Origin of the sequence: Pseudomonas auratipiscis (genome assembly GCF_036324085.1) — a bacterium.
Taxonomy (GTDB): Bacteria; Pseudomonadota; Gammaproteobacteria; order Pseudomonadales; family Pseudomonadaceae; genus Aquipseudomonas; species Aquipseudomonas auratipiscis.
This window is the reverse complement of sequence record NZ_JAZDCU010000013.1, coordinates 111,827-158,623: the sequence shown is the minus strand read 5'-3', so window position 1 is coordinate 158,623 and position 46,797 is coordinate 111,827. Positions and strand designations below refer to the sequence as shown.

Here is a 46,797-nt window from a genome sequence, read left to right as displayed (position 1 = left end):
AGATTAAATTCCGAAACCCCTATCTGCACATGCAGGTAGGGGTTTTGTCTTTTCCGGCATCGCACACCTCGCCGCTGCCGGGGCGAGGTTTACCCGCGATACCGTCCAATTCGGCGCCTCTGCTTCATCTGTTTTCTATGCAATCCCTACCTGCATGGCTATCATGCCAGCCTCATCAAGAGTCGAGATTGGCATGCTGAAGTTGTTAGAGCTCCTCAAGGATGGCCGATTCCATTCCGGGCAGGATCTGGGGAATGCCCTTGGCATAAGTCGCAGTGCTGTCTGGAAACAGCTACAGCACCTTGAGGCCGAGTTGAATCTACCCATTCATAAGGTGCGCGGCCGCGGCTATCAGTTAGCCTCGCCCTTGGTCCTGCTGCAGGAGCACGAGATAGCTGAGCATTCGCAGGGCGAGCCTTGGCCGGTGCTGGTCTTTGAGTCCATCGACTCGACGAATGCGCAAGCCTTGCGCGCAATTGCAGCAGGGCAGCGTGCGCCCTTCCTGGTGGTTGCCGAGCGTCAAACCGCGGGGCGGGGTCGGCGCGGGCGACAATGGGTAAGTCCATTTGCAGACAACCTCTACTACAGCCTGGTGTTGCGTATTGAGGGTGGCATGCGCCAGCTCGAGGGTTTGAGCCTGGTTGTAGGCCTCGCGGTCATGCGCGCGCTGCAGTCATTTGGTGTCGTGAATGCCGGATTGAAGTGGCCTAATGATGTGCTGGTCAATAATCAGAAGATTGCCGGGATTTTGTTGGAATTAGTGGGTGATCCGGCTGATGTCTGTCATGTGGTGCTGGGTATAGGTATCAACGTCAACATGCAGGCGGCTAAAGAGGTTGATCAGCCATGGACCTCCGTGCGCCGTGAGGTGGGAAGTTCAATTGATCGCAACTTGCTAGTGGCCAGGTTGAACCGCAATCTGCAGGTGGACCTCGAGCGCCACCGTGAAGCCGGCTTCGCTGGGTTTCAGGCAGAGTGGGAGCAGGCGCACCTGTGGCAGGGGCGAGCTGTATCGCTGATTGCCGGGACCAACAAGGTCGACGGTACTGTTTTGGGGATCGATGGCCAAGGTGCATTGCGCCTTGAAGTCGATGGAGTAGAAAAGAGCTTCAGCGGTGGTGAGCTCAGTTTGAGGTTGCGTGATGATTCTTGAGCTCGATTGCGGTAACAGCTTTATCAAGTGGCGCGTAATTCGCGACACGGACTTGTCGATTGTCGGTAGCGGGGTGGTCGACTCCGATATGGCCCTGGTCGATGCGGTCAGTGCGCTTGCGCTGCCGCCTAAGCAGTGTCGCTTGGTCAGTGTGCGCAGTGAGGAGGAAACGATAAGTTTATCCGCACTTTTACATCAGTGTTTCGGGCTTCGGGTTCTCGTCGCGCAACCGGCCAAAGAGGTTGCAGGTGTGCGCAACGGATATGAAGACTATCAGCGTCTCGGTCTGGATCGCTGGCTCGCTGTATTGGGTGCATATCGTTTGTCGGGTGGGGCGTGTCTGGTCATGGACTTTGGGACTGCAGCCAAGGCGGACTTCGTTGCAGCGGATGGCGAGCACCTGGGGGGCTTTATCTGTCCGGGAATGCCTTTGATGCGTAGCCAGTTGCGTACGCACACTCGCAGGATTCGATACGACGATGCCTCCGCTGAGCGAGCGCTATCAAGCATGGCCCCTGGGCGCTCTACGGTCGAAGCGGTTGAGCGTGGATGTGTGCATATGCTTCAAGGCTTCGTTCGTTCCCAGCTCGATCACGCGCGGGAGCTGTGGGGTGAGGATTTCTCGGTTTTGCTGACCGGTGGTGATGCGCCGCTGGTGCAAGAGGCTGCGCCAACTGCACGTGTAGTGCCTGATTTGGTGTTTGTCGGCCTGGCGATGGCCTGCCCCCTGGATTGAGGTGACTATGCGTTGGTTGTTTCTGTTATTGGTGGTGCTCAATGCTGCTTATTACGTATGGCATCAGCAGGAGGCTCCTTTGAGGGTCAAGGAGGTCGCGCCACTTTCGCTTTATAAGGGCAACCAGCAGGGTATACGTCTGTTGAGTGAGTCGCATCAGAATGCGCAGGTTCCAGCGGGTGGTCGTGAGTGTCTGTACGTAGGTGGGGTAAGCGGTCAAGAGCAGCTCGGAGCCTTGCGGCAGCGACTCTTGAGTTTGGATGTGGCCTCGGTTCCTGTTACGGGCAGGCTTGGAGATGAGGCGGGGCTTTGGTTGCAAATTCAGCCGGACAGCCAGCGTTTGCTTGATCAATCCCTGCTCGGGACACTTTCTCGAGATTTCAAAGACTTAAAACATAAAATAAAGTTGTGCGAGGGTATTGCAACTGGTGAATAGCTTGATAGAATGGCGCCCGCTTCACAGGGATGACCACTAAGTGGCAACACTGTGAAGTAGCTGTCAAATTAGCTAACCTCAAGATTTTAATGAGAAAAAGCTTGACAGTAGGACGGCAAGAGTTGAAAATGCCGCCCAGCTCAGGAGGGGTTCCCGAGCGGCCAAAGGGATCAGACTGTAAATCTGACGTCTACGACTTCGAAGGTTCGAATCCTTCCCCCTCCACCATTTTAGCGAGAGCTGCAAGCTCCGCGGGTATAGTTTAGTGGTAGAACCTCAGCCTTCCAAGCTGATGATGCGGGTTCGATTCCCGCTACCCGCTCCAAGTTTGCTGTTGTTGCACAGTGTTACGCTCTTGTAGCTCAGTTGGTAGAGCACACCCTTGGTAAGGGTGAGGTCAGCGGTTCAAATCCGCTCAAGAGCTCCATATAACAAGGCAGATATGAAAATATCTGCCTTTGTTTTAATGGCTGCATTAACTTGCTTATTTCTTCTTGCTGAGGATTGTCTCGATGGCTAAGGAAAAGTTCGATCGTAGTTTGCCGCACGTGAACGTCGGCACCATTGGTCACGTTGACCATGGCAAGACCACGCTGACCGCAGCTCTGACTCGCGTCTGCTCCGAAGTTTTCGGTTCGGCCGTCGTCGAATTCGACAAGATCGACAGCGCTCCAGAAGAGAAAGCTCGCGGTATCACCATCAACACCGCACACGTTGAGTACAACTCGAACATTCGTCACTACGCTCACGTTGACTGCCCAGGTCACGCTGACTACGTGAAGAACATGATCACTGGTGCTGCCCAGATGGACGGCGCGATCCTGGTTTGCTCGGCCGCTGATGGTCCGATGCCACAAACTCGTGAGCACATCCTGCTGTCCCGTCAGGTTGGCGTTCCGTACATCGTGGTCTTCCTGAACAAGGCTGACCTGGTAGACGACGCTGAGCTGCTGGAACTGGTTGAGATGGAAGTTCGCGACCTGCTGTCCACCTACGACTTCCCAGGCGACGACACTCCGATCATCATTGGTTCGGCTCGTATGGCGCTGGAAGGCAAAGACGACAACGAAATGGGCACCACCGCTGTCAAGCGTCTGGTTGAAACTCTGGACAGCTACATCCCAGAGCCAGAGCGTGCTATCGACAAGCCGTTCCTGATGCCAATCGAAGACGTATTCTCGATCTCGGGTCGTGGTACCGTTGTTACCGGTCGTATCGAGCGTGGTATCGTCCGCGTTCAGGACGCCCTGGAAATCGTTGGTCTGCGTGACACCACCACCACCACCTGCACCGGTGTTGAGATGTTCCGCAAGCTGCTGGACGAAGGTCGTGCTGGCGAGAACTGCGGCGTTCTGCTGCGTGGTACCAAGCGTGACGACGTTGAGCGTGGTCAGGTTCTGGTCAAGCCAGGTTCGGTTAAGCCGCACACCAAGTTCACCGCAGAAGTATACGTTCTGAGCAAGGAAGAAGGCGGCCGTCATACTCCGTTCTTCAAAGGCTACCGTCCACAGTTCTACTTCCGTACTACTGACGTGACTGGTAACTGCGAGCTGCCAGAAGGCGTTGAAATGGTAATGCCAGGTGACAACATCCAGATGACTGTCACTCTGATCAAAACCATCGCAATGGAAGATGGTCTGCGCTTCGCTATCCGTGAAGGCGGTCGTACCGTCGGCGCTGGCGTCGTAGCAAAGATTATCGAATAAGTAGTTGATTTCTCTCGATCAGGCCGGCATAATGGCCGGCCTGATAAGCTTTTAGGTCAGTAGCTCAATTGGCAGAGCGACGGTCTCCAAAACCGTAGGTTGGGGGTTCGATTCCCTCCTGACCTGCCAGATTCACCTCGTGTGTCTGGCTTTCTTTTCACAGGATCTTCCTAGATGACTCCCAAGGCTGAAGCCCAAGACTCTCGTTTTGATCTGCTCAAGTGGCTGGCTGTTGTCGCTTTGGTGGTTGTAGGTGTTGTAGGTAATCTTTATTACTCTGCTTCGCCGATTCTGTATCGCGTACTCGCACTGCTTGCTCTTGCTGCTGTTGCTGGCTTTATTGCCCTGCAGACTGCTAAAGGCAGGTCGTTCTTTACGCTGGTAAAGGAAGCGCGCACCGAGATTCGTAAAGTCGTATGGCCAACCCGTCAAGAAACCATGCAGACCACGCTCATTGTGGTTGCTGTTGTTCTGGTTATGGCGCTGCTGCTGTGGGGTCTCGACTCCCTGCTCGGTTGGTTGATTTCCTTGATTGTTGGCTAAGGGTGTCCCGTGGCTAAGCGTTGGTATGTTGTGCATGCTTACTCGGGTTACGAGAAGCATGTAATGCGCTCGCTGATCGAGCGCGTAAAGCTGGCTGGCATGGAAGACGGGTTCGGCGAGATTCTGGTCCCCACTGAAGAAGTGGTTGAGATGCGCAATGGCCAGAAGCGCAAAAGCGAACGTAAATTCTTTCCAGGTTATGTGCTGGTGCAAATGGAAATGAACGAAGGGACTTGGCACTTGGTCAAGGACACCCCTCGCGTCATGGGCTTCATTGGTGGTACTGCAGATAAGCCTGCACCCATCACTGATAAAGAAGCCGAGGCCATTTTGCGTCGTGTTGCTGATGGTAGCGACAAGCCTAAGCCAAAGACGCTGTTCGAGCCGGGCGAAGTCGTCCGTGTTATCGATGGCCCGTTTGCAGACTTCAACGGTACTGTTGAAGAAGTTAACTACGAGAAGAGTCGGATCCAAGTGGCCGTACTCATTTTCGGTCGCTCTACTCCGGTGGAGCTCGAGTTCAGCCAGGTCGAAAAGGTCTAGCCGAACAACGCATCCCATTACCCCGCAGCCCTATGTGCTGCGGGGTTTTGTCGTCACTGGGATAAAACGCAAGTAATCCGGGGAGCCTTTTTGGCGTTCGTACCCGATATTGGAGTAGCTCATGGCTAAGAAGATTCAGGCTTACATCAAGCTGCAAGTAAAGGCCGGCCAGGCCAACCCAAGCCCACCCGTTGGTCCAGCTCTGGGTCAACACGGTGTGAACATCATGGAATTCTGCAAGGCCTTCAACGCCCGTACTCAGGGTCAAGAAGCCGGTCTGCCGACTCCTGTGATCATCACTGTTTACAGTGACCGCAGCTTCACCTTCGAAACCAAAAGCACCCCTGCTTCGGTTCTGCTGAAGAAAGCAGCTGGCCTGACCAGCGGCTCTGCACGTCCTAACACCGTTAAAGTCGGTACTGTGACCCGTGCTCAGCTGGAAGAGATCGCAAAAACCAAAAATGCTGATCTGACTGCCGCTGACATGGAAGCAGCCGTGCGTACTATCGCCGGTTCTGCTCGCAGCATGGGCCTCAACGTGGAGGGTGTGTAATGGCTAAGCTGACTAAGCGCCAAAAGGCCATTGCTTCGAAGCTCGAAGCTGGCAAAGTCTACAACTTCGAAGACGCAGCAGTGCTGCTGGCCGAACTGTCCACCGTGAAGTTCAGCGAGTCCTTCGACATTGCTGTCAACCTCGGCGTTGACCCACGTAAATCTGACCAGGTTGTTCGTAGCGCTACTGTGCTGCCACACGGCACTGGCAAGACTGTACGTGTTGCTGTCTTCACCCAGGGTCCAGCTGCTGAGGCCGCTCTGGCTGCCGGCGCTGACCGTGTAGGTATGGACGATCTGGCTGCTGAAATGAAAGCCGGCGACCTGAACTATGACGTCGTTATTGCTTCCCCGGACGCAATGCGTGTTGTAGGTCAGTTGGGTCAGGTTCTGGGTCCTCGTGGCCTGATGCCTAACCCGAAAGTTGGTACCGTGACTCCCGACGTAGCTACCGCGGTTAAAAACGCCAAGGCTGGTCAGGTTCGTTATCGCACCGACAAAAACGGCATCATCCACACCTCCGTTGGCAAAATCGGCTTTGAAGCCGGCAAGCTGAAGGAAAACGTTGAAGCCCTGATCGCTGACCTGAAGCGTATCAAGCCAGCTTCTTCGAAAGGTATCTACGTTAAGCGCGTTACCCTGAGCACCACCATGGGTCCAGGCCTGGTCATCGACCAAGGCTCGCTGAACGCGTAAGACAAAAATCGACGCGAGCGATCGCGTCGGTTTAAAAAATTGGGGTCCCTGCCTGGCGGGGGCTATCCAAGACCGTAGGCGACGCAAGTCTTAAACCACAAGCCTACGCAGATGGTGCCCCTGGTTCTTTAGCGAATCAGACACCAAAACGACATCCGGCTTCGGCTGGATGAAACGGTAACAAGCAGGAGTTTTACCCGTGGCAATTAAACTCGAAGACAAGAAGGCCATCGTCGCTGAAGTCAACGAGGCTGCCAAAGTCGCTCTGTCTGCTGTCGTGGCTGATGCCCGTGGCGTGACTGTAGGCGCAATGACCGGACTCCGTAAAGAGGCTCGTGAAGCTGGCGTTTACGTACGTGTTGTACGTAACACCCTGCTCAAGCGCGCTGTTGCTGACACTGAATTCAGTGTCCTCAACGACGCCTTCACCGGCCCTACCCTGATTGCATTCTCCAACGAGCACCCGGGCGCTGCTGCCCGTCTGTTCGCTGAGTTCGCCAAGGGTCAGAGCAAGTTCGAGATCAAGGCAGCTGCGTTCGACGGCAAGTTCCTTGCCGCAAACCAGATCGACGTGTTGGCTTCTCTGCCAACTCGCGACGAGGCTATTGCGAAGCTGATGAGCGTGATCCAAGGCGCTACCAGCAAGCTGGCTCGTACTTTGGCAGCCGTTCGCGACCAGAAAGAAGCTGCTGCTGCCTAAGGCACAGAAAGCGCTTTCGAAATCATACGTTTAATTTGATGGCTGCGTAGGCTGTCACCCCAATACAGGATTTAAGTCATGTCTCTGACTAACGAGCAAATCATCGAAGCAATCGGCCAGAAAACCGTTCTGGAAGTTGTTGAGCTGATCAAAGCAATGGAAGAAACCTTCGGCGTTACCGCTGCTGTTGCCGCTGCTGGCCCAGCTGCTGCTGCTGCCGTTGTTGAAGAACAAACCGAGTTCAACGTTGTTCTGGTTGCCGCTGGCGACAAGAAAGTAAACGTGATCAAGGCTGTTCGTGAACTGACCGGCCTGGGCCTGAAAGAAGCCAAGGAAAAGGTTGATACCGCTCCTCAAGTCGTTGCTGAAGGCGTTTCGAAAGAAGCTGCTGACAAAGCCAAGGCTGACCTGGAAGCAGCAGGCGCTACTGTCGAACTGAAGTAATTTCGACTGTGCGTCTCCAGCCCGAGCGATAAGCGAAAGGCTGATGGCTGGTGGCTCTTGCCACCGGCCTTTTTCCGTTATTGGTGGCCGACCAGGTCGGCACCAGTGACGAGCGGTAACCACCGATGACGGTGGCGCAAACCAAGGGGTTTGCACGATTTTCTGGCTGCTCCCGTCGGGAGAAGCCAAACAAGCAGGTGACCAAGCTGGGGAACGCTGATGGCTTACTCATACACTGAGAAAAAACGTATCCGCAAGGACTTTAGCAAGTTGCCGGACGTCATGGATGTGCCTTACCTCCTGGCCATCCAGCTGGATTCGTATCGTGAATTCTTGCAAGCGGGAGCGACCAAAGATCAGTTCCGCGACGTGGGCCTGCATGCGGCCTTCAAATCGGTTTTCCCGATCATCAGCTACTCCGGCAATGCTGCCCTGGAGTATGTTGGCTATCGTCTGGGCGAACCGGCTTTTGATGTCAAAGAATGTGTACTGCGTGGCGTGACCTACGCGGTTCCGCTGCGGGTGAAAGTCCGCCTGATCATTTTCGACAAAGAATCGTCGAACAAAGCGATCAAGGACATCAAAGAGCAAGAAGTCTACATGGGTGAAATCCCCCTGATGACTGAAAACGGTACCTTCGTAATCAACGGTACCGAGCGTGTTATCGTTTCCCAGTTGCACCGTTCGCCGGGCGTGTTCTTCGATCACGACCGCGGCAAGACGCACAGCTCTGGCAAACTGCTGTACTCGGCGCGGATCATTCCTTACCGCGGCTCGTGGCTGGACTTCGAATTCGATCCGAAAGACTGTGTATTCGTCCGTATCGACCGTCGTCGCAAGCTGCCTGCATCGGTATTGCTGCGTGCGCTGGGTTACAGCACGGAAGAAGTGCTGGACGCTTTCTACACCACCAACGTATTCCACGTCTCGGGCGAGAAGCTCAGCCTGGAGCTGGTACCTCAGCGTCTGCGTGGTGAAGTTGCAGTCATGGATATCCATGATGACTCTGGCAAGGTTATTGTCGAGCAAGGTCGTCGTATCACTGCTCGTCACATCAACCAGCTGGAAAAAGCCGGCGTCAAGCAACTGGACGTTCCGCTGGAATACGTCCTGGGGCGCACCACCGCCAAGGCGATCGTGCACCCAGCTACCGGTGAAATCCTGGCTGAGTGCAACACCGAGCTGAGCACTGATGTTTTGGTGAAGATCGCCAAGGCTCAGGTTGTTCGCATCGAGACGCTGTACACCAACGACATCGACTGTGGTCCGTTCATCTCGGATACCCTGAAGATCGACTCCACCAGCAACCAACTGGAAGCGCTGGTCGAAATCTATCGCATGATGCGTCCTGGCGAGCCGCCAACCAAGGACGCAGCCGAAACCCTGTTCAACAACCTGTTCTTCAGTGCTGAGCGCTACGATCTGTCTGCCGTAGGCCGCATGAAGTTCAACCGTCGTATCGGTCGTACCGAGATCGAAGGTTCGGGCGTGCTGAGCAAGGAAGATATCGTCGAGGTCCTCAAGACCCTGGTCGATATCCGTAACGGCAAAGGCATCGTCGACGACATCGACCACCTGGGTAACCGTCGTGTTCGCTGCGTTGGTGAAATGGCCGAGAACCAGTTCCGTGTGGGCCTGGTGCGTGTTGAGCGTGCGGTCAAAGAGCGTCTGTCGATGGCAGAAAGCGAAGGCCTGATGCCTCAGGACCTGATCAACGCCAAGCCGGTTGCGGCGGCGGTGAAAGAGTTCTTCGGTTCCAGCCAGCTTTCGCAGTTCATGGACCAGAACAACCCGCTCTCCGAAATTACCCACAAGCGCCGTGTTTCTGCACTCGGCCCTGGTGGTTTGACCCGTGAGCGTGCCGGCTTCGAAGTCCGTGACGTACACCCGACCCATTATGGCCGCGTGTGCCCGATCGAGACGCCTGAAGGTCCGAACATCGGTCTGATCAACTCCCTGGCGGCGTACGCTCGCACTAACCAGTATGGCTTCCTGGAAAGCCCGTACCGTGTAGTGAAAGAGGGTATTGTCACCGACGATATCGTGTTCCTGTCGGCGATCGAAGAAGCTGATCACGTCATCGCTCAGGCTTCGGCCACGATGGACGAGAAGAAGCACCTGATCGACGAACTGGTGGCCGTTCGTCACCTGAACGAATTCACTGTCAAGGCCCCAGAAGACGTCACCTTGATGGACGTTTCGCCGAAGCAGGTAGTTTCGGTTGCAGCGTCGCTGATTCCGTTCCTCGAGCACGACGACGCCAACCGTGCGTTGATGGGTTCGAACATGCAGCGTCAGGCTGTACCAACACTGCGTGCCGACAAGCCGCTGGTCGGTACCGGTATGGAGCGCAACGTTGCGCGTGACTCCGGCGTTTGTGTCGTGGCTCGTCGTGGCGGTGTGATCGACTCCGTCGATGCCAGCCGTATCGTTGTTCGTGTTGCGGATGACGAAGTTGAAACTGGCGAAGCCGGTGTCGACATCTACAACCTGACCAAATACACCCGTTCGAACCAGAACACCTGCATCAACCAGCGTCCGCTGGTGAGCAAAGGTGATGTGGTTCAGCGTAGTGACATCATGGCTGACGGCCCGTCCACCGATATGGGTGAATTGGCGCTGGGTCAGAACATGCGCATCGCATTCATGGCGTGGAACGGCTTCAACTTCGAAGACTCCATCTGCCTGTCTGAGCGCGTGGTTCAGGAAGATCGCTTCACCACGATCCACATTCAGGAACTCACCTGTGTGGCTCGTGACACCAAGCTTGGCCCAGAGGAAATCACCGCGGACATCCCGAACGTTGGTGAAGCTGCGCTGAACAAGCTGGACGAGGCGGGTATCGTCTACGTTGGTGCTGAAGTCTGCGCGGGTGACATTCTGGTCGGCAAGGTCACGCCAAAAGGCGAAACCCAGCTCACTCCAGAAGAGAAACTGCTGCGTGCAATCTTCGGTGAGAAGGCGAGCGACGTCAAAGACACCTCCCTGCGCGTGCCTACCGGCACCAAAGGTACTGTCATCGACGTACAAGTCTTCACTCGTGACGGCGTTGAGCGCGATAGCCGAGCTCTGTCCATCGAGAAAATGCAACTCGACGAGATCCGTAAGGATCTGAACGAAGAGTTCCGTATCGTTGAAGGCGCAACCTTCGAGCGTCTGCGTTCTGCCTTGAACGGCCAGGTCGTCGATGGTGGTGCAGGTCTTAAGAAAGGCACTGTGATCACCAACGAAGTACTGGACGGTCTGGAGCACGGACAGTGGTTCAAGCTGCGTATGGCCGAGGACGCGCTGAACGAGCAACTCGAGAAGGCTCAGGCCTACATCGTTGATCGTCGCCGTCTGCTGGACGACAAGTTCGAAGACAAGAAACGCAAGCTGCAACAGGGCGATGACCTGGCTCCGGGCGTACTGAAGATCGTCAAGGTTTACCTGGCAATCCGCCGTCGCATCCAGCCGGGTGACAAGATGGCCGGTCGTCACGGTAACAAGGGTGTTGTCTCGGTAATCATGCCGGTAGAAGACATGCCGCACGATGCCAACGGTACCCCGGTCGACGTGGTGCTCAACCCGCTGGGTGTACCATCGCGTATGAACGTCGGTCAGATCCTCGAAACCCACCTTGGCCTCGCTGCCAAAGGCTTGGGTGAGAAGATCAACCGCATGCTTGAAGAGCAGCGCAAGGTCATCGAGCTGCGCAAGTTCCTCACTGAGATCTACAACGAGATCGGTGGCCGCCAGGAAAGCCTGGAAGACTTCTCCGACCAGGAAATCCTGGATTTGGCGAAGAACCTCAAAGGCGGTGTGCCAATGGCCACTCCAGTCTTCGACGGTGCTAAGGAAAGCGAGATCAAGGCCATGCTGAAACTGGCAGACATGCCAGAAAGCGGTCAGATGCAGCTGTTCGACGGCCGTACCGGCAACAAGTTCGAGCGTCCAGTGACCGTTGGTTACATGTACATGCTCAAGCTGAACCACTTGGTGGACGACAAGATGCACGCGCGTTCCACTGGTTCTTATAGCCTGGTTACCCAGCAGCCGCTGGGTGGTAAGGCGCAGTTCGGTGGTCAGCGTTTCGGGGAGATGGAAGTGTGGGCGCTGGAAGCATACGGCGCGGCATACACCCTGCAAGAAATGCTCACAGTGAAGTCGGACGACGTGAACGGTCGGACCAAGATGTACAAAAACATCGTGGACGGCGATCACCGTATGGAGCCGGGCATGCCCGAGTCCTTCAACGTGTTGATCAAAGAGATTCGTTCGCTCGGTATCGATATCGATCTGGAAACCGAATAACACGTGACGCGAATCGGGAGCGTGGCTGAAAAGCCCGCTCCCTGCTCCGCCAGGAGGAAAGGCCTTGAAAGACCTACTGAATTTGCTGAAAAACCAGGGTCAAGTCGAAGAGTTCGACGCCATCCGTATCGGACTGGCCTCGCCTGAGATGATCCGTTCGTGGTCGTTCGGTGAAGTGAAAAAGCCGGAAACCATCAACTACCGTACGTTCAAGCCTGAGCGTGACGGCCTGTTCTGCGCCAAGATCTTTGGCCCAGTCAAGGATTACGAGTGCCTGTGCGGTAAGTACAAGCGCCTGAAGCACCGTGGTGTCATCTGTGAGAAGTGTGGCGTTGAAGTCGCTCTGGCCAAGGTTCGTCGTGAGCGCATGGCGCACATTGAATTGGCCTCTCCGGTTGCCCACATCTGGTTCCTGAAGTCGCTGCCGTCCCGTATCGGCCTGCTGATGGACATGACCCTGCGTGATATCGAGCGCGTTCTCTACTTCGAGAGCTATGTCGTTATCGATCCGGGCATGACCACGCTGGAAAAAGGCCAACTGCTCAACGACGAGCAATACTTCGAAGCGCTGGAAGAGTTCGGTGATGACTTCGACGCCCGTATGGGTGCCGAGGCTGTCCGTGAACTGCTGCACGCTATCGACCTGGAGCACGAGATCGGTCGCCTGCGCGAAGAAATTCCGCAGACCAACTCGGAAACCAAGATCAAGAAGCTGTCCAAGCGTTTGAAGCTGATGGAGGCCTTCCAGGGCTCGGGCAACTTGCCTGAGTGGATGGTTCTGACTGTTCTGCCGGTATTGCCGCCAGATCTGCGTCCATTGGTTCCGCTGGATGGTGGTCGCTTCGCGACTTCCGACCTGAACGATCTGTATCGTCGGGTTATCAACCGTAACAACCGTCTGAAGCGCCTGCTCGATCTGTCCGCTCCGGACATCATCGTGCGTAACGAAAAGCGCATGCTGCAAGAAGCGGTCGACGCCTTGCTGGACAACGGCCGTCGCGGTCGTGCCATCACTGGTTCGAACAAGCGTCCTCTGAAATCCTTGGCCGATATGATCAAGGGTAAGCAGGGTCGTTTCCGTCAGAACTTGCTCGGTAAGCGTGTTGACTATTCTGGCCGTTCGGTAATTACCGTAGGTCCGACCCTGCGTCTGCACCAGTGCGGTCTGCCGAAGAAGATGGCTCTCGAGCTGTTCAAGCCGTTCATTTTCGGCAAGCTGGAAATGCGTGGTCTGGCGACCACCATCAAGGCCGCCAAGAAGATGGTCGAGCGCGAGCTGCCAGAGGTTTGGGACGTTCTCGCCGAAGTGATTCGCGAACACCCCGTACTGCTCAACCGTGCGCCGACCCTTCACCGTTTGGGTATCCAGGCTTTTGAACCGGTACTGATCGAAGGTAAGGCTATTCAGCTGCACCCGCTGGTCTGTGCTGCGTACAACGCCGACTTCGACGGTGACCAAATGGCCGTTCACGTGCCGCTGACGCTGGAAGCTCAGCTCGAAGCGCGCGCGCTGATGATGTCGACCAACAACATTCTGTCGCCAGCCAACGGTGAGCCAATCATCGTTCCGTCGCAGGACGTTGTACTGGGTCTGTACTACATGACCCGTGAAGCCATCAATGCCAAGGGTGAGGGTCGTGTATTTGCCGACCTGCAGGAAGTCGACCGCGTATTCCGCGCTGGCGAAGCTGCCCTGCATGCCAAGATCAAGGTTCGTATCAACGAAACCGTTAACGATCGTGATGGTGGCAGCGTCAAGAATACCCGTATCGTCGACACCACTGTCGGACGTGCGTTGCTGTTCCAGGTTGTTCCACCAGGTCTGTCGTACGACGTGGTCAACCAGCCAATGAAGAAAAAGGCGATCTCCAAGCTGATCAACCAGTGCTACCGCGTGGTTGGTTTGAAAGAGACCGTGATCTTCGCTGACCAGCTGATGTACACCGGTTTTGCCTACTCGACCATCTCTGGCGTTTCCATCGGTGTTAACGACTTCGTTATCCCGGACGAGAAAGCCCGCATCATCGGTACTGCCACCGACGAAGTGAAAGAGATCGAGAGTCAGTACGCCTCCGGCCTGGTAACCCAGGGCGAGAAGTACAACAAAGTTATCGACTTGTGGTCCAAGGCGAACGACGAAGTTTCCAAGGCGATGATGACCAACCTCTCGAAAGAGAAGGTCATCGACCGCGATGGTAACGAAGTCGAGCAAGAGTCCTTCAACTCGATGTACATGATGGCTGACTCCGGTGCTCGGGGTTCGGCAGCTCAGATTCGTCAGTTGGCCGGTATGCGTGGTCTGATGGCCAAGCCGGACGGCTCGATCATCGAGACGCCGATCACCGCGAACTTCCGTGAAGGTCTGAGCGTACTGCAGTACTTCATCTCGACTCACGGTGCTCGTAAGGGTCTTGCGGATACCGCGTTGAAAACCGCGAACTCCGGTTACCTGACTCGTCGTCTGGTAGACGTTGCCCAGGATCTGGTTGTGACCGAGATCGACTGTGGCACCGAGCAGGGCCTGCTGATGACGCCGCACATTGAAGGTGGCGATGTTGTTGAGCCGCTGGGTGAACGGGTTCTGGGTCGTGTCATTGCCCGTGACGTGTTCAAGCCAGGCACCGACGACGTTATCGTTCCGGCCGGTACCCTGGTCGACGAGAAGTGGGTTGAGTTCATCGAACTGAACAGCATCGACGAAGTCATCGTGCGTTCGCCGATCAGCTGTGAAACTCGCTACGGCATTTGCGCCAAGTGCTACGGTCGTGACCTGGCTCGCGGTCATCAGGTGAACATCGGTGAAGCGGTCGGCGTTATCGCTGCGCAATCCATCGGTGAGCCGGGTACTCAGCTGACCATGCGTACGTTCCACATCGGTGGTGCTGCAAGCCGGACCTCGGCTGCTGACAGCGTCCAGGTGAAGAACGGCGGTATGGTCCGTCTGCACAACCTGAAGCAGGTCGAGCGTGCCGACGGTAACCTGGTTGCCGTATCGCGTTCCGGTGAATTGGCTATTGCCGACGAATTCGGTCGTGAGCGTGAGCGCTACAAACTGCCGTACGGCGCCGTGATCTCGGTGAAGGAAGGCGACAAGGTCGACGCTGGCGCTATCGTCGCCAAGTGGGACCCGCACACCCACCCGATCGTTACCGAAATGAAAGGTACCGTGACCTTCGTGGGCATGGAAGAAGGCATCACGATCAAGCGTCAAACTGACGAATTGACCGGCCTGACCAACATTGAAGTTCTGGACGTCAAAGATCGTCCGGCTGCAGGTAAAGAAATTCGTCCTGCAATCAAGATGGTCGATGCCAATGGCAAGGATCTGCTGCTGCCGGGTACCGACGTACCTGCACAGTACTTCCTCCCGGCGAACGCCCTGGTTGGTGTGGCTGACGGTGCACAGATCGGTGTTGGTGACGTTATCGCGCGTATTCCGCAAGAGACCTCGAAGACTCGTGACATCACCGGTGGTCTGCCGCGCGTTGCTGACTTGTTCGAAGCTCGTCGTCCGAAGGAAGCCTCGATTCTGGCTGAGGTCAGCGGCACCATCGCGTTCGGTAAAGAAACCAAAGGCAAGCGTCGTTTGGTTATTACCCCGAACGACGGTACCGATCCGTACGAGGAGCTGATTCCGAAGTGGCGTCACCTGAACGTCTTCGAAGGCGAACAAGTGAACCGCGGCGAAGTTATCTCCGACGGTCCAAGCGATCCGCACGACATCCTGCGTCTGCTGGGTGTAAGCGCATTGGCCAAGTACATCGTCAACGAGATTCAGGACGTTTACCGTCTGCAAGGCGTGAAGATCAACGACAAGCACATCGAAACCATTCTGCGTCAGATGCTGCGCAAGGTTGAGATTTCCGAGTCGGGCGATTCCAGCTTCATCAAGGGCGACCAGATGGAACTGACCCACGTACTGGTGGAGAACGAGCGCCTTGGCGCGGAAGACAAGTTTGTCTCCAAGTTCACCCGTGTGCTGCTGGGTATCACCAAGGCCTCGCTGTCGACCGAATCGTTCATCTCGGCGGCTTCCTTCCAGGAAACCACTCGAGTGCTGACCGAAGCGGCGGTAACTGGCAAGCGCGATTACCTGCGCGGCCTGAAAGAAAACGTGGTCGTGGGTCGTCTGATCCCGGCCGGTACCGGTCTGGCATACCACAGCGAGCGCAAGCGTCGCCGTGATGCCGACAAGCCGCTGCGCGTAAGTGCCAGTGAGGTCGAAGCCGCACTGACTGAAGCGCTGAACTCCAGCGGTAATTGAAAGTAGGGCAGGGCCCCGGCTGACCTGATCCGCGCATTGGTGACATAAATTGTTGCCGATGACCGGGGAGGGGAGGCTGGGGCCTCGTCTTGACTGGGGACAAGATCCTCTTTAGACTCTTGTACCCCTAAATTTGGTGGGACTTCGTCCTGCCAATTTTTGCTTTTCTTGCAAGACAATAGCGTCGCAAGACAACAGTGGAGCTAGTAGATGGCAACTATCAACCAGCTGGTACGTCAGCCGCGTAAGCGTATCGTCGAGAAATCCGACGTTCCTGCGCTGCAGAACTGCCCGCAACGTCGTGGCGTGTGCACCCGTGTGTACACCACTACGCCGAAAAAACCTAACTCGGCACTGCGTAAAGTATGCCGTGTGCGTCTGACCAACGGTTTCGAGGTTTCCTCGTACATCGGTGGTGAAGGCCACAACCTGCAAGAGCACAGCGTGGTACTGATCCGCGGCGGTCGTGTAAAAGACTTGCCAGGTGTTCGTTACCACACCGTTCGCGGCTCTCTGGATACTTCCGGCGTTAAAGGCCGTAACCAGGGTCGTTCGAAGTACGGTACCAAGCGTCCGAAGTAATCGGTCGTTTGCAGCAATTTGCAGTAATTCATTTTATTGAGTCGATAAGAGTAAGGTCGGGCACGAATCCAATGGGTTCACTGTCCCGGGCTAACCTGAAGACCGTTTGAGGGCTTATCAATGCCAAGACGTCGTGTAGCAGCCAAGCGTGAGATTCTGGACGATCCAAAATACGGAAGCCAGATCCTCGCCAAGTTCATGAACCACGTGATGGAAAGCGGCAAGAAGGCCGTTGCCGAGCGTATCGTTTACGGTGCGCTGGACAAGGTCAAAGAACGCAAGAACAGCGATCCCCTGGAAATCTTCGAGAAAGCTCTCGACGCCATCGCTCCGCTGGTCGAAGTTAAGTCGCGCCGTGTTGGCGGTGCCACTTACCAGGTTCCTGTTGAAGTTCGTCCATCCCGTCGTAACGCCCTGGCAATGCGCTGGTTGGTAGACTACGCCCGTAAGCGTGGCGAGAAGTCCATGGCCCTGCGCCTGGCTGGCGAGCTGCTGGATGCTGCTGAAGGCAAAGGTGCTGCAGTCAAGAAGCGTGAAGACGTACACCGTATGGCCGAAGCCAACAAAGCGTTCTCGCACTACCGCTTCTAATTCAAGCATCAATCTTTTTGCGAGGGCTCTATGGCTCGTACTACACCAATCAACCGCTACCGTAACATTGGTATTTGCGCGCACGTTGACGCAGGCAAAACTACCACTACTGAGCGGATCCTGTTTTACACAGGCCTGAGCCACAAAATGGGCGAGGTGCATGATGGCGCCGCGACTACCGACTGGATGGTGCAGGAGCAGGAGCGGGGTATTACCATTACCTCCGCTGCTGTAACCACCTTCTGGGAGGGTTCCCGTGGCCAGTATGGCAAATACCGCGTAAACGTCATCGATACCCCGGGCCACGTTGACTTCACCATTGAAGTAGAACGTTCCCTGCGCGTACTCGACGGCGCCGTCGTTGTATTCTGCGGTACTTCTGGCGTTGAGCCGCAGTCCGAAACCGTATGGCGTCAAGCCAACAAATACGGTGTTCCACGTGTTGTCTACGTGAACAAGATGGACCGCGCTGGCGCTGACTTCCTGCGTGTTGTTGGTCAGATCAAGAACCGTCTGGGTCACACCCCGGTTCCTGTTCAGTTGGCCATCGGTTCGGAAGATAACTTCCAGGGTCAGGTCGACCTGATCAAGATGAAGGCTATCTACTGGAACGACGACGACAAGGGCACCACCTATCGCGAGGAAGAAATTCCTGCCGATATGCTGAGCCTGGCTGAAGAGTGGCGCGCCAATATGGTCGAAGCCGCTGCAGAAGCTAACGAAGAGCTGATGAACAAGTACCTTGAAGAAGGTGAGCTGAGCATCGACGAAATCAAGGCAGGCCTGCGTGCGCGCACCCTGGCTAGCGAGATCGTTCCGGCTGTCTGCGGTTCTTCCTTCAAGAACAAGGGCGTTCCACTGGTTCTCGATGCTGTTATCGACTTCCTGCCTGCTCCTACCGAGATTCCTGCGATCAAGGGTATCCACCCTGACCTGATCGAGAAGCCGAAGGAAGAGCTGACTGAAGGCGATTATGACGAGCGTCACGCTGACGACAATGAGCCGTTCTCGGCTCTGGCGTTCAAAATTGCTACTGACCCGTTCGTGGGTACCCTGACTTTCGTGCGCGTTTACTCGGGCATGCTGCAGTCTGGCGACTCCGTGATCAACTCGGTCAAGGGCAAGAAAGAGCGCGTTGGTCGTATGGTGCAGATGCACGCCAACCAGCGTGAAGAGATCAAAGAAGTACTGGCAGGCGACATCGCTGCTCTGATCGGCATGAAGGACGTCACCACCGGTGACACCCTGTGCAATGCCGACAAGCCGATCATCCTCGAGCGTATGGACTTCCCGGAGCCTGTGATTTCGGTAGCTGTTGAGCCGAAAACCAAGCAAGACCAGGAAAAGATGGGTATCGCACTGGGCAAACTGGCTCAAGAAGACCCGTCGTTCCGTGTCAAGACCGACGAAGAAACCGGCCAGACCATCATTTCCGGTATGGGCGAGCTTCACCTGGATATCCTCGTTGACCGCATGAAGCGCGAGTTCAACGTCGAGGCCAACATCGGTAAGCCGCAGGTTTCCTACCGCGAGCAGATCACCAAGGACAACGTCGAAATCGAAGGTAAGTTCGTTCGTCAGTCCGGTGGTCGTGGTCAGTTCGGTCACTGCTGGATTCGCTTCTCGCAGCCATCCGTGGACGCGCAAGGCAACATCACCGAAGGTCTGGAATTCACCAACGAAGTTGTAGGTGGTGTGGTTCCTAAGGAATACATCCCGGCGATCCAGAAGGGTATCGAAGAGCAGATGAAGAACGGCATCGTTGCCGGCTATCCGCTGATCGGCCTGAAGGCAACCGTGTTTGATGGTTCTTACCACGACGTCGACTCCAACGAGATGGCGTTCAAGGTAGCGGCCTCCATGGCGACCAAGCAGCTCGCAGCCAAAGGCGGCGGCAAAGTGCTTGAGCCGATCATGAAGGTAGAAGTTGTGACCCCTGAGGACTACATGGGTGACGTGATGGGTGACCTGAACCGTCGTCGTGGCCTGATCCAGGGTATGGAAGATTCGGTGTCCGGCAAGGTTGTCCGTGCTGAAGTTCCGCTCGGAGAAATGTTCGGTTATGCGACCGACGTTCGTTCCATGTCTCAGGGTCGCGCGAGCTACTCCATGGAATTCTCCAAATACGCCGAAGCTCCGTCGAATATCGTCGAAGCGCTCGTTAAAAAACAAGGCTGATTCAGCCCCTTTAGGCTAGGAGTTCACTGTCGTGGCTAAAGAAAAATTTGATCGTTCCCTCCCGCACGTCAACGTTGGCACCATCGGTCACGTTGACCACGGTAAAACCACTCTGACCGCAGCTCTGACTCGCGTCTGCTCCGAAGTTTTCGGTTCGGCCGTCGTCGAATTCGACAAGATCGACAGCGCTCCAGAAGAGAAAGCTCGCGGTATCACCATCAACACCGCACACGTTGAGTACAACTCGAACATTCGTCACTACGCTCACGTTGACTGCCCAGGTCACGCTGACTACGTGAAGAACATGATCACTGGTGCTGCCCAGATGGACGGCGCGATCCTGGTTTGCTCGGCCGCTGATGGTCCGATGCCACAAACTCGTGAGCACATCCTGCTGTCCCGTCAGGTTGGCGTTCCGTACATCGTGGTCTTCCTGAACAAGGCTGACCTGGTAGACGACGCTGAGCTGCTGGAACTGGTTGAGATGGAAGTTCGCGACCTGCTGTCCACCTACGACTTCCCAGGCGACGACACTCCGATCATCATTGGTTCGGCTCGTATGGCGCTGGAAGGCAAAGACGACAACGAAATGGGCACCACCGCTGTCAAGCGTCTGGTTGAAACTCTGGACAGCTACATCCCAGAGCCAGAGCGTGCTATCGACAAGCCGTTCCTGATGCCAATCGAAGACGTATTCTCGATCTCGGGTCGTGGTACCGTTGTTACCGGTCGTATCGAGCGTGGTATCGTCCGCGTTCAGGACGCCCTGGAAATCGTTGGTCTGCGTGACACCACCACCACCACCTGCACCGGTGTTGAGATGTTCCGCAAGCTGCTGGACGAAGGTCGTGCTGGCGAGAACTGCGGCGTTCTGCTGCGTGGTACCAAGCGTGACGACGTTGAGCGTGGTCAGGTTCTGGTCAAGCCAGGTTCGGTTAAGCCGCACACCAAGTTCACCGCAGAAGTATACGTTCTGAGCAAGGAAGAAGGCGGCCGTCATACTCCGTTCTTCAAAGGCTACCGTCCACAGTTCTACTTCCGTACTACTGACGTGACTGGTAACTGCGAGCTGCCAGAAGGCGTTGAAATGGTAATGCCAGGTGACAACATCCAGATGACTGTCACTCTGATCAAAACCATCGCAATGGAAGATGGTCTGCGCTTCGCTATCCGTGAAGGCGGTCGTACCGTCGGCGCTGGCGTCGTAGCCAAAATCATCGAGTAATTCTCGATAGGTTGAAAAAGCCCCCGCTTAGCGGGGGCTTTTTTTATTGGGTTGACACCCAATAGGGGCGTCTATAGAATCACGCCTCCTTTTAACGGGCGTAGTGCGCCCGGTGGGAATAGCAGCCTGGAGTCTGAAATCCAATGCAAAATCAGCAAATCCGTATCAGGTTGAAGGCTTTTGACCATCGCCTGATCGACCAATCCACCCAGGAAATCGTGGAAACCGCGAAACGTACTGGTGCTCAAGTGCGTGGTCCAATTCCACTGCCTACCCGTAAAGAGCGGTTCACCGTTCTGGTCTCCCCGCACGTCAACAAAGACGCGCGTGACCAGTACGAGATCCGTACTCATAAGCGCGTTCTGGACATCGTCCAGCCAACGGATAAAACCGTTGATGCACTTATGAAGCTTGATCTTGCGGCCGGCGTGGAAGTGCAGATCAGCCTCGGCTAAGACTCTGTCTTAGTCGTGTAACGCTCTGAAATGGGCGGCCATAGCGGGTGAAAGCCCCGTACACTCATGAGGTTTACAACATGACTATTGGTGTAGTCGGTCGTAAATGCGGTATGACCCGTATTTTCACCGAAGAAGGTGTCTCCATTCCGGTCACGGTCATTGAGATCGAGCCGAATCGCGTCACCCAGTTCAAAACCGAAGAAACCGATGGCTACCGTGCAGTGCAAGTCACTGTTGGTGAGCGTCGTGCTTCGCGTGTGACTGCTGCTCAAGCAGGTCACTTCGCTAAAGCGAACGTTGCCGCTGGTCGCGGTGTCTGGGAATTCCGTCTTGAAGAAGGCGATTACCAGGCTGGCGACTTGATCAATGCAGAAATCTTCGCTGCTGGCCAGATGGTAGATGTTACCGGTCAGTCGAAAGGTAAAGGCTTCGCCGGTACCATCAAGCGCTGGAACTTCCGCGGTCAAGATAACACCCACGGTAACTCCGTTTCCCACCGCGTCCCGGGCTCTATCGGCCAGTGCCAGACTCCTGGTCGTGTATTCAAGGGCAAGAAAATGTCCGGTCACATGGGCGCCGAGCGCGTGACCGTTCAGTCCCTGGAAGTAGTGCGCGTCGACGCTGAACGCAATCTGTTGCTGGTCAAGGGTGCCGTTCCTGGCGCTACTGGCGGTGATCTGGTTGTGCGTCCGGCTGCCAAGGCTCGCGGGTAAGGGGAAGCTGACATGCAACTAAATGTAAATGACGCTCAAGCGATCGAAGTTTCCGAACTGACTTTCGGTGGCGAATTCAACGAGACGCTGGTTCACCAAGCAGTCGTGGCCTACATGGCTGGCGGCCGTCAGGGTACCAAGCAGCAGAAAACCCGTTCCGACGTTGCTGGTGGCGGTAAGCGCCCATGGCGTCAGAAAGGTACTGGTCGCGCTCGTGCCGGTACTATCCGTAGCCCAATCTGGCGTGGCGGTGGTACCACTTTCGCAGCTCGTCCTCAGGATCACTCGCAGAAGCTCAACAAGAAGATGTACCGCGCAGCAATGCGTTCCATCCTCGCTGAGCTGGTGCGTACCGACCGTCTGGTCGTGGTTCAGGACTTCGCTGTTGAAGCACCGAAAACCAAAGACCTGCTGAACAAGCTGAACGGCATGGGTCTGAGCGACGTACTGATCGTTTCTGACGCTGTTGATCAGAATCTGTACCTGGCTGCTCGTAACCTGCCACACGTCGACGTACGTGACGTGCAGGGTTCCGATCCGGTCAGTCTGATCGCATACGACAAAGTGTTGATCACTGTGTCGGCCGTGAAGAAATTCGAGGAGCTGCTGGGATGAACCAGGAACGCGTATTTAAAGTCCTCCTTGGCCCGCACGTTTCCGAGAAGGCTACCGTTCTGGCTGAGAAAAAAGGCCAGTTCGTATTCAAGGTTGCTACTGATGCAACCAAGCTGGAAATCAAGAAAGCTGTCGAAGGCCTGTTCGGCGTAAAAGTCGAAAACGTGTCGACCGTAAACGTTCTGGGTAAAACCAAGCGTACCGCACGTGGTCTGGGCAAGCGCAATGACTGGAAGAAAGCGATCGTTTCGCTTCAGCCAGGCCAAGATCTCGATTTCAGCAGCAGTGCTGAGTAAGGAAGGGGTGCATCATGGCAATCGTTAAATGCAAACCGACTTCCCCTGGCCGCCGTTTCGTGGTCAAGGTGGTCAACAAGGAGCTGCACAAAGGCGCTCCTCACGCACCGCTGCTCGAGAAGAAGTCGAAGTCTGGTGGTCGTAACAACAATGGCCGCATCACTACTCGTCACGTAGGTGGTGGTCATAAGCAGCATTACCGTATGGTCGATTTTCGTCGCAACGACAAAGATGGCATCATCGCCACTGTCGAGCGTATCGAATACGATCCAAACCGTACTGCTCACATCGCACTGCTGTGCTACGCAGACGGCGAGCGCCGCTACATCATCGCCCCTAAAGGCGTGAGTGCTGGCGACCAGCTGATCGCAGGCGCACTGGCTCCAATCAAGCCAGGCAACTCCCTGCAACTGCGCAACATTCCAGTGGGTAGCACCATTCACGGCATCGAACTGAAGCCGGGCAAAGGTGCACAAATCGCTCGTTCCGCTGGTGCTTCGGCTCAGCTGATCGCTCGCGAAGGTGTCTACGTGACCGTGCGTCTGCGCTCTGGTGAGATGCGTAAAGTCCTGGCTGAATGCCGTGCGACCCTGGGTGAAGTCTCGAACTCCGAGCACAGCCTGCGTTCGCTGGGTAAAGCTGGTGCTAAACGCTGGCGTGGCGTTCGCCCAACCGTTCGTGGTGTTGCCATGAACCCGGTTGACCACCCACATGGTGGTGGTGAAGGTCGTACCTCCGGTGGTCGTCATCCGGTATCGCCATGGGGCTTCCCGACTAAGGGCGCGAAGACTCGTGGTAATAAGCGTACCGACAACATGATCGTCCGTCGTCGCAAGTAAATAGAGGGATACGACAGTGCCACGTTCTCTGAAAAAAGGTCCTTTTATCGATCTTCACCTACTGAAGAAGATCGAAGTGGCGGCGGAAAAGAACGATCGCAAACCAGTTAAGACCTGGTCGCGCCGTTCGATGATCCTGCCACAAATGGTCGGTCTGACCATCGCGGTACACAACGGTCGTCAACACGTCCCAGTTCTCGTGAACGAAGACATGGTCGGCCATAAACTGGGCGAGTTTGCCGGTACCCGCACTTATCGTGGGCACGTGGCTGACAAGAAAGCCAAGCGTTAAGGGGTAAGGAAATGGAAGTAGCCGCTAAGTTGTCGGGCGCTCGAATCTCCGCCCAGAAAGCCCGCTTGGTCGCCGACCAGATCCGCGGGAAGAAGGTGGGCGAAGCGCTCAACCTGTTGGCCTTCAGCAGCAAAAAAGCCGCTGAAATCATGAAGAAAGTCCTCGAGTCGGCCGTAGCCAACGCCGAGCATAACGAAGGCGCAGACGTTGATGACCTGAAGGTCTCCACCGTTTTCGTCAACGAAGGGCGTTCGCTGAAGCGCATCATGCCGCGTGCCAAAGGCCGCGCTGATCGCATCGTCAAGCGGTCTTGCCATATCACTGTCAAGGTTGCGGACAAGTAACGGAGTCGATCAGATGGGTCAGAAAGTACATCCCACTGGCATTCGCCTGGGAATCGTCAAGGAGCACACCTCCGTCTGGTACGCAGACGGTCGGACTTATGCGGACTATTTGCTCGCAGATCTGAATGTGCGTGAGTACCTCCAAGACAAACTAAAAAGCGCGTCCGTTAGCCGTATCGATATCCATCGTCCGGCTCAAACTGCACGCATCACCATCCACACCGCTCGTCCAGGTATCGTTATCGGGAAGAAAGGTGAAGATGTTGAGAAACTGCGTCAGGACCTGACCAAGCAAATGGGTGTGCCTGTGCACATCAATATCGAAGAGATCCGCAAGCCGGAACTCGACGGTATGCTGGTAGCTCAGAGCGTAGCTCAGCAGCTGGAGCGTCGTGTGATGTTCCGTCGCGCCATGAAGCGCGCCGTACAGAACGCCATGCGCATTGGTGCCAAAGGCATCAAGATCCAGGTGAGCGGTCGTCTCGGCGGTGCTGAAATCGCACGTACTGAATGGTATCGCGAAGGTCGTGTGCCACTGCACACCCTGCGTGCTGACATCGACTATGCCACTTACGAAGCTCACACCACTTACGGTGTGATCGGTGTGAAGGTTTGGATTTTCAAAGGCGAAGTTATTGGTGGTCGCCAAGAAGAACTGAAACCACAAGCACCAGCGCCTCGTAAAAAAGCTGCTAAGTAAGGGGTACGCCAAATGTTGCAACCAAAGCGTACAAAATTCCGCAAGCAGATGACTGGCCACAACCGTGGTCTGGCGCTGCGCGGTAGCAAAGTCAGCTTCGGCGAATTTGCTCTGAAAGCTGTTGCTCGCGGTCGTCTCACCGCTCGCCAGATCGAATCGGCACGTCGTGCCCTGACTCGTCACGTAAAACGTGGCGGTAAGATCTGGATCCGTGTGTTCCCGGACAAGCCGATCTCCAAGAAGCCTCTCGAAGTGCGGATGGGTAAAGGTAAAGGTTCCGTGGAATACTGGGTTGCCCAGATCCAGCCAGGCAAAGTCCTGTACGAGATCGAGGGTGTTTCTGAAGAGCTGGCGCGTGAGGCTTTCGCCTTGGCGGCTGCAAAGCTGCCTCTCGCCACCTCCTTTGTTAAGCGGACGGTGATGTGATGAAAGCGAATGAACTTCGTGAAAAATCAGCACAGCAGCTGAACGAGCAACTGCTCGGCTTGCTGCGCGACCAGTTCAATCTGCGTATGCAGAAAGCAACTGGCCAGTTGGGGCAGTCGCACCTGCTCTCGCAAGTTAAGCGTGACATCGCTCGCGTGAAAACTGTGCTCAACCAGCAGGCAGGTAAGTAATCATGGCTGAAGCTGAAAAAACCGTCCGTACGCTGACTGGCCGTGTCGTCAGCGACAAGATGGACAAAACCATCACCGTACTGATCGAGCGTCGCGTAAAGCACCCGATCTACGGTAAATACGTTAAGCGTTCGACTAAGCTGCACGCGCACGACGAAACCAATCAGTGCCACATCGGCGACAAGGTCTCCATCCGTGAGACTCGTCCGCTGGCCAAGACCAAAGCTTGGGCACTGGTTGAAGTTCTCGAACGCGCTGTTGAAGTCTAAGGGCTAAGGGTCGGAGAAATTTTATGATTCAGACTCAATCCATGCTCGATGTGGCCGATAACAGCGGCGCTCGTCGCGTCATGTGTATCAAGGTGCTCGGCGGTTCCCACCGCCGTTACGCCGGTATCGGTGACATCATCAAGGTAACCGTCAAGGAAGCAATTCCTCGCGGTAAAGTGAAGAAAGGCCAAGTGATGACTGCTGTTGTAGTCCGCACTCGCCACGGTGTCCGTCGTGCTGACGGCTCCATCATCCGCTTTGATGGCAATGCTGCTGTTCTGCTGAACAACAAGCAAGAGCCGATCGGCACCCGTATCTTTGGGCCAGTGACCCGTGAACTTCGTACTGAGAAGTTCATGAAGATCGTCTCGCTCGCCCCAGAAGTGCTGTAAGGAGATCCGACATGCAAAAGATTCGTCGTGACGACGAGATCATCGTGATCGCCGGCAAAGACAAAGGTAAGCGCGGTAAGGTGCTCAAGGTTCTCGCTGACGACCGTCTGGTCGTTGGTGGGATCAACCTGGTGAAGCGTCATACCAAGCCTAACCCGATGTCGGGCGTACAAGGCGGTATCGTCGAGAAAGAAGCGCCACTGCACGCTTCCAACGTCGCCATTTTCAACGGCGAAACCAACAAGGCTGACCGCGTTGGTTTCAAAGTAGAAGAAGGCAAGAAAATTCGTGTCTTCAAGTCGACCCAAAAAGCGGTTGATGCTTGAACACTGCTAGGTAGAAGACCATGGCACGACTGAAAGAGATTTACCGGAAGGAAATTGCTCCGAAGCTTAAGGAAGAACTTAAGCTGGCGAACGTGATGGAAGTTCCGCGCGTTACCAAGATCACCCTGAACATGGGTCTGGGCGAAGCTGTCGGCGACAAAAAAGTCATCGAGCACGCTGTTGCTGACCTGGAGAAGATCACCGGTCAGAAAGCCGTTGTGACTTTCGCTCGGAAATCCATCGCGGGCTTCAAAGTCCGTGAGGGCTGGCCGATCGGCGTTAAAGTTACTCTGCGCCGTGATCGTATGTACGAATTCCTGGACCGCCTGCTGGCGATCTCCCTGCCTCGGGTTCGCGACTTCCGCGGCCTGAATGCCAAGTCCTTCGATGGTCGTGGCAACTACAGCATGGGCGTGAAAGAGCAGATCATCTTCCCGGAAATCGACTACGACAAGATCGATGCTCTGCGCGGTCTGGACATTACCCTGACCACCACTGCCAAGAACGATGACGAAGGCCGCGCTCTGCTGCGTGCTTTCAAATTCCCGTTCCGCAACTGATTGGAGTAGGAAAATGGCCAAGAAGAGCATGAAAAACCGTGAGCTGAAGCGTCAGCTCACTGTTGCCAAGTACGCCAAGAAGCGTGCCGAGCTGAAAGCGACCATCGTTAATCTGGAAGCAACTCCAGAAGAGCGTTTCGCAGCTGTTGTAGCTCTGCAGAAGCAGCCACGTGACGCCAGCGCTTCGCGCCTGCGTAACCGCTGCCGCATCACCGGTCGTCCACACGGCGTTTACCGCAAGTTCGGCCTCGGCCGTAACAAGCTGCGTGAAGCAGCAATGCGCGGTGACGTTCCAGGTCTGGTTAAAGCCAGCTGGTAAGACGTACCGGCAGCGTCCAGGTGGCGGGGGAGCGATCTTCCGACCACCGGTGACATTGCAACGAAACAAGCCCCTTATGGGGCTTGTTTCGTTTCTGGGATCTGTCTAGAATGACCGGCTCTCCTGAGCCCGGGTTTTTTCACCTGGCTCGCTTTGGAGACTGTAGTAGCCGAAAGGCTAATTTTTCTTGTATCAGGAGCGTCTAGCCCATGAGTATGCAGGACCCGTTAGCGGACATGCTAACTCGCATCCGTAATGCCCAGATGGCTGAAAAGTCCGTCGTAAGCATGCCTTCGTCGACTTTGAAGGTTGCGGTTGCCAAAGTTCTGAAAGACGAAGGTTACATCGCTGGCTACCAAGTCAGCAGCGAAGTAAAACCATCGCTTTCCATCGAGCTTAAATACTTCGAAGGCCGTCCGGTCATCGAAGAAGTCAAGCGCGTAAGTCGTCCAGGCCTGCGTCAGTACAAGTCCGTCGAAGAGCTGCCGAAAGTACGTGGCGGTCTGGGCGTGTCTATCGTCTCCACCAACAAAGGTGTGATGACTGATCGTGCTGCGCGCGCTGCCGGTGTCGGCGGCGAAGTTCTCTGCACAGTGTTCTAAGGGGGGATAAGCATGTCTCGCGTCGCTAAGAACCCCGTTAAGCTGCCAGCTGGCGTCGAAGTTAAGTTCGTCGGCCAACAGCTTTCGGTGAAGGGTGCCAAGGGCACTCTCGAACTGAACGTTCACTCGTCCGTAGAAGTCGTTGAAGAAGCTGGTGAGCTGCGTTTTGCTGCTCGCAATGGCGATCAACAAACTCGCGCTATGGCCGGTACTACCCGTGCCCTGGTTAACAACATGGTCCAAGGCGTAAGCCAAGGCTTCGAGCGTAAGCTCCAGCTGGTCGGTGTTGGTTACAAAGCTCAGGCTAAAGGCACTGTGCTGAACCTGGCGCTGGGCTTCTCGCATCCAGTGGATTACGAATTGCCTGAGGGCATCACCGCTGAGACCCCAAGCCAGACCGATATCCTGATCAAGGGTATCGATAAGCAGCTGGTAGGTCAGGTGGCCGCTGAAATCCGCGACTTCCGTCCACCAGAGCCGTACAAAGGCAAGGGTGTGCGTTACGCGGACGAAGTCGTCCGTCGTAAAGAAGCCAAGAAGAAGTAGGGCCTAGCAAATGACCGACAAAAAAGTTACTCGACTGCGTCGCGCTCGCAAAGCACGCCTGAAAATGCACGAACTCGAAGTCGTGCGTCTCTGCGTGTATCGCTCCTCGCAGCACATCTATGCCCAGGTCCTTTCGGCCGACGGCAGCAAAGTCCTGGCCAGCGCCTCGACTTTGGACAAAGAACTGCGTGATGGCGCCACTGGCAACATCGACGCGGCAACTAAGGTTGGCAAGCTGGTAGCTGAGCGCGCGAAAGCCGCCGGTGTATCTCAAGTTGCCTTTGACCGTTCCGGTTTCAAGTACCACGGCCGCGTTAAGGCGCTGGCTGAAGGTGCTCGTGAAGGCGGGCTGGAGTTCTAAGTTATGGCAAATAACGATCAAAAGCGCGACGAAGGCTACATCGAGAAGCTGGTTCAAGTTAACCGCGTTGCCAAGACCGTAAAAGGCGGCCGTATCTTCACCTTCACCGCGCTGACCGTGGTGGGTGATGGCAAGGGTCGCGTTGGTTTCGGCCGTGGCAAATCGCGTGAAGTACCAGCTGCGATCCAGAAAGCTATGGAAGCTGCTCGTCGCAACATGATTCAGGTTGACCTGAACGGCACCACTCTGCAGTACGCTACCAAGTCCGCCCATGGCGCGTCGAAGGTGTACATGCAGCCTGCCTCCGAAGGTACCGGTATCATCGCTGGCGGCGCAATGCGTGCTGTCCTGGAAGTTGCTGGTGTTCAGAACGTCCTGGCCAAATGCTACGGCTCGACTAACCCTGTAAACGTGGTTCACGCCACTTTCAAGGGTCTGAAGGCTATGCAGTCTCCTGAATCCATTGCTGCCAAGCGCGGCAAGAGCGTCGAGGAGATCCGCTGATCATGGCTACCGTTAAAGTAACGCTGATCAAAAGCACCGCCGGCCGTCTCCCTAACCACAAACTGTGCGTTAAGGGTCTGGGTCTGCGCCGCATCGGTCACACTGTAGAAGTCCTGGATACTCCCGAGAACCGCGGGATGATCAACAAGGCTTACTACATGCTGCGCGTCGAGGGTTAATCGATGAAACTCAATGATCTGAGTCCAGCGCCGGGTTCCCGTCGCGAGAAGCATCGTCCGGGTCGTGGTATCGGTAGTGGTTTGGGTAAGACTGGTGGCCGTGGTCACAAAGGTCAAACCTCCCGCTCCGGTGGCACCATCGCTCCAGGCTTTGAAGGCGGCCAACAGCCGCTGCACCGTCGTCTGCCGAAGTTCGGCTTCGTTTCGCTGAAAGCCATGGACCGCGCCGAAGTGCGTCTGTCCGAGCTGGCCAAAGTGGAAGGCGACGTTGTCACCGTGCAATCCTTGAAGGATGCCAACGTGGTTAACCAGAACGTTCAGCGTGTGAAAATCATGCTGTCGGGCGAAGTTACTCGCGCAGTCACCATCAAGGGTATCGCAGCCACCAAAGGTGCGCGTGCGGCTATCGAAGCAGCTGGCGGCAAGTTCGAGGAATAAATGGCTAAGCAAGGTGCTCTCTCTTCGCTCGGCAAAGGCGGGATGTCTGAACTTTGGGCTCGTCTGCGTTTTCTGTTCCTGGCGATCATCGTCTATCGGATAGGCGCACACATCCCAGTTCCAGGTATCAACCCGGACCGGCTGGCGGAACTGTTTCGACAGAATGAGGGGACCATTCTTAGCTTGTTCAACATGTTTTCCGGCGGCGCGCTGGAGCGGATGAGCATCTTTGCACTGGGGATCATGCCGTACATTTCGGCATCGATCATCATGCAACTGATGACCGCCGTCAGCCCGCAGCTGGAGCAGTTGAAGAAGGAAGGTGAAGCTGGCCGTCGTAAGATCAGCCAGTACACCCGCTACGGCACCGTAGTCCTGGCGCTGGTCCAGGCCATTGGCATGTCCATTGGTCTGGCCGGTCAGGGCGTGGCGTTTTCTGCTGACTTTGGCTTCCATTTCGTTGCGGTGTCCACGTTTGTGGCTGGCGCAATGTTCATGATGTGGCTGGGTGAGCAGATCACTGAACGCGGTGTAGGCAACGGTATCTCGATGTTGATCTTCGCAGGTATCGTCGCCGGTCTTCCGAGAGCAATCGGGCAGTCTTTCGAGTCTGCACGTACGGGCGATATCAACATCTTCGCTCTGGTTGCTATCGGTTTGCTGGCAGTAGCGATTATCGGTTTTGTGGTGTTCATTGAGCGTGGTCAGCGTCGTATCGCCGTTCACTACGCCAAGCGTCAGCAGGGCCGTAAGGTTTTTGCTGCGCAGACCAGCCACTTGCCGCTGAAAGTGAATATGGCGGGCGTTATTCCTGCCATTTTCGCGAGCAGCATCTTGCTGTTCCCGGCTTCGCTGGGTGCCTGGTTCGGTCAGTCCGAAGGTATGGGCTGGTTGCAGGACATCTCGCAGTCGATCGCTCCTGGTCAGCCGTTGAATATTCTGCTGTTTAGTGCAGGGATTATTTTCTTCTGCTTCTTCTATACGGCGTTGATGTTCAATCCGAAAGACGTAGCGGAGAACCTGAAGAAGTCCGGTGCCTTTATTCCGGGTATCCGTCCTGGTGAACAATCGGCGCGCTACATTGATGGCGTTCTGACTCGTTTGACCATGTTCGGTGCTCTTTATATGACGGCCGTCTGTCTGCTTCCCCAGTTCCTGGTGGTTGCGGCAAACGTTCCGTTCTACCTTGGCGGGACCTCGTTGCTGATTGTGGTAGTGGTTGTGATGGACTTCATGTCCCAAGTACAATCGCACCTCGTTTCGCACCAGTACGAATCCCTGATGAAGAAAGCCAACCTGAAAGGCTACGGCGGCAGCGGTTTGCTGCGCTGAGAGACCCTTAAGGTTCGAGGAGTTGGTGATGAAAGTTCGTGCATCGGTGAAAAAGCTGTGCCGTAACTGCAAAATTATTCGCCGCGAAGGTGTCGTTCGAGTAATTTGCAGCGCGGAACCACGTCACAAGCAGCGCCAAGGCTGAGTGTGATCTGCGCTACAAACCCAGCAGCTAGTGCGCTGCTGGGTTGATTAATTGTTTCTACAGCGATATTATCTCGCGCCCTATTTCTTGGCTTCCGGGGCGTAGGTAGCTGTCAATTGGAGTCCCACTGAATGGCCCGTATTGCAGGCGTCAACATTCCAGATAACAAGCACACTGTTATCTCGCTGACCTACATCTATGGTGTTGGTCGCACTACTGCACAGAAAATCTGTGTAGACACTGGGGTTAACCCAGCCGCAAAGATCAAGGATCTGAGCGACGAGCAGGTTGAATCGCTGCGTACTGAAGTTGCGAAGTACATCACCGAAGGTGATCTGCGTCGTGACATCAACATGAAAATCAAGCGGTTGATGGACCTGGGTTGCTACCGCGGCCTGCGTCATCGTCGGGGTCTGCCAGTACGCGGTCAGCGTACCAAGACCAACGCGCGTACCCGTAAGGGCCCGCGTAAGCCGATCCGCAAGTAATCGCACCAGCGAATCGACAGGAATTTAGAAATGGCAAAACCTGCTGCTCGTCCTCGTAAAAAAGTCAAAAAGACAGTGGTTGATGGCATCGCCCACATTCACGCGTCTTTTAACAACACCATCGTGACCATCACCGATCGTCAAGGTAACGCTCTGTCCTGGGCTACCTCCGGCGGTTCGGGTTTCCGCGGTTCTCGCAAGTCCACCCCGTTCGCTGCTCAAGTAGCTGCTGAGCGTGCTGGTCAAGCTGCGCTGGAATATGGTCTGAAGAACCTCGACGTTAACGTCAAGGGTCCAGGTCCAGGTCGTGAGTCCGCTGTTCGTGCTTTGAACGGTTGTGGCTATAAGATCGCCAGCATCACCGACGTGACGCCAATCCCGCATAACGGGTGCCGTCCGCCGAAGAAGCGCCGCGTGTAATCAGGAGACAGATAAATGGCACGTTACATTGGTCCAAAATGCAAACTGTCTCGTCGTGAAGGCACCGATCTGTTCCTGAAGAGCGGCGTTCGCGCTCTGGAATCGAAGTGCAACATCGAAGCAGCCCCAGGTATCCACGGCCAGCGCCGTGGCCGTCAGTCCGACTACGGCACCCAGCTGCGTGAGAAACAAAAAGTACGTCGCATCTATGGCGTTCTCGAGCGTCAGTTCAGCGGTTACTACAAGGAAGCAGCCTCCAAGAAGGGTGCAACCGGCGAGAACCTGCTGCAGCTGCTCGAGTGCCGTCTGGATAACGTCGTTTATCGTATGGGCTTTGGCGCTACTCGTGCCGAATCCCGTCAGCTGGTTTCGCACAAAGCGATCAGCGTTAACGGCAAGACTGTAAACATTCCGTCCTACCAAGTTCGTCCGGGTGACGTGGTCGCGGTTCGCGAGAAGTCGCTGAACCAGCTGCGCATTGTTCAAGCCCTTGAACTTTGCGCCCAGCGTGGCCGCGTTGAGTGGGTAGATGTGGATGCTGCCAAGAAGTCGGGCGTTTTCAAGAACGTTCCAGCTCGCAGTGATCTCTCCGCCGACATCAACGAAAGCCTGATTGTCGAGCTCTACTCCAAGTAAGGGCTAGAAAATAGGTGCATCCATGCAGATTTCGGTAAATGAGTTCCTGACGCCCCGCCATATTGATGTGCAGGTCGTCAGTCCAACCCGCGCTAAAATCACGCTCGAGCCTCTCGAGCGTGGCTTTGGCCATACCCTGGGCAACGCGCTGCGACGCATCCTGTTGTCCTCAATGCCCGGCTGTGCAGTAGTCGAGGCCGAGATTGACGGTGTGCTCCATGAGTACTCGGCAATCGAAGGTGTACAGGAAGACGTCATTGAAATCCTGTTGAACCTGAAAGGCCTGGCTATCAAACTGCACGGTCGTGACGAAGTTACGCTGACCTTGTCGAAAAAGGGTTCGGGGGTGGTTACCGCTGCCGATATTCAGCTGGATCATGATGTCGAGATCGTTAATCCCGATCACGTAATCGCTAACCTGGCGTCTAACGGCGCCCTGAACATGAAGCTCACCGTAGCTCGTGGTCGTGGTTATGAGCCGGCCGATTCGCGTCAGAGCGATGAAGACGAAAGCCGCAGCATTGGTCGCTTGCAGCTTGACTCTTCGTTCAGCCCGGTTCGCCGTATCGCATACGTGGTGGAAAACGCCCGTGTCGAGCAGCGTACTAACCTGGACAAGCTGGTTATTGATCTGGAAACCAACGGTACTCTGGATCCTGAAGAGGCTATCCGTCGTGCTGCAACCATTCTGCAACAGCAGTTGGCTGCGTTCGTCGACCTCAAAGGTGACAGTGAACCAGTGGTAGTCGAACAGGAAGACGAGATCGATCCGATCCTGCTTCGTCCGGTTGACGATCTGGAATTGACCGTGCGTTCGGCCAACTGCCTTAAGGCGGAGAACATTTACTACATCGGCGATCTGATTCAGCGCACCGAAGTAGAACTGTTGAAGACTCCGAACCTGGGCAAGAAGTCCCTGACTGAAATCAAGGACGTTCTGGCCTCCCGTGGTCTGTCCCTCGGCATGCGCCTCGACAACTGGCCGCCTGCAAGTCTTAAGAAAGACGACAAGGCGACTGCCTGATCGTCGTAATCACCGAACGTAGTGTTTGGTAAGGAATGAATCATGCGTCATCGTAAAAGTGGACGTCACCTGAGCCGTACCAGCTCTCACCGCAAGGCCATGTTTCAGAACATGGCGGTGTCGCTGTTCGAGCACGAGCTGATCAAAACTACCCTGCCGAAAGCCAAGGAACTGCGCCGCGTTGCCGAGCCGCTGATCACCCTGGCCAAGGAAGACAGCGTAGCTAACCGTCGTCTGGCTTTCGACCGTACTCGCTCGAAAGAAATCGTCGGTAAGCTGTTCAACGATCTGGGCAAGCGCTATGCCACCCGTCAGGGCGGCTACCTGCGTATCCTCAAGTGCGGCTTCCGCGCTGGCGATAACGCACCAATGGCGTACGTCGAGCTGGTTGATCGTCCTGTCGGTGGCTCGGTAGAAGCTGCTGAGTAAGGCGACAGTCTGAAACAAGAAACCGGGCCTCGTGCCCGGTTTTTTGTGTGTTCATGCATTGAAGCAATCTATTGATCTGAGTCAGGCAATGAATTTGTTGTTGTCATAGTTCTGGTCGATACTCACTCCAAGCCGATTAGCCGGCAGTTTGAGACCGATAGGGAGATAGCGCATGAGCCAGACCAAAATACTGACCACCGCCAGCGGTGCACCGGTAGCAGACAACCAGAACTCACGCTCTGCTGGGCCGCGGGGGCCGTTGTTGCTGGATGACTTTCACCTGATTGAGAAACTCGCTCACTTCAATCGCGAGAACATTCCTGAGCGTCGCGTGCATGCCAAGGGCTCGGGAGCCTACGGTACTTTCACTGTATCCAGGGACATCTCCCAGTACAGTTGTGCCAAGCTGTTCAATGCCATTGGCAAGCGGACCGAGACCTTCCTGCGCTTTTCAACTGTCGGCGGCGAGCGAGGCTCGGCGGACACCGAACGCGACCCGCGTGGTTTCGCCCTGAAGTTCTACACCGAAGAGGGCAATTGGGACATCGTTGGCAATAACACGCCAGTCTTCTTCATTCGAGATCCATTGAAGTTTCCTGACTTTATCCACACTCAAAAGCGTCTGCCGCAAAGCAACCTGAAGAGCGCGCAAGCGATGTGGGACTTCTGGTCGCATTCGCCTGAAGCACTGCACCAAGTCACCATCCTCTTTTCAGACCGCGGTATTCCTGATGGTTACCGTCATATGCACGGTTTTGGCAGCCACACCTACAGCCTGATCAACGCCCAAGGCCAGCGTACGTGGGTGAAGTGGCACTTCAAGACCAAGCAAGGCATCAAAAACTTGGCGCCCGCCGATGCAGCGCGCCTGGCAGGTACCGATCCGGACTACGCCCAGCGTGATCTGTTCGAAGCCATCGAGCGTGGTGACTTCCCTAAGTGGGCGGTGTGCATTCAGGTGATGAGCGAAGAAGAAGCGGCAAGCCGCGACGAGAACCCTTTTGACGTGACCAAGACCTGGTCGCAGAAAGAATACCCATTGATCGAAATTGGTGAGCTGGAGCTCAACCGCAATCCACTCAATTATTTCGCCGAAGTCGAGCAAGCTGCGTTTGGCCCGAGCAACATGGTTCCAGGTGTTGGTCTGTCGCCTGATCGTATGCTCCAGGGACGCGTATTCGCGTACGCAGATGCTCATCGGTATCGGGTGGGAACCAACCACCAGCAATTGCCGGTAAACGCACCACGCAGCCCGGTAAACACGTACCAGCGTGATGGTGCCATGGCCTTTGGGAGCAATGGTGGAGCGGCGCCGAACTACGAACCTAACAGCTACAGCAGTGCGCCAAAGCAGGCGCCGGAATTTGCCGAGCCGGCATTGGCCCTCAATGGTGTGGCTGATCGTTATGATCACCGCGAAGACACTGACTACTACAGTCACGCCGGCGCGTTGTTCCGCTTGATGAACGCCGACCAGAAGGCGCTGCTCATCAGCAACATCGCCGGTGCTATGGCGGGTGTATCTGAAGAGGTGGTACAGCGGCAACTGCAGCACTTTTTTAAGGCCGATCAGGCCTATGGAGAAGGCATCGCCAAGGCTTTGGGCATAAATCTCGCCTAAGTCGAAGTGATAAGAAGAACCGCCCTCATTTGGGCGGTTTTTCAATGAATATCACTACTGTTTACCGGTTTTTTTGCACTTTTTTGCCTGATTTCAAGTGACCTGTCGACGATCCTGGTTCAAACTATGACTTTCACACAGGGAGAGGCAAGGCGATGCAAGGTCACCCGGACGTAATCGATTATCTCAACACGTTGCTGACGGGCGAACTGGCGGCGCGTGATCAGTACTTCATTCACTCGCGGATGTACGAAGACTGGGGCTTGAGCAAGCTCTACGAGCGTATCAACCACGAGATGGAGGAAGAGACCCAACACGCTGATGCCCTGATGCGTCGTATCCTCATGCTCGAAGGTACTCCACGCATGCGTCCGGAAGATTTGGACGTGGGTACGACTGTCCCGGAAATGATTGCTGCCGATCTGCGACTTGAGTACAAAGTCCGTGCTGCGCTGTGCAAAGGCATCGAGCTGTGCGAGCTGCACAAAGATTACATCAGCCGCGACATTCTCCGCGTGCAACTGGCCGACACCGAGGAAGATCACACCTACTGGCTGGAGAAGCAGCAGGGCCTGATCAAGTCGATCGGTCTGGAGAACTACCTGCAATCGCAGATGTAATTTTCCCGTGTAAAAAAGAGCCCCGCCAGTGCGGGGCTTTTTGCATCTGCAGAGTCGGCGAAACCCGTTGGGTTCGCCGTTCTAGCCGAAAGGTTTCAGGCGCGGTCACGCTCCAGTAGTGGCTTGAGGTAGTGTCCGGTGTGGGACTGTTTCATCCCGGCCACTTCTTCAGGCGTACCGAAGGCGATGATCTGGCCGCCTTTGGAGCCTCCCTCGGGGCCCAGGTCGACGATCCAGTCGGCGGTCTTGATCACGTCCAGGTTGTGCTCGATCACCACCACAGTGTTGCCGTGGTCGCGCAGGCGGTGCAGGACGTCAAGCAACTGCTGGATATCGGCGAAATGCAGGCCCGTGGTCGGCTCATCGAGGATATACAGAGTTTTGCCGGTATCGCGCTTGGATAGCTCACGGGAAAGCTTTACCCGCTGCGCTTCGCCGCCGGAGAGCGTCGTTGCCGATTGCCCCAGCTTGATATAAGACAGACCGACATCCATCAAGGTCTGTAGTTTGCGCGCCAGGGCCGGCACCGCGTCGAAGAACTCGCGGGCTTCCTCGATGGTCATTTCCAGCACTTCGTGGATGTTCTTGCCCTTGTACTTGATCTCCAGGGTTTCGCGGTTGTAGCGCTTACTCTTGCACACGTCGCAGGGTACGTAGATATCCGGCAAGAAGTGCATTTCAACCTTGATCAGCCCGTCGCCCTGGCAGGCCTCGCAGCGTCCACCTTTGACGTTGAACGAGAAGCGGCCAGGGCCATAGCCACGGGAACGGGACTCTGGCACCCCAGAGAACAGTTCGCGGATGGGGGTGAACAGACCTGTGTAGGTTGCTGGGTTCGAGCGCGGAGTGCGACCGATCGGGCTTTGATCGATATCCACCACCTTGTCCAGGTGCTGCAAGCCATCACAACTGTCGTGTGGCGCCGCCTCCAGGGTGCTGGCGCCGTTGAGAGCGGTGGCACTGAGGGGGAACAAAGTGTTGTTGATCAGGGTCGACTTGCCCGATCCGGATACCCCGGTCACGCAGGTCAGCAGGCCGATCGGGATCTCCAGGTCGACATTCTGCAGATTGTTGCCGCGTGCGCCTTTGAGTTTGAGCGAAAGCTTCTTGTTGCGCGGAGTACGTTTGGCCGGTACGGCGATCTTCACGCGCCCCGACAGGTACTTGCCCGTCAGTGAGTCCGGATGGGCCATGACCTCGGCGGGAGTACCCTCCGCGACAATCTGGCCGCCATGCACGCCAGCACCGGGGCCGATGTCCACCACGTAGTCGGCAAGGCGAATAGCATCTTCGTCGTGCTCGACGACGATGACTGTGTTGCCGATATCGCGCAGGTGATTGAGGGTCGCCAGCAAGCGGTCATTGTCACGCTGATGCAGGCCGATAGACGGCTCATCGAGAATATACATCACCCCTACCAGGCCGGCACCGATCTGGCTGGCCAGGCGGATACGCTGGGCTTCGCCACCCGACAACGTGTCGGCGCTGCGGTCCAGGGTCAGGTAGTCGAGGCCGACATTGACCAGAAACTGCAGGCGTTCGCAAATTTCCTTGAGAATCTTGTCGGCGATTTCGCCACGGCGGCCCGTCAGCTTGAGACCACCAAAGTAAGTGCTGGCATCACCAATTGGCAGGTTGGTTACGGCAGGCAGCGTTTTCTCGCCGACCCACACATGACGTGCTTCACGGCGCAAGCGCGTGCCGCGACAGTCCGGGCATGGTTGGGTGCTGAGAAATTTGGCCAGCTCTTCGCGTACGGTTGCCGATTCGGTCTCGCGATAGCGACGCTCCAGATTCGGCACAATGCCTTCGAACGGGTGCGAGCGTTTAACGATGTCGCCCCGATCGTTCAGGTACTTGAAGTCGACGTTTTGCTTGCCGCTGCCGTGCAGAATGACTTTCTGTTGGTCGGCAGGCAGCTCGCCGAAGGGCACTTCGAGGCTGAAGTCGTAATGCGTGGCCAACGAGCCGAGCATCTGGAAGTAATAGACGTTGCGCCGGTCCCAGCCGCGAATTGCCCCTTCGGCGAGGGTCAGTTCGCTATTGACCAAGCGTTTTATGTCGAAGAACTGTTTAACGCCCAGCCCGTCACACGTCGGACATGCGCCGGCTGGATTGTTGAAAGAAAACAGCTTGGGTTCCAGCTCGCTGATGGCGTGGCCGCAGATCGGGCAAGCAAAGCGAGCCGAGAAAATCATCTCTTCGAATGGCTCGTCGTCCATCGAAGCAACCAGAGCGATGCCATCGGCCAGTTTCAGCGCGGTCTCGAAGGATTCGGCCAGGCGCTGCTGAAGATCGTCGCGAACCTTGAAGCGATCGACCACGACTTCGATGGTGTGCTTTTTCTGTTTATCCAGCTTCGGCAGTTCATCGAGCTCGAACAATTTGCCATTGACCCGGGCGCGCACGAAGCCCTGGGCGCGTAGCTCTTCGAAGACAGCCAGGTGCTCGCCTTTACGCTCACGAATCACCGGGGCCAGCAGCATCAGCTTGCTGCCCTCGGGCTGCGCCAGCACCAGGTCGACCATCTGACTGACCGTTTGTGCTTCCAGGGGAATATCGTGGTCCGGGCAGCGCGGCGTACCTACGCGGGCGTAGAGCAAACGCAGGTAATCGTAGATTTCGGTAATGGTGCCGACGGTCGACCGCGGGTTGTGCGAGGTTGATTTCTGCTCGATGGAGATGGCCGGAGACAGGCCTTCGATAGTGTCTACATCAGGCTTTTCCATCATCGACAGGAACTGACGTGCATACGCCGACAACGATTCGACGTAGCGGCGCTGGCCTTCGGCGTAAAGAGTATCGAACGCTAGCGAAGACTTGCCGGAACCGGACAGGCCGGTGATAACGATCAGCTTGTCCCGGGGCAGGGTCAGGTCGATGTTTTTCAGGTTGTGGGTCCGTGCCCCACGAATCAGGATCTTGTCCACTGCGGCCTCGCTTGGCGGGCGTAACATAAACGGTTGAGTATACGGCTCCATGCCATTACGCGGCAAAGCGTCACGTATATGCCGTTAAGCGATGGGACTGGTAGAATCGCCGCCGGTTCACACGAGGTTTATCCATGCACGATCCCCACAGCGAACGCATGAGTGCTAGCGAAACCCGCGCCGCAGGCGGCCTGGCTCTGGTGTTCGCCTTCCGTATGCTTGGCATGTTCATGGTTCTGCCGGTACTGGCGACCTATGGCATGGACCTGGCGGGCGCCACACCGGCGCTGATCGGTCTGGCCATTGGTGCCTATGGCCTGACCCAGGCTTTTCTGCAAATACCGTTCGGGATCATCTCCGATCGCATTGGTCGTCGTCCGGTGATTTACCTGGGCTTGGTGATCTTTGCCCTGGGCAGCGTGCTCGCAGCGCAGGCTGATTCGATCTGGGGCGTGATTGCTGGCCGTATCCTGCAAGGTGCCGGAGCGATTTCCGCGGCGGTGATGGCGCTGTTGTCAGACCTGACCCGTGAGCAGCATCGCACCAAGGCCATGGCCATGATTGGCATGAGCATTGGTTTGTCGTTCGCCGTGGCCATGGTCGTTGGCCCGTTGCTGACGCGTGCTTTTGGTTTGTCCGGGCTTTTCCTCGCCACTGCGGTCATGGCGGTAATCGGTATCGCTCTGATTGCTTTCCTCGTGCCGGCGTCCCACGGTGCTTTGCAGCATCGTGAGTCAGGCGTCGCCAAGCAGGCCCTGGGCCCGACCTTGCGTCACCCGGACCTGTTGCGCCTCGATGTGGGTATTTTCGTCCTGCATGCAATCCTCATGGCCAGCTTCGTTGCTTTGCCGCTGGCTTTCGTCGAGCGTGGCGGGTTGCCGAAGGAAGAGCACTGGTGGGTGTATCTCACTGCTTTGCTGATCTCATTTTTTGCAATGATCCCGTTCATCATCTACGGCGAAAAAAAGCGCAAGATGAAACGTGTCCTGCTTGGCGCGGTCGGTGTTTTGGTGCTTACCGAGCTGTACTTCTGGCTGTCAGCAGACAACTTGCGCGAACTGGTGATCGGCACCGTGATATTCTTTACTGCCTTCAACCTGCTGGAGGCATCCTTGCCTTCGCTGGTGAGCAAGGTATCGCCCGCCGGCGGCAAGGGCACGGCAATGGGGGTTTATTCCACCAGCCAATTCCTTGGTGCCGCGTTGGGAGGAATTCTCGGTGGCTGGTTGTTCCAGCACGGTGGCTTGAGTACGGTGTTCCTGGGCTGCGCAGTCTTGTGTGCAGTGTGGTGGATCGTAGCGCTGAGCATGCGTGAGCCGCCGTACGTGACCAGCCTGCGCATGCCGTTGTCGGCCGAGGCGGTCCGCGAGGCGGGACTGACCGAAAGGCTGTTGGCCGTACCGGGTGTGACCGACGCAGTGGTGGTGGTCGATGAAGCCGCCATCTATATCAAACTTGATACACAAATTTTGGATCGCACGACCCTGGAGCGTTTGGTAAACCCGACCTCCGCAGCGTGCGAAGCCTAGGAGAACGTTATGGCCCGTGGGGTTAACAAAGTCATTCTGGTCGGTACTTGCGGTCAGGATCCAGAAGTCCGCTACCTGCCCAACGGTAATGCCGTGACCAACCTGAGCCTGGCGACCAGTGAGCAGTGGACCGACAAGCAGACCGGTCAGAAGGTAGAGAAAACCGAATGGCACCGCGTGTCGATGTTCGGCAAGGTCGCGGAAATCGCCGGCGAGTACCTGCGCAAAGGTTCGCAGGTCTACATCGAAGGCAAGCTGCAGACCCGCGAGTGGGAAAAAGACGGCATCAAGCGCTACACCACTGAAATCGTTGTCGACATGCAGGGCACCATGCAACTGCTGGGCGGTCGCCCACAGAATCAGGACGGTGGCAACCAGTACAACCAGGGTGGCAATCAAGGCGGCAACCAGGGCGGTAACTACAACCAGGCGCCACGCCAGCAGGCTCAGCGCCCTCAGCAGTCGGCTCCCCAGCAGCGTCCAGCGCCGCAACAGGCCGCGCCGCAGCCCGCTCCGGACTTCGACAGCTTTGATGACGATATTCCGTTCTGATTCGTAGCGCAGAACGCTGTATCTTCAAAACGCCCGACGCAATGCGCCGGGCGTTTTTTTATGCCTGATCAGATATGGCTATGTGCCGGTAGTCCGCTTTCATCGTACATCCTGAAATCTTGACTACAGTATCAACTGGTGACTGCTGCAAAAGTCGCCACCGTGATCGTTCAAGAGGCGCCGGCAACGTCCCGCGCGTCCACCACCTGATCAGGAGCGCACGATGGATCTCAACCGTCGGCAGTTCTTCAAGGTCGCCGCGATTGGCCTTGGAGGCTCGAGCTTGGCTGCGTTGGGCATGGCCCCGACACCGGCTTTCGCCGAGCAGGTGCGTCACTTCAAACTGGCGCATACCAAAGAAGCCCGTAACACCTGTCCCTATTGTTCAGTCGGCTGTGGTTTGATCATGTACAGCCAGGGGGACGCGGCCAAGAACGTGGCCCAGAACATCATCCACATCGAAGGCGACGCTGATCATCCGGTGAATCGCGGCACGTTGTGCCCGAAAGGTGCCGGCCTGCTGGACTTTATCCACAGCCCCAATCGCCTGCAGTATCCACAAGTGCGCAAGCCGGGCAGCCAGGAATGGACCCGGGTGTCGTGGGATGAGGCGCTGGATCGCATCGCTGACCTGATGAAAACAGATCGTGATGCCAACTTCATTGAGAAGAACGCCCAAGGCCAGACCGTCAACCGCTGGTTGAGCGTAGGCTTTTTGGCCGCGTCGGCGTCGTCCAACGAAGCGGGCTACATGACCCACAAAGTTATTCGCAGTCTTGGCATGCTGGGGTTCGATAACCAGGCACGTGTCTGACATGGCCCGACGGTGGCAAGTCTTGCCCCGACGTACGGCCGTGGAGCCATGACCAACCACTGGACTGATATCGCCAACGCGAATCTGGTTCTGGTGATGGGTGGCAACGCTGCAGAAGCCCATCCATGTGGCTTCAAATGGGTAACCGAGGCCAAGGCCCATAACAAGGCACGGCTGATTGTGGTCGACCCGCGTTTTACCCGAACCGCTTCGGTAGCGGACTATTACGCGCCTATCCGTACCGGTACCGATATTGCCTTCATGGGCGGGCTGATCAATTACCTGCTGACAGAGGACAAGATTCAGCACGAGTACGTGCGTAACTACACCGACGTGTCGTTTATCGTCAAAGCCGGCTATGGCTTTGAAGATGGCCTGTTCAGTGGCTATGACGCGGACAAGCGCAGCTACACCGACAAGTCCGGTTGGGGCTATGAGCTGGGTGAGGATGGTTTTGCCAAGGTTGACCCGACCCTGCAGGACCCGCGCTGCGTGTTCCAGTTGATGAAGCAGCATTACAGCCGCTACACACCGGAGCTGGCCAGTCAGATCTGCGGCATGCCGCTTGAGAACATGCGCAAGGTCTGGGAGGAGATCGCCACCTGCTCGCAACCGGGCAAGACCATGACGATCCTCTATGCCCTGGGCTGGACCCAGCACTCGATTGGCTCGCAGATTATTCGCAGTGCCGCCATGGTGCAGTTGTTGCTGGGTAACGTCGGTATGCCAGGTGGTGGTGTTAACGCCTTGCGCGGTCACTCCAACATTCAAGGGCTGACGGACCTGGGGCTGCTTTCCAACCTGCTGCCGGGTTATCTGACCCTGCCAGGGGATGCCGAGCAGGACTACGCCACCTTTATTGCCAAACGTGCACCCAAGCCTCTGCGACCTGGGCAGTTGTCCTATTGGCAGAACTACGGCAAGTTCCATGTCAGCCTGATGAAAGCCTGGTATGGCGCCAACGCCACGGCCGAGAACAACTGGGCCTATGACTACCTGCCCAAGCTGGATATCCCAGGCTACGACGTGTTGAAGATGTTCGACATGATGGCCAAGGAAGAGGTCAACGGTTACTTCTGCCAGGGCTTCAACCCGATTGCTGCCTTGCCTGACAAAAACCGCGTCACCGCCGCACTGAGCAAGCTCAAATGGCTGGTAGTGATGGACCCTTTGGCGACCGAAACCTCAGAGTTCTGGCGCAATGCCGGGCCGTTCAACGATGTCGATTCAGCGAATGTGCAAACGGAAGTAATCCGTTTGCCCACCACCTGCTTCGCCGAAGAAGACGGCTCGTTGGTCAACAGTAGCCGCTGGCTGCAATGGCACTGGAAGGGCGCTGAAGGCCCAGGCCAGGCGCGTACCGACGTGTGGATCATGAGCGCGCTGTTCCTGCGTCTGCGCGAGCGATACCAGCGCGAGGGCGGCGCCTGGGCCGAGTCGATCCTGAAGCTCAGTTGGCCGTACAAGGTGCCTCACGAACCATCACCGGAAGAGATCGCCAAGGAGTTCAATGGCTATGCCGTCACAGACGTGACCGATGCCACGGGGGCGACGGTCAAGGCTGGGCAACAGTTAGCCGCTTTCGCCCAGCTCAAGGACGATGGCAGTACCGCTTCCGGTTGCTGGATTTTCTGTGGCAGTTGGACTGAGCAGGGCAATCAGATGGCCCGGCGCGATAATGCCGATCCGTTCGGTATGAAGCAGAACCTGGGTTGGGCCTGGGCCTGGCCTGCCAACCGGCGGATTCTCTACAACCGCGCCTCGGCTGACGTGCAAGGTAATCCCTGGTCGCCAAACAAGCGTCTGGTGTGGTGGAACGGCAAGGCGTGGGGTGGTACCGACGTGCCGGACTTCAAGGCAGATGTTGCACCGGAAATGGGGATGAATCCGTTCATCATGAACCCTGAAGGAGTGGCGCGATTCTTCGCCCTCGACAAGATGGCCGAAGGGCCATTCCCGGAGCATTACGAACCGTTCGAGACGCCGATTGGGGTCAATCCGTTGCACCCCAACAACAAAAAGGCCACCAGTAACCCGGCCGGTCGGGTGTTCGATTCTGTATGGGACACGTTGGGGCAGGCCAAGGAATTCCCATATGCCGCCACTACCTACCGACTGACTGAGCACTTCCACTTCTGGACCAAGCACTGCCCGATCAACGCGGTGACTCAGCCGGAGCAGTTCGTCGAGATCGGTGAGGTCCTGGCCAAAGAGAAGGGCATCGCCGCTGGAGACCGGGTGCGCGTCACCTGCAAGCGTGGCCACATTGAGGCTGTGGCCGTGGTGACCAAGCGCATTCGTCCGCTACAGGTCAACAACCAGACCGTGCATCAGATCGGCATTCCGTTGCACTGGGGCTTTACCGGGGTCACCCGGCACGGCTACCTGACCAACACCCTGGTGCCGTTCCTCGGTGACGGCAACACCCAAACGCCGGAATCGAAGTCGTTCCTGGTCAACGTGGAGAAAATCTGATGGCTAGCCAAGACATCATCGCCCGTTCGGCCACCACCACAACGCCTTCGTCAATCCGCCACCAAGAGGAAGTGGCCAAGCTCATCGATACCACCAAGTGTATCGGCTGCAAGGCCTGCCAAGTGGCATGCTCGGAGTGGAACGAGCTGCGTGACGAGGTGGGTCACAGCTACGGTACTTACGATAACCCCCATGACCTCAGCGCACAGACCTGGACCTTGATGCGCTTCACCGAGCATGAAAACACCGAGGGCAATCTGGAATGGCTCATCCGCAAGGATGGCTGTATGCACTGCGCCGATCCGGGTTGCTTGAAGGCGTGTCCGAGCCCGGGCGCGATCATTAAGCACGCCAATGGCATCGTCGATTTCAATCAGGATCATTGCATCGGCTGCGGCTATTGCATTACGGGTTGCCCATTCAACATCCCACGTATTTCGCAGAAGGACCACAAGGCCTACAAGTGCACGCTGTGTTCGGACCGAGTGTCGGTAGGTCTGGAACCGGCCTGCGTGAAAACCTGTCCGACCGGGGCGATTGTGTTCGGCACCAAGGAGGACATGAAAGAGCATGCCGCCGAGCGCATCGTCGACCTCAAGTCACGGGGCTTCGACCAGGCCGGTTTGTATGACCCCGATGGCGTCGGCGGTACCCACGTGATGTATGTACTGCACCACGCCGATCAACCGAAGCTGTATGCGGGTCTGCCGGATCAGCCGGTGATTAGCTCGCTAGTCGGACTGTGGAAGGGCGTGAGCAAACCGCTGGCGCTACTGGCAATGGGCGCTGCGGTGCTGGCCGGCTTTTTCCATTATGTGCGTATCGGCCCGCAACGCGTCGAGGAGGACGAGCATCCGACTGCGCCGGACACCAGCGTGCACGTCGTCGACCCGACAGTGCATGTGTACGACCCGCACAAACCGGGTGCGCAAGGGGAGGAACGGCCATGAAAGACAAACCCATCCTGCGCTACAACGCCAACGAGCGAACCAACCATTGGCTGGTGGCGATCTTGTTCATCATGGCTGCGCTATCGGGGCTGGCGCTGTTTCACCCGGCGCTGTTCTGGCTTAGTCATTTGTTCGGAGGCGGGCCGTGGACACGCATCTTGCATCCGTTCATGGGTGTATTGATGTTTGTGTTCTTCCTCGGCCTGGTGCTGCGCTTCTGGCGGGCCAACTACTTCATTGCCAATGACCGCCTGTGGCTCAGGCGTATTGACCGGGTAATGCTAAACGAGGAGGAGGGTGTTCCACCGATAGGCAAGTACAACCCCGGGCAGAAGCTGTTGTTCTGGACCTTGCTGTTATGCATGTTGGTGCTACTGATCAGTGGCGTGGTGATCTGGCGAGCCTGGTTCAGCCAGTACTTTGACATTGGCGCAATTCGCCTGGCCACCTTGTTGCACGCATTGGCGGCCTTTGTGCTGGTGTTGAGCATCATTGTGCATATCTATGCCGGGATCTGGATCAAGGGCTCGGTCAGTGCCATGTTGCATGGTTGGGTGAGCCGCGCCTGGGCGAAAAAGCACCATGAACTATGGTATCGGGAAGTGACGCGCGAGGATCCGCCGGACTCGCAGATCAGTAAAAAAGGATGACCACTTGAGCACCATTCTTGAACCTGGGCAGATTGAAGCGGCGGCCACCACGCCGCCGTTCCTCTACCTGCCACCTGCCAACATCTTCGCCTTGCGAGCGGCCCGCCTGGATGCGCTCGCCGAGGGGAATCCGTTAGGTGATTACCTGCGCCTGATCGCTGGGTTATGCC

Annotated in this window: 53 protein-coding genes and 4 tRNA genes (1 of these 57 running past the window's edge); 56 read left to right on the top strand and 1 reads right to left on the bottom strand. The window is 56.3% G+C overall.

The genetic code is table 11. The features are described 5' to 3' along the window. Window positions 1-193: 193 nt before the first annotated feature. The 50 genes from birA (at window position 194) to bfr (ending at window position 36,727) form a co-directional block, all read left to right on the top strand. Window positions 194-1,153, top strand: a complete 960-nt coding sequence (gene birA, locus V0R60_RS18645; RefSeq protein WP_330080481.1) for a bifunctional biotin--[acetyl-CoA-carboxylase] ligase/biotin operon repressor BirA — start codon at window positions 194-196, stop codon at window positions 1,151-1,153. After that, complete coding sequence (locus V0R60_RS18640; RefSeq protein ID WP_330080480.1) at window positions 1,143-1,889, top strand: pantothenate kinase; 747 nt, start codon at window positions 1,143-1,145, stop codon at window positions 1,887-1,889. Before birA ends, V0R60_RS18640 begins: the two co-directional genes overlap by 11 nt. Before the next feature lie 7 nt (window positions 1,890-1,896). Then, window positions 1,897-2,325, top strand: coding sequence for a hypothetical protein (locus tag V0R60_RS18635; RefSeq protein ID WP_330080479.1), 429 nt, complete (start codon window positions 1,897-1,899; stop codon window positions 2,323-2,325). A 143-nt stretch (window positions 2,326-2,468) separates the two neighbouring features. Next, window positions 2,469-2,553: transfer RNA gene (locus V0R60_RS18630), tRNA-Tyr, on the top strand. A 23-nt stretch (window positions 2,554-2,576) separates the two neighbouring features. Then, window positions 2,577-2,650 (top strand) — tRNA-Gly (locus tag V0R60_RS18625). A 26-nt stretch (window positions 2,651-2,676) separates the two neighbouring features. Further along, window positions 2,677-2,752, top strand: a tRNA-Thr gene (locus tag V0R60_RS18620). A gap of 85 nt (window positions 2,753-2,837) precedes the next feature. Continuing rightward, entirely contained in the window at window positions 2,838-4,031 is a 1,194-nt protein-coding gene (gene tuf / locus V0R60_RS18615; protein ID WP_105642145.1) for an elongation factor Tu, read from the top strand. 53 nt (window positions 4,032-4,084) lie between these two features. Continuing rightward, window positions 4,085-4,160 (top strand) — tRNA-Trp (locus tag V0R60_RS18610). 45 nt (window positions 4,161-4,205) lie between these two features. Next, on the top strand, window positions 4,206-4,574 hold the full coding sequence (gene secE, locus V0R60_RS18605; RefSeq protein ID WP_136474249.1) for a preprotein translocase subunit SecE: 369 nt from the start codon (window positions 4,206-4,208) through the stop codon (window positions 4,572-4,574). A 9-nt stretch (window positions 4,575-4,583) separates the two neighbouring features. Then, window positions 4,584-5,117 (top strand): transcription termination/antitermination protein NusG, encoded by a 534-nt coding sequence (gene nusG, locus V0R60_RS18600; protein WP_136474250.1) that lies wholly within the window; start codon window positions 4,584-4,586, stop codon window positions 5,115-5,117. A 121-nt stretch (window positions 5,118-5,238) separates the two neighbouring features. Further along, window positions 5,239-5,670, top strand: a complete 432-nt coding sequence (gene rplK, locus V0R60_RS18595; protein WP_028944937.1) for a 50S ribosomal protein L11 — start codon at window positions 5,239-5,241, stop codon at window positions 5,668-5,670. Continuing rightward, the gene (rplA, locus tag V0R60_RS18590; RefSeq protein WP_136474251.1) at window positions 5,670-6,365 is read left to right on the top strand and encodes a 50S ribosomal protein L1; all 696 of its coding nucleotides are present in this window, start codon (window positions 5,670-5,672) and stop codon (window positions 6,363-6,365) included. The genes rplK and rplA overlap by 1 nt, the downstream gene beginning before the upstream one ends. A gap of 199 nt (window positions 6,366-6,564) precedes the next feature. Next, complete coding sequence (gene rplJ, locus V0R60_RS18585; protein WP_045190247.1) at window positions 6,565-7,065, top strand: 50S ribosomal protein L10; 501 nt, start codon at window positions 6,565-6,567, stop codon at window positions 7,063-7,065. Window positions 7,066-7,143: 78 nt separating this feature from the next. Continuing rightward, complete coding sequence (rplL, locus tag V0R60_RS18580; RefSeq protein ID WP_043861936.1) at window positions 7,144-7,509, top strand: 50S ribosomal protein L7/L12; 366 nt, start codon at window positions 7,144-7,146, stop codon at window positions 7,507-7,509. Between the two features lie 219 nt (window positions 7,510-7,728). After that, a complete protein-coding gene (rpoB, locus tag V0R60_RS18575; protein ID WP_136474252.1) occupies window positions 7,729-11,802 on the top strand; it encodes a DNA-directed RNA polymerase subunit beta in 4,074 nt (1,357 codons plus the stop codon). A 64-nt stretch (window positions 11,803-11,866) separates the two neighbouring features. Beyond that, window positions 11,867-16,066 carry a DNA-directed RNA polymerase subunit beta' gene (rpoC, locus tag V0R60_RS18570; protein WP_136474253.1) on the top strand — a complete coding sequence of 1,400 codons (4,200 nt, stop codon included), beginning with the start codon at window positions 11,867-11,869 and terminating at the stop codon, window positions 16,064-16,066. A gap of 210 nt (window positions 16,067-16,276) precedes the next feature. After that, complete coding sequence (gene rpsL / locus V0R60_RS18565; RefSeq protein WP_003186084.1) at window positions 16,277-16,648, top strand: 30S ribosomal protein S12; 372 nt, start codon at window positions 16,277-16,279, stop codon at window positions 16,646-16,648. 120 nt (window positions 16,649-16,768) lie between these two features. Then, a complete protein-coding gene (gene rpsG / locus V0R60_RS18560; protein WP_008089143.1) occupies window positions 16,769-17,239 on the top strand; it encodes a 30S ribosomal protein S7 in 471 nt (156 codons plus the stop codon). A 30-nt stretch (window positions 17,240-17,269) separates the two neighbouring features. After that, on the top strand, window positions 17,270-19,417 hold the full coding sequence (gene fusA, locus V0R60_RS18555) for an elongation factor G (RefSeq protein WP_330080478.1): 2,148 nt from the start codon (window positions 17,270-17,272) through the stop codon (window positions 19,415-19,417). Between the two features lie 31 nt (window positions 19,418-19,448). Continuing rightward, complete coding sequence (gene tuf / locus V0R60_RS18550; protein ID WP_105642145.1) at window positions 19,449-20,642, top strand: elongation factor Tu; 1,194 nt, start codon at window positions 19,449-19,451, stop codon at window positions 20,640-20,642. Window positions 20,643-20,785: 143 nt separating this feature from the next. Next, window positions 20,786-21,097, top strand: a complete 312-nt coding sequence (rpsJ, locus tag V0R60_RS18545) for a 30S ribosomal protein S10 (RefSeq protein ID WP_003186070.1) — start codon at window positions 20,786-20,788, stop codon at window positions 21,095-21,097. 80 nt (window positions 21,098-21,177) lie between these two features. Then, entirely contained in the window at window positions 21,178-21,813 is a 636-nt protein-coding gene (gene rplC / locus V0R60_RS18540) for a 50S ribosomal protein L3 (protein ID WP_028944484.1), read from the top strand. A gap of 12 nt (window positions 21,814-21,825) precedes the next feature. Then, the gene (gene rplD, locus V0R60_RS18535) at window positions 21,826-22,428 is read left to right on the top strand and encodes a 50S ribosomal protein L4 (RefSeq protein ID WP_010220305.1); all 603 of its coding nucleotides are present in this window, start codon (window positions 21,826-21,828) and stop codon (window positions 22,426-22,428) included. Beyond that, a complete protein-coding gene (gene rplW, locus V0R60_RS18530) occupies window positions 22,425-22,724 on the top strand; it encodes a 50S ribosomal protein L23 (RefSeq protein WP_010220306.1) in 300 nt (99 codons plus the stop codon). The genes rplD and rplW overlap by 4 nt, the downstream gene beginning before the upstream one ends. A 14-nt stretch (window positions 22,725-22,738) precedes the next feature. Further along, entirely contained in the window at window positions 22,739-23,563 is an 825-nt protein-coding gene (gene rplB / locus V0R60_RS18525; RefSeq protein WP_136474255.1) for a 50S ribosomal protein L2, read from the top strand. 16 nt (window positions 23,564-23,579) lie between these two features. Then, the gene (rpsS, locus tag V0R60_RS18520; protein WP_002555486.1) at window positions 23,580-23,855 is read left to right on the top strand and encodes a 30S ribosomal protein S19; all 276 of its coding nucleotides are present in this window, start codon (window positions 23,580-23,582) and stop codon (window positions 23,853-23,855) included. 11 nt (window positions 23,856-23,866) lie between these two features. Next, a complete protein-coding gene (rplV, locus tag V0R60_RS18515) occupies window positions 23,867-24,199 on the top strand; it encodes a 50S ribosomal protein L22 (protein ID WP_003103908.1) in 333 nt (110 codons plus the stop codon). Window positions 24,200-24,212: 13 nt separating this feature from the next. Continuing rightward, entirely contained in the window at window positions 24,213-24,899 is a 687-nt protein-coding gene (rpsC, locus tag V0R60_RS18510) for a 30S ribosomal protein S3 (RefSeq protein ID WP_010220308.1), read from the top strand. A gap of 12 nt (window positions 24,900-24,911) precedes the next feature. Further along, complete coding sequence (gene rplP, locus V0R60_RS18505; RefSeq protein WP_003255479.1) at window positions 24,912-25,325, top strand: 50S ribosomal protein L16; 414 nt, start codon at window positions 24,912-24,914, stop codon at window positions 25,323-25,325. Then, window positions 25,325-25,516: a 50S ribosomal protein L29 gene (gene rpmC, locus V0R60_RS18500; RefSeq protein ID WP_002555481.1), complete on the top strand. Its 192-nt coding sequence runs from the start codon at window positions 25,325-25,327 to the stop codon at window positions 25,514-25,516. Before rplP ends, rpmC begins: the two co-directional genes overlap by 1 nt. A gap of 2 nt (window positions 25,517-25,518) precedes the next feature. Then, window positions 25,519-25,785, top strand: a complete 267-nt coding sequence (gene rpsQ, locus V0R60_RS18495) for a 30S ribosomal protein S17 (RefSeq protein WP_028944481.1) — start codon at window positions 25,519-25,521, stop codon at window positions 25,783-25,785. Between the two features lie 23 nt (window positions 25,786-25,808). After that, the gene (gene rplN / locus V0R60_RS18490; protein WP_002555479.1) at window positions 25,809-26,177 is read left to right on the top strand and encodes a 50S ribosomal protein L14; all 369 of its coding nucleotides are present in this window, start codon (window positions 25,809-25,811) and stop codon (window positions 26,175-26,177) included. An 11-nt stretch (window positions 26,178-26,188) separates the two neighbouring features. Continuing rightward, window positions 26,189-26,503 carry a 50S ribosomal protein L24 gene (rplX, locus tag V0R60_RS18485; protein ID WP_008374158.1) on the top strand — a complete coding sequence of 105 codons (315 nt, stop codon included), beginning with the start codon at window positions 26,189-26,191 and terminating at the stop codon, window positions 26,501-26,503. Between the two features lie 20 nt (window positions 26,504-26,523). Next, window positions 26,524-27,063, top strand: coding sequence for a 50S ribosomal protein L5 (gene rplE, locus V0R60_RS18480; protein ID WP_028944480.1), 540 nt, complete (start codon window positions 26,524-26,526; stop codon window positions 27,061-27,063). Between the two features lie 13 nt (window positions 27,064-27,076). After that, a complete protein-coding gene (gene rpsN, locus V0R60_RS18475; protein WP_010220312.1) occupies window positions 27,077-27,382 on the top strand; it encodes a 30S ribosomal protein S14 in 306 nt (101 codons plus the stop codon). Between the two features lie 209 nt (window positions 27,383-27,591). Further along, a complete protein-coding gene (rpsH, locus tag V0R60_RS18470) occupies window positions 27,592-27,984 on the top strand; it encodes a 30S ribosomal protein S8 (protein ID WP_010220313.1) in 393 nt (130 codons plus the stop codon). Window positions 27,985-27,996: 12 nt separating this feature from the next. Beyond that, window positions 27,997-28,530, top strand: a complete 534-nt coding sequence (gene rplF / locus V0R60_RS18465; RefSeq protein WP_043861928.1) for a 50S ribosomal protein L6 — start codon at window positions 27,997-27,999, stop codon at window positions 28,528-28,530. Between the two features lie 10 nt (window positions 28,531-28,540). Continuing rightward, window positions 28,541-28,891 (top strand): 50S ribosomal protein L18, encoded by a 351-nt coding sequence (gene rplR, locus V0R60_RS18460; protein ID WP_136474256.1) that lies wholly within the window; start codon window positions 28,541-28,543, stop codon window positions 28,889-28,891. A 3-nt stretch (window positions 28,892-28,894) separates the two neighbouring features. Then, complete coding sequence (gene rpsE, locus V0R60_RS18455; protein WP_010220316.1) at window positions 28,895-29,395, top strand: 30S ribosomal protein S5; 501 nt, start codon at window positions 28,895-28,897, stop codon at window positions 29,393-29,395. Between the two features lie 2 nt (window positions 29,396-29,397). Continuing rightward, a complete protein-coding gene (rpmD, locus tag V0R60_RS18450) occupies window positions 29,398-29,574 on the top strand; it encodes a 50S ribosomal protein L30 (RefSeq protein WP_010220317.1) in 177 nt (58 codons plus the stop codon). Between the two features lie 3 nt (window positions 29,575-29,577). Continuing rightward, window positions 29,578-30,012, top strand: coding sequence for a 50S ribosomal protein L15 (gene rplO, locus V0R60_RS18445; RefSeq protein ID WP_136474258.1), 435 nt, complete (start codon window positions 29,578-29,580; stop codon window positions 30,010-30,012). Then, a complete protein-coding gene (secY, locus tag V0R60_RS18440; protein ID WP_133210696.1) occupies window positions 30,013-31,344 on the top strand; it encodes a preprotein translocase subunit SecY in 1,332 nt (443 codons plus the stop codon). A gap of 28 nt (window positions 31,345-31,372) precedes the next feature. Beyond that, the gene (gene rpmJ, locus V0R60_RS18435; RefSeq protein ID WP_002555468.1) at window positions 31,373-31,489 is read left to right on the top strand and encodes a 50S ribosomal protein L36; all 117 of its coding nucleotides are present in this window, start codon (window positions 31,373-31,375) and stop codon (window positions 31,487-31,489) included. Between the two features lie 131 nt (window positions 31,490-31,620). Next, window positions 31,621-31,977, top strand: a complete 357-nt coding sequence (rpsM, locus tag V0R60_RS18430; protein ID WP_136474259.1) for a 30S ribosomal protein S13 — start codon at window positions 31,621-31,623, stop codon at window positions 31,975-31,977. A 30-nt stretch (window positions 31,978-32,007) separates the two neighbouring features. Beyond that, on the top strand, window positions 32,008-32,397 hold the full coding sequence (gene rpsK, locus V0R60_RS18425) for a 30S ribosomal protein S11 (protein WP_002555466.1): 390 nt from the start codon (window positions 32,008-32,010) through the stop codon (window positions 32,395-32,397). A gap of 15 nt (window positions 32,398-32,412) precedes the next feature. Then, window positions 32,413-33,033, top strand: coding sequence for a 30S ribosomal protein S4 (gene rpsD / locus V0R60_RS18420; RefSeq protein WP_330080477.1), 621 nt, complete (start codon window positions 32,413-32,415; stop codon window positions 33,031-33,033). A 22-nt stretch (window positions 33,034-33,055) separates the two neighbouring features. Next, window positions 33,056-34,057: a DNA-directed RNA polymerase subunit alpha gene (locus V0R60_RS18415; protein ID WP_003186012.1), complete on the top strand. Its 1,002-nt coding sequence runs from the start codon at window positions 33,056-33,058 to the stop codon at window positions 34,055-34,057. A 42-nt stretch (window positions 34,058-34,099) separates the two neighbouring features. Beyond that, window positions 34,100-34,486 carry a 50S ribosomal protein L17 gene (gene rplQ / locus V0R60_RS18410; protein ID WP_002555463.1) on the top strand — a complete coding sequence of 129 codons (387 nt, stop codon included), beginning with the start codon at window positions 34,100-34,102 and terminating at the stop codon, window positions 34,484-34,486. A gap of 172 nt (window positions 34,487-34,658) precedes the next feature. Then, on the top strand, window positions 34,659-36,107 hold the full coding sequence (locus tag V0R60_RS18405; RefSeq protein WP_330080476.1) for a catalase: 1,449 nt from the start codon (window positions 34,659-34,661) through the stop codon (window positions 36,105-36,107). A gap of 155 nt (window positions 36,108-36,262) precedes the next feature. Further along, window positions 36,263-36,727 (top strand): bacterioferritin, encoded by a 465-nt coding sequence (gene bfr / locus V0R60_RS18400; protein WP_136474262.1) that lies wholly within the window; start codon window positions 36,263-36,265, stop codon window positions 36,725-36,727. Window positions 36,728-36,822: 95 nt separating this feature from the next. Here the strand turns inward: bfr and uvrA are convergent, their stop codons facing one another. Continuing rightward, window positions 36,823-39,657 carry an excinuclease ABC subunit UvrA gene (gene uvrA, locus V0R60_RS18395; RefSeq protein ID WP_136474263.1) on the bottom strand — a complete coding sequence of 945 codons (2,835 nt, stop codon included), beginning with the start codon at window positions 39,655-39,657 and terminating at the stop codon, window positions 36,823-36,825. 134 nt (window positions 39,658-39,791) lie between these two features. Here uvrA and V0R60_RS18390 point away from each other — a divergent pair, with 134 nt between their 5' ends. The 6 genes from V0R60_RS18390 to fdhE all read left to right on the top strand — a co-directional run. Beyond that, a complete protein-coding gene (locus V0R60_RS18390; RefSeq protein WP_136474264.1) occupies window positions 39,792-41,186 on the top strand; it encodes an MFS transporter in 1,395 nt (464 codons plus the stop codon). Window positions 41,187-41,195: 9 nt separating this feature from the next. Beyond that, window positions 41,196-41,738, top strand: a complete 543-nt coding sequence (locus tag V0R60_RS18385; protein ID WP_136474265.1) for a single-stranded DNA-binding protein — start codon at window positions 41,196-41,198, stop codon at window positions 41,736-41,738. 223 nt (window positions 41,739-41,961) lie between these two features. Next, window positions 41,962-45,027, top strand: a complete 3,066-nt coding sequence (gene fdnG, locus V0R60_RS18380; protein ID WP_136474266.1) for a formate dehydrogenase-N subunit alpha — start codon at window positions 41,962-41,964, stop codon at window positions 45,025-45,027. Continuing rightward, window positions 45,027-45,977, top strand: a complete 951-nt coding sequence (gene fdxH / locus V0R60_RS18375; protein ID WP_136474267.1) for a formate dehydrogenase subunit beta — start codon at window positions 45,027-45,029, stop codon at window positions 45,975-45,977. The genes fdnG and fdxH overlap by 1 nt, the downstream gene beginning before the upstream one ends. Continuing rightward, window positions 45,974-46,627: a formate dehydrogenase subunit gamma gene (locus V0R60_RS18370; protein ID WP_136474268.1), complete on the top strand. Its 654-nt coding sequence runs from the start codon at window positions 45,974-45,976 to the stop codon at window positions 46,625-46,627. Before fdxH ends, V0R60_RS18370 begins: the two co-directional genes overlap by 4 nt. A gap of 4 nt (window positions 46,628-46,631) precedes the next feature. Further along, on the top strand, window positions 46,632-46,797 hold the start of the coding sequence (gene fdhE / locus V0R60_RS18365) for a formate dehydrogenase accessory protein FdhE (protein WP_330080475.1). 761 nt of this gene lie beyond the right edge of the window; 166 of the gene's 927 nt are visible here — the first part of the coding sequence; it begins with the start codon at window positions 46,632-46,634; its stop codon lies beyond the right edge, outside the window.

What these genes read in the sequence shown, in the direction of transcription:
- rpmD (WP_010220317.1), top strand. Translation starts at nt 29,398, where the DNA reads ATGGCTACCGTTAAAGTAACGCTGATCAAAAGCACCGCCGGCCGTCTC.
- rplK (WP_028944937.1), top strand. Translation starts at nt 5,239, where the DNA reads ATGGCTAAGAAGATTCAGGCTTACATCAAGCTGCAAGTAAAGGCCGGC.
- rplR (WP_136474256.1), top strand. Translation starts at nt 28,541, where the DNA reads ATGACCGACAAAAAAGTTACTCGACTGCGTCGCGCTCGCAAAGCACGC.
- V0R60_RS18370 (WP_136474268.1), top strand. Translation starts at nt 45,974, where the DNA reads ATGAAAGACAAACCCATCCTGCGCTACAACGCCAACGAGCGAACCAAC.
- rplO (WP_136474258.1), top strand. Translation starts at nt 29,578, where the DNA reads ATGAAACTCAATGATCTGAGTCCAGCGCCGGGTTCCCGTCGCGAGAAG.
- secY (WP_133210696.1), top strand. Translation starts at nt 30,013, where the DNA reads ATGGCTAAGCAAGGTGCTCTCTCTTCGCTCGGCAAAGGCGGGATGTCT.
- fusA (WP_330080478.1), top strand. Translation starts at nt 17,270, where the DNA reads ATGGCTCGTACTACACCAATCAACCGCTACCGTAACATTGGTATTTGC.
- rplP (WP_003255479.1), top strand. Translation starts at nt 24,912, where the DNA reads ATGTTGCAACCAAAGCGTACAAAATTCCGCAAGCAGATGACTGGCCAC.
- rpsD (WP_330080477.1), top strand. Translation starts at nt 32,413, where the DNA reads ATGGCACGTTACATTGGTCCAAAATGCAAACTGTCTCGTCGTGAAGGC.
- rpsG (WP_008089143.1), top strand. Translation starts at nt 16,769, where the DNA reads ATGCCAAGACGTCGTGTAGCAGCCAAGCGTGAGATTCTGGACGATCCA.
- fdxH (WP_136474267.1), top strand. Translation starts at nt 45,027, where the DNA reads ATGGCTAGCCAAGACATCATCGCCCGTTCGGCCACCACCACAACGCCT.
- V0R60_RS18415 (WP_003186012.1), top strand. Translation starts at nt 33,056, where the DNA reads ATGCAGATTTCGGTAAATGAGTTCCTGACGCCCCGCCATATTGATGTG.
- rpmC (WP_002555481.1), top strand. Translation starts at nt 25,325, where the DNA reads ATGAAAGCGAATGAACTTCGTGAAAAATCAGCACAGCAGCTGAACGAG.
- rplX (WP_008374158.1), top strand. Translation starts at nt 26,189, where the DNA reads ATGCAAAAGATTCGTCGTGACGACGAGATCATCGTGATCGCCGGCAAA.
- birA (WP_330080481.1), top strand. Translation starts at nt 194, where the DNA reads ATGCTGAAGTTGTTAGAGCTCCTCAAGGATGGCCGATTCCATTCCGGG.
- rpsQ (WP_028944481.1), top strand. Translation starts at nt 25,519, where the DNA reads ATGGCTGAAGCTGAAAAAACCGTCCGTACGCTGACTGGCCGTGTCGTC.
- rplE (WP_028944480.1), top strand. Translation starts at nt 26,524, where the DNA reads ATGGCACGACTGAAAGAGATTTACCGGAAGGAAATTGCTCCGAAGCTT.
- V0R60_RS18640 (WP_330080480.1), top strand. Translation starts at nt 1,143, where the DNA reads ATGATTCTTGAGCTCGATTGCGGTAACAGCTTTATCAAGTGGCGCGTA.
- V0R60_RS18385 (WP_136474265.1), top strand. Translation starts at nt 41,196, where the DNA reads ATGGCCCGTGGGGTTAACAAAGTCATTCTGGTCGGTACTTGCGGTCAG.
- rplQ (WP_002555463.1), top strand. Translation starts at nt 34,100, where the DNA reads ATGCGTCATCGTAAAAGTGGACGTCACCTGAGCCGTACCAGCTCTCAC.
- rpmJ (WP_002555468.1), top strand. Translation starts at nt 31,373, where the DNA reads ATGAAAGTTCGTGCATCGGTGAAAAAGCTGTGCCGTAACTGCAAAATT.
- rplW (WP_010220306.1), top strand. Translation starts at nt 22,425, where the DNA reads ATGAACCAGGAACGCGTATTTAAAGTCCTCCTTGGCCCGCACGTTTCC.
- rplA (WP_136474251.1), top strand. Translation starts at nt 5,670, where the DNA reads ATGGCTAAGCTGACTAAGCGCCAAAAGGCCATTGCTTCGAAGCTCGAA.
- rpsL (WP_003186084.1), top strand. Translation starts at nt 16,277, where the DNA reads ATGGCAACTATCAACCAGCTGGTACGTCAGCCGCGTAAGCGTATCGTC.
- rplL (WP_043861936.1), top strand. Translation starts at nt 7,144, where the DNA reads ATGTCTCTGACTAACGAGCAAATCATCGAAGCAATCGGCCAGAAAACC.
- rplN (WP_002555479.1), top strand. Translation starts at nt 25,809, where the DNA reads ATGATTCAGACTCAATCCATGCTCGATGTGGCCGATAACAGCGGCGCT.
- rpsJ (WP_003186070.1), top strand. Translation starts at nt 20,786, where the DNA reads ATGCAAAATCAGCAAATCCGTATCAGGTTGAAGGCTTTTGACCATCGC.
- rplB (WP_136474255.1), top strand. Translation starts at nt 22,739, where the DNA reads ATGGCAATCGTTAAATGCAAACCGACTTCCCCTGGCCGCCGTTTCGTG.
- bfr (WP_136474262.1), top strand. Translation starts at nt 36,263, where the DNA reads ATGCAAGGTCACCCGGACGTAATCGATTATCTCAACACGTTGCTGACG.
- tuf (WP_105642145.1), top strand. Translation starts at nt 2,838, where the DNA reads ATGGCTAAGGAAAAGTTCGATCGTAGTTTGCCGCACGTGAACGTCGGC.
- V0R60_RS18405 (WP_330080476.1), top strand. Translation starts at nt 34,659, where the DNA reads ATGAGCCAGACCAAAATACTGACCACCGCCAGCGGTGCACCGGTAGCA.
- V0R60_RS18390 (WP_136474264.1), top strand. Translation starts at nt 39,792, where the DNA reads ATGCACGATCCCCACAGCGAACGCATGAGTGCTAGCGAAACCCGCGCC.
- rpsC (WP_010220308.1), top strand. Translation starts at nt 24,213, where the DNA reads ATGGGTCAGAAAGTACATCCCACTGGCATTCGCCTGGGAATCGTCAAG.
- rpsE (WP_010220316.1), top strand. Translation starts at nt 28,895, where the DNA reads ATGGCAAATAACGATCAAAAGCGCGACGAAGGCTACATCGAGAAGCTG.
- rpsN (WP_010220312.1), top strand. Translation starts at nt 27,077, where the DNA reads ATGGCCAAGAAGAGCATGAAAAACCGTGAGCTGAAGCGTCAGCTCACT.
- rpsM (WP_136474259.1), top strand. Translation starts at nt 31,621, where the DNA reads ATGGCCCGTATTGCAGGCGTCAACATTCCAGATAACAAGCACACTGTT.
- rplV (WP_003103908.1), top strand. Translation starts at nt 23,867, where the DNA reads ATGGAAGTAGCCGCTAAGTTGTCGGGCGCTCGAATCTCCGCCCAGAAA.
- V0R60_RS18635 (WP_330080479.1), top strand. Translation starts at nt 1,897, where the DNA reads ATGCGTTGGTTGTTTCTGTTATTGGTGGTGCTCAATGCTGCTTATTAC.
- rpoB (WP_136474252.1), top strand. Translation starts at nt 7,729, where the DNA reads ATGGCTTACTCATACACTGAGAAAAAACGTATCCGCAAGGACTTTAGC.
- secE (WP_136474249.1), top strand. Translation starts at nt 4,206, where the DNA reads ATGACTCCCAAGGCTGAAGCCCAAGACTCTCGTTTTGATCTGCTCAAG.
- rplD (WP_010220305.1), top strand. Translation starts at nt 21,826, where the DNA reads ATGCAACTAAATGTAAATGACGCTCAAGCGATCGAAGTTTCCGAACTG.
- rpsH (WP_010220313.1), top strand. Translation starts at nt 27,592, where the DNA reads ATGAGTATGCAGGACCCGTTAGCGGACATGCTAACTCGCATCCGTAAT.
- rpsK (WP_002555466.1), top strand. Translation starts at nt 32,008, where the DNA reads ATGGCAAAACCTGCTGCTCGTCCTCGTAAAAAAGTCAAAAAGACAGTG.
- rplC (WP_028944484.1), top strand. Translation starts at nt 21,178, where the DNA reads ATGACTATTGGTGTAGTCGGTCGTAAATGCGGTATGACCCGTATTTTC.
- rplF (WP_043861928.1), top strand. Translation starts at nt 27,997, where the DNA reads ATGTCTCGCGTCGCTAAGAACCCCGTTAAGCTGCCAGCTGGCGTCGAA.